General features: G+C 66.7%; 48 protein-coding genes and 3 pseudogenes (1 of these 51 running past the window's edge). 13 read left to right on the top strand and 38 right to left on the bottom strand.

What is annotated here, in order from left to right:
* Positions 1–121 carry the start of a cupin domain-containing protein gene (locus tag GO999_RS15700; RefSeq protein WP_021155918.1) on the bottom strand. 350 nt of this gene lie to the left of the window's left edge, so the window shows 121 of its 471 coding nt (coding positions 1–121); it begins with the start codon at positions 119–121; its stop codon lies off the left edge, out of view.
* A 152-nt stretch (positions 122–273) separates the two neighbouring features.
* On the opposite strand from GO999_RS15700, the gene GO999_RS15695 reads away from it, so the two are divergent.
* On the top strand, positions 274–1,185 hold the full coding sequence (locus GO999_RS15695; protein WP_019717404.1) for a patatin-like phospholipase family protein: 912 nt from the start codon (positions 274–276) through the stop codon (positions 1,183–1,185).
* Positions 1,186–1,230: 45 nt separating this feature from the next.
* Here GO999_RS15695 and rtcR read toward each other — a convergent pair whose 3' ends face one another.
* Entirely contained in the window at positions 1,231–2,838 is a 1,608-nt protein-coding gene (rtcR, locus tag GO999_RS15690) for an RNA repair transcriptional activator RtcR (RefSeq protein WP_165591652.1), read from the bottom strand.
* 268 nt (positions 2,839–3,106) lie between these two features.
* Between rtcR and GO999_RS15685 the strand changes: the two genes are divergently transcribed.
* From GO999_RS15685 to GO999_RS15660, 6 genes are all read left to right on the top strand, one after another.
* On the top strand, positions 3,107–3,487 hold the full coding sequence (locus GO999_RS15685; protein ID WP_240924093.1) for a zinc-ribbon domain-containing protein: 381 nt from the start codon (positions 3,107–3,109) through the stop codon (positions 3,485–3,487).
* Positions 3,484–4,704, top strand: coding sequence for an RtcB family protein (locus GO999_RS15680; protein ID WP_019717408.1), 1,221 nt, complete (start codon positions 3,484–3,486; stop codon positions 4,702–4,704). Before GO999_RS15685 ends, GO999_RS15680 begins: the two co-directional genes overlap by 4 nt.
* Before the next feature lie 88 nt (positions 4,705–4,792).
* Entirely contained in the window at positions 4,793–5,638 is an 846-nt protein-coding gene (locus GO999_RS15675; RefSeq protein ID WP_028852496.1) for a nucleotidyltransferase domain-containing protein, read from the top strand.
* 42 nt (positions 5,639–5,680) lie between these two features.
* Positions 5,681–6,724, top strand: coding sequence for an RNA 3'-terminal phosphate cyclase (gene rtcA / locus GO999_RS15670; RefSeq protein WP_071011896.1), 1,044 nt, complete (start codon positions 5,681–5,683; stop codon positions 6,722–6,724).
* A 400-nt stretch (positions 6,725–7,124) separates the two neighbouring features.
* Positions 7,125–7,718: a hypothetical protein gene (locus tag GO999_RS15665; protein WP_197369619.1), complete on the top strand. Its 594-nt coding sequence runs from the start codon at positions 7,125–7,127 to the stop codon at positions 7,716–7,718.
* Between the two features lie 326 nt (positions 7,719–8,044).
* On the top strand, positions 8,045–9,253 hold the full coding sequence (locus GO999_RS15660) for an aminotransferase-like domain-containing protein (RefSeq protein WP_211906379.1): 1,209 nt from the start codon (positions 8,045–8,047) through the stop codon (positions 9,251–9,253).
* 211 nt (positions 9,254–9,464) lie between these two features.
* On the opposite strand, the gene GO999_RS15650 is transcribed toward GO999_RS15660, so the two are convergent.
* Positions 9,465–10,661, bottom strand: a complete 1,197-nt coding sequence (locus GO999_RS15650; protein ID WP_211906378.1) for a low temperature requirement protein A — start codon at positions 10,659–10,661, stop codon at positions 9,465–9,467.
* 7 nt (positions 10,662–10,668) lie between these two features.
* Positions 10,669–11,304, bottom strand: a complete 636-nt coding sequence (locus GO999_RS15645) for a LysE family translocator (protein ID WP_211906377.1) — start codon at positions 11,302–11,304, stop codon at positions 10,669–10,671.
* 418 nt (positions 11,305–11,722) lie between these two features.
* Between GO999_RS15645 and GO999_RS15640 the strand changes: the two genes are divergently transcribed.
* Entirely contained in the window at positions 11,723–12,529 is an 807-nt protein-coding gene (locus tag GO999_RS15640) for a hypothetical protein (RefSeq protein WP_020830950.1), read from the top strand.
* Between the two features lie 156 nt (positions 12,530–12,685).
* Here GO999_RS15640 and GO999_RS15635 read toward each other — a convergent pair whose 3' ends face one another.
* From GO999_RS15635 to GO999_RS15620, 4 genes are all read right to left on the bottom strand, one after another.
* Positions 12,686–13,666 (bottom strand): DMT family transporter, encoded by a 981-nt coding sequence (locus tag GO999_RS15635; protein ID WP_211906376.1) that lies wholly within the window; start codon positions 13,664–13,666, stop codon positions 12,686–12,688.
* A gap of 126 nt (positions 13,667–13,792) precedes the next feature.
* A complete protein-coding gene (locus GO999_RS15630) occupies positions 13,793–14,539 on the bottom strand; it encodes an AraC family transcriptional regulator (protein ID WP_211906375.1) in 747 nt (248 codons plus the stop codon).
* Between the two features lie 549 nt (positions 14,540–15,088).
* Positions 15,089–15,445, bottom strand: a complete 357-nt coding sequence (locus GO999_RS15625) for a DUF427 domain-containing protein (RefSeq protein WP_011000202.1) — start codon at positions 15,443–15,445, stop codon at positions 15,089–15,091.
* A gap of 172 nt (positions 15,446–15,617) precedes the next feature.
* Positions 15,618–16,688: a hypothetical protein gene (locus GO999_RS15620; protein ID WP_019717416.1), complete on the bottom strand. Its 1,071-nt coding sequence runs from the start codon at positions 16,686–16,688 to the stop codon at positions 15,618–15,620.
* Between the two features lie 355 nt (positions 16,689–17,043).
* Between GO999_RS15620 and icmF the strand changes: the two genes are divergently transcribed.
* Entirely contained in the window at positions 17,044–20,343 is a 3,300-nt protein-coding gene (gene icmF / locus GO999_RS15615) for a fused isobutyryl-CoA mutase/GTPase IcmF (protein WP_211906374.1), read from the top strand.
* 698 nt (positions 20,344–21,041) lie between these two features.
* Here the strand turns inward: icmF and GO999_RS15610 are convergent.
* The 6 genes from GO999_RS15610 to GO999_RS15585 form a co-directional block, all read right to left on the bottom strand.
* Positions 21,042–21,752 carry a YoaK family protein gene (locus tag GO999_RS15610; RefSeq protein ID WP_011000205.1) on the bottom strand — a complete coding sequence of 237 codons (711 nt, stop codon included), beginning with the start codon at positions 21,750–21,752 and terminating at the stop codon, positions 21,042–21,044.
* Positions 21,742–23,580: an amidohydrolase gene (locus tag GO999_RS15605; RefSeq protein ID WP_211906373.1), complete on the bottom strand. Its 1,839-nt coding sequence runs from the start codon at positions 23,578–23,580 to the stop codon at positions 21,742–21,744. Before GO999_RS15605 ends, GO999_RS15610 begins: the two co-directional genes overlap by 11 nt.
* A gap of 4 nt (positions 23,581–23,584) precedes the next feature.
* Positions 23,585–24,022, bottom strand: coding sequence for a DoxX family protein (locus GO999_RS15600; protein ID WP_211906372.1), 438 nt, complete (start codon positions 24,020–24,022; stop codon positions 23,585–23,587).
* 14 nt (positions 24,023–24,036) lie between these two features.
* Positions 24,037–24,327 carry a XapX domain-containing protein gene (locus GO999_RS15595; protein WP_020830958.1) on the bottom strand — a complete coding sequence of 97 codons (291 nt, stop codon included), beginning with the start codon at positions 24,325–24,327 and terminating at the stop codon, positions 24,037–24,039.
* 80 nt (positions 24,328–24,407) lie between these two features.
* Complete coding sequence (locus tag GO999_RS15590; protein WP_069078859.1) at positions 24,408–25,094, bottom strand: hydrolase; 687 nt, start codon at positions 25,092–25,094, stop codon at positions 24,408–24,410.
* Positions 25,095–25,306: 212 nt separating this feature from the next.
* Complete coding sequence (locus GO999_RS15585) at positions 25,307–26,239, bottom strand: LysR family transcriptional regulator (protein WP_211906371.1); 933 nt, start codon at positions 26,237–26,239, stop codon at positions 25,307–25,309.
* 183 nt (positions 26,240–26,422) lie between these two features.
* Here GO999_RS15585 and GO999_RS15580 point away from each other — a divergent pair, with 183 nt between their 5' ends.
* Positions 26,423–27,277 carry a 3-hydroxybutyryl-CoA dehydrogenase gene (locus tag GO999_RS15580; protein WP_011000211.1) on the top strand — a complete coding sequence of 285 codons (855 nt, stop codon included), beginning with the start codon at positions 26,423–26,425 and terminating at the stop codon, positions 27,275–27,277.
* Between the two features lie 25 nt (positions 27,278–27,302).
* Here GO999_RS15580 and xopQ read toward each other — a convergent pair.
* The 12 genes and pseudogenes from xopQ to GO999_RS15520 all read right to left on the bottom strand — a co-directional run.
* Positions 27,303–28,418 (bottom strand): annotated as a pseudogene (xopQ, locus tag GO999_RS15575) (type III secretion system effector XopQ); the annotation flags it as partial.
* A 36-nt stretch (positions 28,419–28,454) separates the two neighbouring features.
* A protein-coding gene (locus tag GO999_RS15570) for an IS3 family transposase (protein ID WP_211906792.1) occupies positions 28,455–29,653 on the bottom strand; the annotation gives its coding sequence in 2 pieces (ribosomal slippage) (positions 28,455–29,338 and positions 29,338–29,653; 1,200 coding nt in all).
* Positions 29,654–29,704: 51 nt separating this feature from the next.
* Entirely contained in the window at positions 29,705–30,004 is a 300-nt protein-coding gene (locus GO999_RS15565; RefSeq protein ID WP_249215038.1) for a hypothetical protein, read from the bottom strand.
* A gap of 306 nt (positions 30,005–30,310) precedes the next feature.
* Positions 30,311–30,484: a hypothetical protein gene (locus GO999_RS15560; RefSeq protein WP_165590615.1), complete on the bottom strand. Its 174-nt coding sequence runs from the start codon at positions 30,482–30,484 to the stop codon at positions 30,311–30,313.
* Between the two features lie 118 nt (positions 30,485–30,602).
* A complete protein-coding gene (locus tag GO999_RS15555) occupies positions 30,603–31,067 on the bottom strand; it encodes a hypothetical protein (RefSeq protein ID WP_211906370.1) in 465 nt (154 codons plus the stop codon).
* A 78-nt stretch (positions 31,068–31,145) separates the two neighbouring features.
* Positions 31,146–32,089, bottom strand: a pseudogene (locus GO999_RS15550) (IS3-like element ISRso10 family transposase); the annotation flags it as partial.
* A gap of 280 nt (positions 32,090–32,369) precedes the next feature.
* Entirely contained in the window at positions 32,370–33,389 is a 1,020-nt protein-coding gene (locus GO999_RS15545; RefSeq protein WP_019719041.1) for an IS110 family RNA-guided transposase, read from the bottom strand.
* A gap of 52 nt (positions 33,390–33,441) precedes the next feature.
* Positions 33,442–33,720, bottom strand: a pseudogene (locus tag GO999_RS15540) (transposase); the annotation flags it as partial.
* A 238-nt stretch (positions 33,721–33,958) separates the two neighbouring features.
* Positions 33,959–36,490: a calcium-binding protein gene (locus tag GO999_RS24980; protein WP_277615472.1), complete on the bottom strand. Its 2,532-nt coding sequence runs from the start codon at positions 36,488–36,490 to the stop codon at positions 33,959–33,961.
* A gap of 151 nt (positions 36,491–36,641) precedes the next feature.
* Positions 36,642–37,792 (bottom strand): IS3 family transposase gene (locus GO999_RS15530; RefSeq protein WP_086005422.1). Its coding sequence is split into 2 segments (ribosomal slippage): positions 36,642–37,549 and positions 37,549–37,792, totalling 1,152 coding nucleotides; the frame shifts between segments, so codons are not numbered across the junction.
* A 41-nt stretch (positions 37,793–37,833) separates the two neighbouring features.
* Positions 37,834–39,618: an SPM autocatalytic domain-containing protein gene (locus tag GO999_RS15525; protein ID WP_249215037.1), complete on the bottom strand. Its 1,785-nt coding sequence runs from the start codon at positions 39,616–39,618 to the stop codon at positions 37,834–37,836.
* Positions 39,608–40,009, bottom strand: a complete 402-nt coding sequence (locus GO999_RS15520) for a hypothetical protein (protein WP_139274287.1) — start codon at positions 40,007–40,009, stop codon at positions 39,608–39,610. The genes GO999_RS15525 and GO999_RS15520 overlap by 11 nt, the downstream gene beginning before the upstream one ends.
* A 724-nt stretch (positions 40,010–40,733) precedes the next feature.
* Between GO999_RS15520 and GO999_RS15515 the strand changes: the two genes are divergently transcribed.
* The gene (locus GO999_RS15515; RefSeq protein WP_011000220.1) at positions 40,734–41,591 is read left to right on the top strand and encodes a PhzF family protein; all 858 of its coding nucleotides are present in this window, start codon (positions 40,734–40,736) and stop codon (positions 41,589–41,591) included.
* Between the two features lie 31 nt (positions 41,592–41,622).
* Here the strand turns inward: GO999_RS15515 and GO999_RS15510 are convergent, their stop codons facing one another.
* The 4 genes from GO999_RS15510 to GO999_RS15495 all read right to left on the bottom strand — a co-directional run bounded on the left by GO999_RS15510 (position 41,623) and on the right by GO999_RS15495 (position 45,531).
* The gene (locus GO999_RS15510) at positions 41,623–42,174 is read right to left on the bottom strand and encodes a GNAT family N-acetyltransferase (protein ID WP_197343851.1); all 552 of its coding nucleotides are present in this window, start codon (positions 42,172–42,174) and stop codon (positions 41,623–41,625) included.
* Positions 42,171–42,758, bottom strand: coding sequence for a helix-turn-helix domain-containing protein (locus tag GO999_RS15505; RefSeq protein WP_020831020.1), 588 nt, complete (start codon positions 42,756–42,758; stop codon positions 42,171–42,173). Before GO999_RS15505 ends, GO999_RS15510 begins: the two co-directional genes overlap by 4 nt.
* A 60-nt stretch (positions 42,759–42,818) precedes the next feature.
* Positions 42,819–44,342, bottom strand: coding sequence for a DUF1254 domain-containing protein (locus GO999_RS15500; protein ID WP_211906369.1), 1,524 nt, complete (start codon positions 44,340–44,342; stop codon positions 42,819–42,821).
* A 205-nt stretch (positions 44,343–44,547) separates the two neighbouring features.
* Positions 44,548–45,531, bottom strand: coding sequence for an NAD(P)H-dependent flavin oxidoreductase (locus GO999_RS15495; protein WP_016722406.1), 984 nt, complete (start codon positions 45,529–45,531; stop codon positions 44,548–44,550).
* 221 nt (positions 45,532–45,752) lie between these two features.
* On the opposite strand from GO999_RS15495, the gene GO999_RS15490 reads away from it, so the two are divergent.
* Both GO999_RS15490 and GO999_RS15485 read left to right on the top strand, forming a co-directional pair.
* The gene (locus GO999_RS15490; RefSeq protein WP_020831025.1) at positions 45,753–46,679 is read left to right on the top strand and encodes an alpha/beta fold hydrolase; all 927 of its coding nucleotides are present in this window, start codon (positions 45,753–45,755) and stop codon (positions 46,677–46,679) included.
* A 213-nt stretch (positions 46,680–46,892) separates the two neighbouring features.
* Positions 46,893–49,631, top strand: coding sequence for an ankyrin repeat domain-containing protein (locus GO999_RS15485; RefSeq protein ID WP_211906368.1), 2,739 nt, complete (start codon positions 46,893–46,895; stop codon positions 49,629–49,631).
* A gap of 74 nt (positions 49,632–49,705) precedes the next feature.
* On the opposite strand, the gene GO999_RS15480 is transcribed toward GO999_RS15485, so the two are convergent.
* From GO999_RS15480 to GO999_RS15445, 8 genes are all read right to left on the bottom strand, one after another.
* On the bottom strand, positions 49,706–50,665 hold the full coding sequence (locus GO999_RS15480) for an MBL fold metallo-hydrolase (protein WP_211906367.1): 960 nt from the start codon (positions 50,663–50,665) through the stop codon (positions 49,706–49,708).
* Positions 50,662–50,928 (bottom strand): DUF1289 domain-containing protein, encoded by a 267-nt coding sequence (locus GO999_RS15475; RefSeq protein WP_011000226.1) that lies wholly within the window; start codon positions 50,926–50,928, stop codon positions 50,662–50,664. The genes GO999_RS15480 and GO999_RS15475 overlap by 4 nt, the downstream gene beginning before the upstream one ends.
* 16 nt (positions 50,929–50,944) lie before the next feature.
* Positions 50,945–51,448: a YbaK/EbsC family protein gene (locus tag GO999_RS15470; RefSeq protein ID WP_028852512.1), complete on the bottom strand. Its 504-nt coding sequence runs from the start codon at positions 51,446–51,448 to the stop codon at positions 50,945–50,947.
* 21 nt (positions 51,449–51,469) lie between these two features.
* Entirely contained in the window at positions 51,470–52,399 is a 930-nt protein-coding gene (locus GO999_RS15465; RefSeq protein ID WP_011000228.1) for a hydroxymethylglutaryl-CoA lyase, read from the bottom strand.
* Position 52,400: 1 nt separating this feature from the next.
* Positions 52,401–53,342: a 2-hydroxyacid dehydrogenase gene (locus GO999_RS15460; protein WP_019717429.1), complete on the bottom strand. Its 942-nt coding sequence runs from the start codon at positions 53,340–53,342 to the stop codon at positions 52,401–52,403.
* 73 nt (positions 53,343–53,415) lie between these two features.
* Positions 53,416–53,811 (bottom strand): hypothetical protein, encoded by a 396-nt coding sequence (locus tag GO999_RS15455; RefSeq protein ID WP_016722411.1) that lies wholly within the window; start codon positions 53,809–53,811, stop codon positions 53,416–53,418.
* A gap of 7 nt (positions 53,812–53,818) precedes the next feature.
* Positions 53,819–54,118 (bottom strand): type II toxin-antitoxin system Phd/YefM family antitoxin, encoded by a 300-nt coding sequence (locus GO999_RS15450; RefSeq protein ID WP_011000231.1) that lies wholly within the window; start codon positions 54,116–54,118, stop codon positions 53,819–53,821.
* A gap of 53 nt (positions 54,119–54,171) precedes the next feature.
* A complete protein-coding gene (locus GO999_RS15445; RefSeq protein ID WP_211906366.1) occupies positions 54,172–56,196 on the bottom strand; it encodes an acetyl/propionyl/methylcrotonyl-CoA carboxylase subunit alpha in 2,025 nt (674 codons plus the stop codon).
* Positions 56,197–56,569: the final 373 nt, after the last annotated feature.

Below are 56,569 nucleotides of genomic sequence, written 5' to 3'. Positions count from 1 at the left end.
CGTGGGTGATGGCCGCGGCACGCGTCATGCCGGGCGTCTGCGGCGTGTTCAGGTCGAGCTGCGAACCCGGAATGACCTGGACTCCGTGTTCGCGCCAGTCGGGCGTGGGCTCGGCGTGCATGGCGGTCTCCTTGCGCGCGTGGGATGGCGTTGCTGATGCCAGCATAGGCGCTGGCACCGGGGCCGGCGGCGGATTTCTGGCTGTTGTGGGCGGCGGGATGTACTCTAATTCGAGCCAATCCTGCATCGCGCGTACTGCGGCGCATCATCTCCATGGATCGAGCGGAACGAACGGCCTTCGTCTTTGCCGGCGGCGGCAGCCTGGGCGCCATCGAGGCGGGCATGCTGCGCGAGCTGGTGGCCAGCGGCGTGATGCCCGACATGGTGGTCGGCGCGTCGGCGGGGGCCATCAATGCGGCGTTCTTTGCCTGCCATCCGCATATGGACGGCGCCGCGCGGCTCGAAGCGCTGTGGCGCGGCGTGCGGCGTGCCGAGGTGATGCCATGGTCGTGGCGCGTGATGCTGGGCATGCTCGGCCGGCGCAGCACGCACCTGGTCGATGCGGGCGGGCTGCAGCGGCTGCTGAACCGGCATTTTGCACAGGCGCGGCTGGAAGCGGCGCCGCTGCCGCTGCACGTGGTCGCGACCGATATGCAGACCGGCGCCGAAGTGGTGCTGTCCACCGGCAGCATCGTGCAGGCCGTGCTGGCCAGCGCGGCGATTCCGGGCGTGTTTCCGCCGGTGCGCGTCGATGGCCGCCTGCTGATCGACGGCGGGGTCGCCAACAACACCCCGATCTCGACGGCCATTCGCCTGGGCGCGACGCGCGTGGTGGTGCTGCCCGCCGGGTTTGCCTGCGCCGACCGGCGCGAACCGCGCAGCGCCATCGAGCATGCACTCAACGCGCTGTCACTGCTGGTGGCGCGGCAGCTGGCGCAGGACCTGGAGCACTGGGCGGGGACGATTCCCATCTCGGTGGTGCCGCCGCTGTGCCCGCTCGAGGTCTCGCCCTACGACTACACCCGCTGCGGCGAACTGATCGATCGCGCCGCCGCGGCCACCGCCGCATGGCTGGCAGCCGACGGGCTGGCGGCCTGCAATGTGCCCGGCGCGCTCTATCCCCATCACCACGACGACGGACACGCGGGTTGCAGCGCCGATCTCCACGCGATGCCGGCGCCGTGAGCGCGGCGCCCGCCGGACGACCGGGCGAGGCCGGCGCCAGCGCCGCTAGTTCGCCGCCTGGCCGCGCACCTGCTGCCAGTCCAGGCCGAACCGGGCGAGGTACTTGCGCAGCCGGTCCGCATCGTTGACCTTGGCTTTCTCCAGCCGCGACACATCGAACAGCCGCCGCCCCGCATCCGACAGCGATGCCGATTCCCGGCAGATCCGGACGACGCTCTCCAGCTGCATCCGGTCGAACCGATCGAGCGCGGCCGCGCCGTCACCCAGCAGCCCGGCGAGGGTGTCGTCGCCGGCGGGCGCCTCGGCGCCGGACCAGGCGTGCCGCAGCCGGCCGATTTCCGCCTCCACGCCGGCCTCGGTGATGCGGCCGCCTTCGGCCAGCGTGGCCAGGCGCGTGACCGACGCCGACAGCTCGCGGAAGTTGCCGCTCCAGCGCGCCTGGGGCGAGGCGACAAACCGCAGGTAAGCGCGCCGCGCCTCGGTATGGAAGCGCACCTGCTCGCCGTGCTCGCGGGCAAAGCGGACCAGTTCGTAATCGAGGTTGGGCTCGATGTCTTCCGGGCGCTGGGCCAGGCCGGGCAGATCGAAGGTCCACAGGTTGATGCGCGCGAACAGGTCTTCGCGAAAGCGTCCCTCGGACACCCATTGCCGCAGGTCGCGCACCGTGCCCGCGATCAGCTGGAAATCGCTCTGCGCCTCGCGGTCGCTGCCGAACGGCAGGAAGCGCTTCTCTTCGATGGCCTTGAGCAGCATGGCCTGCTCGTCCAGCCCGAGCTCCCCGATCTCATCCAGGAACAGCAGGCCGCCGTCCGCGCTGCGTAGCAGCCCGGCGCGGTCGGTCTGCGCACCGGTGAAGGCGCCCTTGACGTGGCCGAACAGCGCCGACATCGCGCTGTCGCCGCGCAGCGTGGCGCAGTTCACCTCCACAAAGCGGCCGCTCAGCTGGTGGCGCGCCTTCTTCATCTCGTACACGCGCCGCGCCAGGAACGACTTGCCGGCGCCGGTCGGGCCGAACAGCAGCATCGGCGAGCGCGACCGCGATGCCACGCGCTCGATCTGCTCGATCATGCGGTTGAACGCCGGGTTGCGCGTGGCAATGCCGGACTTCAGCCGCGACACCGTGTCTTCGCGCTCGCGCGCGAAGCGCGTGGCGATCCTGTCGTAGCGGGACAGGTCTAGATCGATCAGGGCATAGCTGCCCGCGATGTTGCCCGGCGCCTTCTTGCGCGGCGGCGAGGTCTGCACCAGCCGGGCCGGCAGATAGCGCGCCTCGGCCAGCAGGAACCAGCAGATCTGCGCGACGTGGGTGCCCGTGGTGATGTGGATCAGGTAGTCCTCGGCGTCGGTGTCGAATGCGTAGCCCCGGGCGAAGTCGTGCAGCATGCCGTAGACCTCCTCGAAATCCCAGGGATCGCGCAGCGCGATCTCGACGCTGCGCACCTCGGTTTCCGGCGAGACGGCGGCGATGTCGTCCCGCAGGTGCTCGAACAGGCCACGGCTGCGCGCGTCGTGCAGCAATTCCAGCCGGTGGATGACCAGGTCTTCCTGCTGACACAGCCCGACGGACGGGCGCCAGCGCTCCCAGCGCTGGGTGCCCTTGCCGGCATAGTCCAGCACGGTGCCGACAAAGCCGATGGCCACGGTTTTTTGCATGAGTGTGGCTATAAAAATAGATAAGTGGCGATCTTACAGGATCGGAAAATTGGGCGAAATAACGGATCGATGCCTCCGGAGTTCCGGCTCGGGAAAAGTCATTTTTCCTTTTGAATCAATGGATTGATTCCGGTTCGGCAGGGAGGCGGTGCCGGGCTGGCACGCCCGTTGCACTAGAGGTGGCATCGACAACACAACGCGAGAGGCCGGGCACAAGCCGGCACCACCGGTGATCTCGGGTTGCCTGAACCAGACGGGGGCACACGATGTGCAGTGGAAAGCAAAAGCGTGCCGCCATCATGGCGCGACGCCGGGACCGGCGTGCGCAGGCCGCCCTGGCCGCCCGGGCGACGCTGGCCCCGGTACCATCGCGGCCCTGCGGCCGCTGCCGGTCGACCGGCAGCGGCTGGCGCCTTGCAACAGCTACGGCGAGCCCGAGTTCGCGAGGCGCGGCTACTACGTCGATCTTCCTTTCACCTGCCGCGATTGCGCAAGCCAGGAAGTCTGGACCGCCGCGCAGCAGAAGTGGTGGTATGAAGAAGCCAAGGGCTATGTCGATTCCACCGCGGTGCGCTGCCTGGCTTGCCGCCGACAGCGCCGCGGCGCACGCATGAACAACAACAAAGACAACTCGATCAAAGCATCATGAGCAATACCAGTTACGACACCCTCCACGTCGATCACGGCGCCGACATCAAGCTGTGGACCCACGGCGTGCCGGTGGAAGACGACGCCCGCAAGCAACTGATGAACACGGCGAAGATGCCCTTCATCTTCAAGCACCTGGCGGTGATGCCGGACGTGCACCTAGGCAAGGGGTCGACCATCGGCAGCGTGATCCCGACGCGGGGCGCGATCATCCCGGCGGCCGTCGGCGTGGATATCGGCTGCGGCATGATGGCCGCGCGCACCACGCTCACCGCGGCCGACCTGCCGGACAACCTGCACGGCCTGCGCAGCGCCATCGAGGCGGCGGTGCCGCACGGCCGTACGCCGGGCGCGCGCGACAAGGGGGCCTGGAGCACGCCGCCGGCCACGGTCGATGCGATGTGGGCGGAACTGGCCGAGGGCTTCCAGCGGATCACCGACAAGTATCCGCGGCTCAGGAAGACGAACAACCACAAGCACCTCGGAACGCTCGGTACCGGCAACCACTTCATCGAGGTCTGCCTGGATGAAGAGAACCGCGTCTGGTTCATGCTGCACTCCGGTTCGCGCGGCGTGGGCAATGCGATCGGCAACCTGTTCATTGAACTGGCGCAGGCCGATATGCGGCAGCATATCGCCAACCTGCCGGACCGCGACCTGGCGTATTTCGAGGAAGGCAGCGAGCACTTTGACGACTACGTGGAGGCGGTGGGCTGGGCGCAGGACTACGCGCGCCGCAACCGCGCCACGATGATGCAGAACGTGATCGCGGCCGCGCGCAAGGTGATCGCCAAGCCGTTCGCGGCGGACGTCGAGGCGGTGAACTGCCACCACAACTACGTGCAGCGCGAGACCCACTTCGGCCACGAGGTGTTGGTGACGCGCAAGGGCGCGGTGTCGGCACAGAAGGGGCAGCTCGGCATCATTCCGGGTTCGATGGGCGCCAAGAGCTTCATCGTGCGCGGGCTGGGCAACGAAGAAGCGTTCTGCTCGTGCAGCCACGGCGCGGGCCGCACCATGAGCCGCACGCAGGCCAAGAAGCGCTACACGGTGGATGACCAGGTTCGTGCCACCGCGCACGTGGAGTGCCGCAAGGATGCCGACGTCATCGACGAAATCCCGATGGCGTACAAGGACATCGACGCCGTGATGGCCGCGCAGGCGGACCTGGTGGAGATCGTCCATACGCTGCGGCAGGTGGTGTGCGTGAAGGGGTAGCCTGCCGGGGGTAGGCCGTCGTCGAAGCGAAGGCGCCGTCCGCTGTCCGACGTGCCCGGGACCCGCCATCCGGCCGGGCTCGGGCACAATGCCGCACGCCGATCACCCGAACGTTTCGAACGCAATGTCTTTTCTCTACGCCCATCCGGTTTCCGCCGACATCCGCGCGCGGGTCCTGTCCGAACTCGCCGACATCGAGCGGCGGCACGATGTCCGGGTCCTGTTTGCCTGCGAGTCCGGCAGCCGGGGCTGGGGGTTTGCCTCGCCCGACAGCGACTACGACGTGCGCTTCGTCTACGTGCATCGCCCGGCCTGGTACCTGAGCGTCGAGCCGCAGCGCGACGTGATCGAGGTGCCGATCAGCGATGAACTGGATGTGGGCGGCTGGGAGCTGCGCAAGGCGCTGCAGCTGATGCACCGCTCCAATCCGACGCTGCTGGAGTGGCTGGCCTCGCCGATCGTCTACCGGGAAGACCCGGCGGCGGTACAGCGCATGCGCGCGCTGGCCCCGACCTTCTTCTCGGAGCGCAGGGGGCGCTGGCACTACCTGTCGATGGCGGCCAAGAACTTTCGCGGCTACCTGCAGGGCGAGACAGTCCGCCTGAAGAAGTACCTCTACGTCCTGCGCCCGCTGCTGGCGGCCCAGTGGATCGACGCCGGGCGCGGCATGCCGCCCATGCGCTTCGCCGATCTGGCGGACGTCATGGTGGCGGACGCGCCGCTGCGCGAGGAAATCAATCGGCTGCTGGCCATCAAGATGGCCTCTTCCGAGGCGGAATACGGTGCCCGGTTTCCGCGCATCCACGCCTTTGTCGAGCAGGCATTGGCCGCGCAGGCGCTGCCGGCGGACTTCCGGCAAGGCGGCGGAGACCCCGCGGCGCTGGATGCGTTCCTCTATGCAACCGTGATGGCGGCGGACACCCATCCTTCCTGATGCGCCCGGCATGGGCGCGCAACGAACAACAATAAACAAGTCATGAACAACCGACTACAACCCGCGCCCTGCATCGAACTCGATGGTGCCCAAGGCGAGGGCGGCGGACAGATCCTGCGCACGGCATTGACGCTGTCGATGCTGACCGGCACCCCCTTTCGCATCGAGCGGATCCGCGCGGGCCGGTCCAAGCCCGGTCTGATGCGCCAGCACCTGACGGCGGTGCAGGCCGCGGCGGAGGTCAGTGGCGCCACAGTAGAGGGCGCCGAGGCCGGGTCGCAGGCGCTGGCCTTTGCGCCGGGGCCGATCCACGGCGGTGACTACCGCTTCGCGATCGGCACAGCCGGCAGCTGCACGCTGGTGCTGCAGACCGTCCTGCCGGCGCTGTGGTTTGCCGATGCGCCGAGCACCGTGGCGGTGAGCGGCGGCACGCACAACCGCGCGGCGCCGCCGGTCGATTTCCTGATCCGCGCATGGCAGCCGCTGCTGGCCCGCATGGGCGTGACGCAGACGCTCGCGCTCAAGCGTCACGGCTTCTATCCGGCCGGCGGCGGCGAAGTGCTGGCCACGGTCACGCCGTGCGCCGGCCGGCTCGGCGCGCTGCACCTGACCGAGCGCGGCGCGCTGCGCGAGCTGAGCGGCCAGGGGATCGTCGCCAATGTGCGGCCGGGCGTGGCCCGCCGGGAACTGGAGGCGCTGGCCGCGCACGTGCCCGGCGTGGTCGGCTCGGTGCGCGAGCTGTCGCCCGCCGAGGGGCCGGGCAACGCGCTGGTGCTCGACGCCGTGCATGAGCACGTGACCGAAGTCTTCACCGGCTTCGGCGAGCGCGGCGTGCCGGCCGAGCAGGTGGCGCACGGGGTCGCGAGCGCTGCGCTGCGCTATCTGCACAGCACCGCCGCGGTCGACGAGTACCTCGCCGATCAGCTGGTGCTGCCGATGGCGCTGGCCGGCGCGGGCTGCTTCACCGCCGTGACCGCATCGCCGCACCTGACGACCAACATCGCGGTGATCGAGAAGTTCCTGCCGGTCGAGATCACCGTGCAGGCGGAGCGTGATGCCTCGGTGGTGCGGGTGCAGGTCAACTGACGACGTGTGGCGATGGCGTCGCTCGAGGCGGCGCTGTTTGATCCGGCACGCACTTCGCATGCCGGGCCGGCCGGAATGTCCCGAAAGAGCGTGGGCCAGGTGTGGAGGCTGAAAGGGCCGGGCCGTCGATCCATGCTGCATGGGCCGCTTGGGAATGGATCCGTGCGAAGACCTGATTTTGTTTTCCGATGTTCTTGATTGATGAATATGGTCGCGATTGTGGTCAATGATTTTTGATGCGGCGCAAATTCCATCTCGGCCATATACGATCCTGGCGTGATTGTTCAGTAAAGTCGTGCAGCTCAATACATTCAATTGTGTTTGAGTGCCGTTCCACCGTTCCACCGTTCCACCGTTCCACCGTTCCACCGTTCCACCGTTCGCCGAGATCATTTGAACCATGTCCAGTCGCATTTCCGGTTTCTGGGGCCGACATTGGCCGGATCTTTCATCGCAAAGCGATGATCGTGATGAAAAAATGCCGGTCGTGTCAAAAGCGCAGGCCAGAGAAGTCTATGAGCATTCCGTCCTGTTTCACGGAACAACCCTTCGCTCAAGGCGTTCCATCCAGCGCAATGGGTTTCGGCTGGAGAATAAATCCGCGGGCTCCATCACTGCCTATGCGGGAATTCAATCCAATTTCGATGCGGCAGTGGCTTCCAGCAGCCACCACTACTTTGCTGAAAAAAAGGAGGTTGCGAAGCGCTTCGCCAGAATGGTCAGCCGTCATTGCGGCGATCGCCCCGCACTGGTTCGTACCATAGGCGTCATGAATCATTTCGCCATCGAGGAAGATCCCGACGCCGGTACGTCTTGCCTCAGAACGAACGAAGACATTCCTTCCAGCCATGTCCTTGGCTCCAAGGGTAGTCCCGCCGAAGGTAATGCTCGTATTTTCAAAGGGGAAATGGAGGCCGATGGCCACAGCATTTCGTTGGAAGAGGCCGGCGATCTGCTGAGAGCGGTGCAATCGGATTCCGACAGTGATGGCTGAAAATCACTGTTAAGTGCTTCTGCGCCCGCGCCAGAATGTTTGATGCGGTGACGCTGCCCTGTCTTGGGCGAAGCACATGTCCATCGGCTTCCTTCCCGCTTCCTTCCCGTCCCTCGGTATGCGTTGCGACGGCCTGAAGAACGGGCACGCCGGTATCGCACCATCCGGCCGGCGGGCGCACGTCCGCTTTGGCGATCGGCGCGGGAGGGGGCATCGGATCGATCGTCATCGTCGGCATCCGGCGTAATCCGCATGCGCGCGCGAGCGACATCACGTAAAGTGCGGGCACTCGAACCTGATTTCCCTTTCTTCATTTCCCGCACGCCATGGATTTCCTGCAATCGCTGCTCGCCCCCCGCCTGCAAAACGTCGAGACTTCGGCCATCCGCGAACTCTTCAAGGTGCTCGGCAAGCCGGGCCTGATTTCGTTTGCCGGCGGCTTTCCGGATGCGGCGCTGTTCGACGTCGAGGGCCTGAAGGCCGCCGCCGACAGCGCGCTCGCCACCGACGCGGCGCGCGCGCTGCAATACGGCGCCACCGAGGGGTTCGAGCCGCTGCGCGAAGCCATCGTCACGCTGATGCAGGCGCGCGGCGCCACGGTGGCCAACACCGACATCCTCGTCACCACCGGCTCGCAGCAGGGGCTGGACCTGCTGGGCAAGGTGCTGATCGGCGAAGGCGACACGGTGCTGACCGAGGCCCCGACCTTCCTCGCCGCCATCCAGGCCTTCAAGCTGTATGGCGCCAAGGTGGCCGGCGTGCCGACCGATGAAGACGGCCTGGACCTCGATGCGCTGGAGCGCGCGCTCGCCGCCGGCCGCCCCAAGTTCCTCTACGTGATCCCCAACTTCGGCAACCCGAGCGGCGCGCTGATGAGCCTGGAGCGCCGCCGGCGCCTGCTGGCGCTGGCCGTGCGCCATGACCTGCTGATCGTCGAGGACGACCCGTATGGCGAGCTGTACTTCGACGCGCCGCCGCCGCCTTCGCTGTTCGCGCTCAGCCAGCAGACCGACGGCGCGCAGGGCCGCGTGGTCTACCTGGGCAGCCTGTCCAAGGTGGTGGCGCCGGGCCTGCGGGTGGGCTGGATGATCGCGCCGTCGCTGGTGCTGTCCAACGCGGTGATGGTCAAGCAGTTTGCCGACGCGCACACCTCCACCTTCGCGCAGGCCACCGCCGCCGCCTACCTGCGCAGCCAGCGCATGGAGACCGTGCTGCCGCGCACGCGCGCCGCCTATGCCGAGCGCGCCCACGCCATGGCCGACGGCCTGCGCGCGCTGCTGCCCGAGGCCGAGCTGACCTTCAACCGTCCGCGCGGCGGCATGTTCCTGTGGAGTCGCCTGCCCGGCCGCAACGCGGCGGACGTCGCCCGGATCGCCATCGAGCGCGGCGTGGCCTTCGTGCCGGGGGCGGCGTTCTATCCGGTCGATCCGGACCGCTCGACGCTGCGCCTGTCGTATGCCACCTCGTCGCTTGCCCAGGTGGAGGAGGGGGTACGCAAGCTGGCGGGGGCGATCGGCGAGCTGGCGGCCGCCTGAGGGGGGCGTCGCTCTGCACCAGCGCTCTCACGGGGTGGGGCGCTGATTCGTCATCTGGCATCGGCCGTGCGGGATAGGGCGGGCGCTTCGACGGCACGTCCGCCGCGATCGGGCTGGCCGCCGGCGTGGCGCTGTTTCGCTATCGCGTGGGCGTGATCCCGGTCATCCTGGGGTGCGGCGCGGCCGGGCTGGCGATCCGCTTGCTGGCCGGCTAGGCGCGGTGTCCGTGGCCGGGGGTGGTGGGCACCTCGCACGCGCGGGTGTACCACTCCCATGCCGCCGAGCCGCACAGCACCAGCGTCGCCAGCGCGGAGACCGCCAGCGCCGGCAGTGCGGCCGCCACCAGTCCGATCAGTCCCAGCGCCGCCAGCCCCAGCATGTGCGCCGCGCGGGCCCGCCCGAAGATCGCGCACTTGAAGAGCAGGTTGCCGAGCAGGTAGAGCGCGGCGCTGCCGAGCACCGCCAGCGCCGTGCCCGGGTGCGGATGCCCCACCGGATGCGCCAGCACGAATTCATCGGCCGCCGCGCCGACGATGATGCCCGCCACCAGCAGCACGTGGATGTAGGTGTAGGCCAATCGCGCCAGCCGCCCGGGATCGGCCGCGTGCGAGATGGTGTGGCTGCCGCGCTCGGCGATGGTGTCGAAGTACAGCCACCACATCGCCAGGCTGCCGATGAACGACAACGCCATCGCGGCGATGCTGGCCGGGCTCCAGTCGAGCCCGGCGAAGGTCGAGCCGGTGACCAGCACCGATTCGCCCAGCGCAATGATGATGAACAGCGAGCAGCGCTCGGCCATGTGGCCGCCTTCGACATGCCAGTCGTCGACCGTCGAGCGGCCCAGGCCGGGGGTGTAGAAGCCCGCCGACGGTCCGAGCCATTCGATGCCGAGCGCGGCGATCCAGGCGGCCCAGCGCGCCGGCCCCTCCGCGAGGCCGCCCGCCAGCCAGAACACCGCCGAGACGCCCAGCCACGTGGCGATGCGCTGGAAGTTGCGTCGCATGCCCAGCGATTCGCCGCGCACCGCCCACAGGAAGAACAGCGTGCGGCCGAACTGCATGAAGACGTAAGCGAGCGCGAACGCCAGCCCGCGCGAGCCGAACGCCTGCGGCAGCGACGCCGACAGCAGCAGCCCCGCCGTCATCAGCACCAGCAGCAGGAGGCGGATGGCGAGCTGCTCCGGGTCCAGCCAGTTGGTGACCCACGAAGTGAAGATCCACACCCACCACACGGCCAGCATCAGCAGCAGTGTCTGCGCGCCGCCCGCGAGGGTGAAATTGCCGATCAGCAGGTGCGACAGCTGCGTCACCGCGAACACGAACACCAGATCGAAGAACAGCTCGATATTGGTGACGCGGTGATGGCCGTGCGCGCCGGACGGCGCGGGGCGGAGGTAGCTGCGCGGCATGGCGGGGTCAGCCCGACTGCATGCCGAGCGTGATCGTGCCGGCGCCCAGCAGCACCGCGCCGCCGGTATAGCCGAAGCGGCGCTGCGCGGCCACGCTGGTCAGCTGGCGGGCCAGCAGCCGGGCGGCCAGCGCGTACATCGATGCATTCAGCGCGGCCAGGCAGACGAAGGTCGGCAGCAGGATCGCGCCCTGCGACACGAAGGTCTGGTCCGCCGAGATGAACTGCGGCACGAAGGCGACGAAGAAGACGATGCTCTTGGGGTTCAGCGCCGTCACCGTCCAGGCCGACAGGAAGCGGCGCCGGGCGGACTTCGGCTGCATCGGGATGACGGCCTCGGGCGCATCGTCGCGCAGGCGCCGCGCGGTCAGGATCGACCGGATGCCCAGGTAGACGAGGTACGAGCCCCCGACCAGCTTCAGCACCGTGAACGCCGCCGCCGATGCGGCCAGCAGCGCACCCGCCCCGGCCAGCGACACGGCCATCGCCGTGGTATCCCCGGCGGCCACGCCGGCCACCGTGCTCCATGCCGAACGCCCGCGGTTGGCCAGCGAATCGCCGATCACCAGCAGGATGGTCGGGCCGGGAATCAGCAGGACGATGAGGCTCGCGCCGATGAAGGCCAGCCAAGTGTGCAGGGGCATGGTGGGCTCCTGGTCTGGGAGGGTGTGAATGGGTGGGGACAGTTATCCATGAAATCCGGAGGGCGTCAAATGGGAGGCGGTTCATCCCTGGTTCCGGCCTGGGCAGGGACGCCGCCGCCATGGTGCTTGCTGTACCGGGCACGGTCACGTGCCCGCAACCCGGTCACACCCATTCGTCCACACCGATGCGCGGGCCATCATGAGCGTCACCTGAAGCGAATCTACACGGTACGGCTTAGTCATTCCGCCCGGTGTTAAAGCGTGTCGCGTTTGCGTGGCGGCGGCGGCGGGCGTCACCTGTCAAGGTTAACGGGGGGGTACGGGAGCGGGGTGGCCTATAACCGTATTTCGCGAGGCGGCGGAATTGATTTCGCTGTAAATCGCTTTTCCGTTTATTTATTTTCCATTGGAGAGAGATATGGCGGGCGGTATTGATAACAAGGTGTCTTCCTGGGTCAAGCTGGGTCTTGTAAAGAAGGACTCGCGCTCCGTGTTCCTGGCCGAGCAGACCTCCTTCGACAGCGCTGCAGCGGTCGGGGATTTTCTCGGGAAAGACACGTCCGATCCCGGCGCAAAAGGGGAGGCGATCTATTCGGACCCGAGGAACCTGCCGACGGCGATTGCCAGCATCATGAATCACGCGCAGAAGCGCGCGAACTTCCACCCGGCGAAGGACACGCTGGACGTGCTGGCAAAGGACTTCGACCGCTATGTCGAAGAAATCGACAATACGCCGTTCTTTCATCTGCTCACGCACGACGGAAACGAGCGGTTTTTTGAAGGAAAGGATTACAACAAACTGATCAATTCGATCGTCGGCCTGTATGACGGCGTTTCGCAGCAGGACAAGGACAAGCTGAAGAACGCGATCCGGGAAATGGCTGAAAACGTATTCAGCCAGTCGCATGCAAAGGACAAGAAAACGATGTTTTCCCAGTCCACCATCGACTATTCGAACCCGGAAAACCCGACGATCATGATCTATTACACGGCACTTGCCATGACGCATGATAAGAACGGGAAATCGGAGGTTTCGACCCAGTGGTACGAAGTGCGGCGCACCAGGTACCTGGTGCTGAGTTCGCTGATCCGTACGTATGCCAAGGAGCTCGCGGCGATCGACAAGCAGACCATCATCGGCTGGACCCAGGCTTCGACGAGCCAGAAACAGCCGAACGCGAAGTTCGAGCTGTGCTTCCCCGAACTCGCCTACGAGACGGTGTAAGCGCGTTACCCGACGCGTGTCAGGTGCTCCGGCCGGAGCGCCTGACGGCGCCCGGAAGGGGGCGCGAGCGGCAATGCCTTCCGTCGCGCTCGTCCGGGCCATGCAACCCGCAAGGCTCACGCGTTTCCGGGCGATGCCCGGGCCTTGCCGGCCGCGCTAAACATGCCGACGCGCAGCCAGCCCGACCCCACCCATCAGCAACAGCGCTGCCGCCACTTCCAGCCCATGCGGCCATCGTCCTTCCTGGATGAATCCGTAGAGCAGCGCGAACACCGTCTCGAACACGATCATCTGCCCCGACAGGGTCAGCGGCAGCTTGCGGCTCGCGGTGTTCCACAGGCTGTTGCCGAGCACCGACGCCCCCAGCGCCACGCCGGTATTGACGAGCCAGAACAGCCCCCACGCCGATGCGGGTTGCGGTGCGGCGGTCGCCATCCCCGGCATCAGGAAGGCCGGTACGGCGAGCACGAGCGACAGGGCGCCGGTGGCGATGCCGGTCAGCAGCGACCATTCGCGGCTGGTGAATTGCGGGTGCCTGCGCAGGTACCGTGCATTGCAGACCGCATAGAAGGTCCAGCAGGCCAGCGCGCCCGCCGCCATCAGCAGCCCGAGCAGATGGGTGGCGCCGCCGGCGCCGGCTTGCGTGGCGGGGGCATCGGCGTAGATGCAGGCCACGCCGGCCGCCGCCATCAGCAGCGGCAGCGCGAGCCGGCGCAGCGGCAGGCTGCCGTGCTCGGCCGCACCCGCCAGGGTGACGGTGACCGGCAGCAGCCCGACGATCAGCGACACCGGCGCCACCCCGGCGCGCTGCACGCCGCCCGCCACGCACAGGTAATAGAGCACGTTGCCCGGCAGCGACAGCAACACCAGCGCCAGCCAGTCCCGCCGCGTGGTCTTGCGCCACAGCGGGCGCCAGACCGGCAGGGCCAGCGCGAGCGACAGCACGCCGTACAGCAGATACCGTGCCGCCGACAGCGCCAGCGGCGAGAACGCCGGCAGCATGCGCGGCGCCACGAAGATGATGCCCCACAGCGCGCCGGCCGCGATGCCGCAGCCGAGCCCGGTCAGGCGGTCGCGCCGCGCATCGTGCAGCGCGTGCGTCAGTCGTGTTGCGGAGGGGGTGTTGCCAACAGCCATCGGAATGCCGGTCCGTGAAAAGACAATGATCGGACCGGCACTGTGCGCGCGCCGGTGCCGCCCCGTCTTGGCGAAGCCGGACACCGCTTGGCAAATGCGGAAACGGGAACGCTGGCAGCGCGGCGCTCAGCCGCCGCACCGCACGGCCGCGGGCGTGATGCCGTGGGCGGCCTTGAGATGGCGGGTCAGCGCGCTCTGGTCGTAATAGCCGGTGCGGGCGGCGATCTCGGCGATCGGCAGCGCGGTGCGCTCCAGCAGCCGCAGCGCATGGCCGAGCCGCACCGCCGCCAGCCGCGCGTGCAGCGTGGTGCCGTAGGCGGCACGGAACAGCGCGGCCAGCCGCCGGGCGCTCAGCCCCACTTCGGCGGCCAGCGCTTGCACGGTGAGCGGCTGCGCATAGTGCTGCTCGATCATCCGCCATGCGCGTTCGGCGCGCGGATCGGGGCGTACCTGGTACTGCGTCGACCGGTTGGCCGGGTGCGCAGCCAGCGTCGCCAGCGCCAGCGATGACCATGCCTGTGCCAGTGCGGGATCGAGCACCGGCCTGGCGTGCGGCGCTTGGGCGCTGTGCAGCCAGGCGGCCAGCGCGCGCAGGCCGGGCGTGAGCGCGAAGAACACCCGCTCGGCCAGGCCGTCGAGGTCGGGCGTTTCGAGCGCGGGCGTGGCGATGTCCAGCACGATGAAGGCGTTCGACCCGGCGGCTTCGAAGGCATGCGTGGCGCCGGCCGGGATCAGTGCGGCGTGGTGCGCGTCGACGCAGCCGGCGCGGCCGTCCACCTCCATCGCCAGCACGCCGCGCGACGGCATCACGACCTGCACGAAGTCGTGGGCATGGGGCGGGGCGGCGAGGCCGTAGGTGCGGAAATCCAGCATGGCTGCCTGTTCTACCTGTTCAATCGGACCACCGGGAGGTGGGAATGGAGGCGCGTATCGTCACGGCGGTTTCGTGGCCGTAGCGTACTCCCATCTGCGGTTCGCGTCCGTCTCGATCGGGTTGGGGATGCCGCTCCCATGGCAGGCTGCGTCCCTTCCGGGGGCACATTCTGTGCCCGGCTGCCGCCCTCGAAGTCGTGCTTGCCGAACCGCCATGTCCGTCCCGCTTTGGGGCAGCCGTACGACGCCGGTCCCGGCGTCCCCGAGCGCCGGGGCCGTGAAAGCAAGGGGGTGATCCGGATGCTGCCGGTGTCAGTATCCGCCCGCGCAGCGAAAGGCCGATCGTCCAGCGCAGGGGCGGTGAGGACATGGCCTCTTGCCGCCGGACAGGGCGGAGACCGCTCGCGATGGGCCGGGGCACTCCGCAGCCCGGCGCGCCGAGGCAAAAAAATACCCGGCCAACTGCCGGGCTCGAACTTTCACGGGGCGGACCCGTGAGAAGAGGAACGTAAGACATGCTGCCGTGCCTGCGTGACAGCGGCGTGTCAGTCATTCCTCCGTAATCGTCACCTGGTTCGGATAGAACGCCAGGAAGCGCTCCACCTCGCGCGCGACGGGCAGGGCGTGCTCGTATGTCCACACGGCGTTTTCCGCCCGCGTGTCGCCGGTGACGATGGTGTAGTACGCCGCATCGCCTTTGTACGGGCAGTGCGTGTGATGGTGGGTGCGCTCCAGGTGGTTCATCTGCACGTCATCGCGCGGGATGTACTGCACCGGCGCCAGCGATGCTTCCCGCAGCGTGCGGGCCTGCCGCGTATCGGCGATGGTGTAGCCATTGAAGACCACCGTGACGCGGCGCGGGTTGGGTGCGACGGTGATCGGGTGATTGGGGTCGATGTCGGACATGCGGCGCTCCTGCGGGGTGGCGGAAACCCCGCCGCCGGGGCGGGGGCCCGTTTCCACTGTAGCAAGCGCCGCGGGCCTTGCATGCCGCGCGCGAGGCCTGGCGTGGCGGCCCTTGATCCGGCGCAACCTCGGGGGCGGAGGGCGCGTGGCGGACGCCGAAGCGGATGGCGCGTTACCGCGCCGAGGCTTCGTGCGCGGCGGGCTTGGCGCCGGTGACGGTCAGCGTGGTCGCGACGGCGTTCCACAGGGGCTCGTAGCGCTGGCGCACGGTGCTGGCCTGCTCGGGCGAGGTGGCTGGCGATTGCATGTGCAGCATGACCAGCGCGCCGTCGGTCGGCACCACGAACACGCGGCCGACCAGGGTGCTGCCTGTCAAGCGCGGCACGCGCGGCCCAGGCGCCTCGACGATATAGCTGGCCCAGGCGCCGGCACGGCCGCCGAACGACTGCGGCCCCCAGCCGAGCAGCCGGCAGGGCAGCGCCACCGCCTGGCGCACGGCGTCGCGCAGCCAGCGCGGCTCGTGGTTGCCGCCGGGCACCGTCTCGGGCTCGCCCTCGGTGGGGCGGATCACCAGCTCGATCCGCGACAGGCCCGCGCCGCCCTGGTTGGCCCATGCGCCGATGGCCACGCGCGCCGGGTCGGGCCGGCGCGGGGAAATGGGCGGCACGCGCTCCCACGAGAACGGCAGGTGCATCGTCAGGCTGGTGCCGCGGGCGTTCGGCCAGTCCGTGAACGTGATGTTCTGGGTGAAGCGGCTGGCCAGTTCGTCGCTCGGACGATCGTCGTAGACCACCGCCAGCAGCATCTGCAGGTTGACCCGGTCCTGGTTGCCCTGGGCGCGTACGCTGACGCGCTCGGCCAGCGCATGGGCGGTCTGCTCGTTCTGGGTGGCGGTCGCGACGCTGGGCTGATGGGCATCGAGCACGCGCTCGATCAGCAACTGGCGTTCGTCGTCGGTCAGCGGCAGGCCGGCGATCAGCCGGCGCGTGCGGGCCAGCGCCTGCGGAAACGCGTTGTCGAACTGCGTGCGGGCGCGGATCAGTTCCTCGCGCTGGGCGGGAAAGCGCTGGATGGCGCGGTCGATGGCCTGCGTCTGCACGGTCAGGAAGCCGAGCAGGCTGACCAGGCCGGGGATGGCGCCCGGCGTGTAGTCCCACGCGATGGCGTGCAAGGGCCACGCCAGTGTGGCAATCAAGAGCCAGCGCGGCCAGCGCCGGTGGCGCGAAGGCATGCGACTCGGCATGCGGATTTCCCCCAGGGAAGGCGAGGCGTGTTGTTGGAATGGGCTGCACCGCCTTGTCGGCCGGCGGAACGGGCCCGGCGGGTTCAGCGGTGCAGCGCGAGTGTAGCGAAGTGTATCGTTTGCACCAATCGAGAAAACACCCAACCGCGTCCGGCGTTGTTTCTTCCTATGGCGGACGGAACAAGCAATGCTTGCGCCCGGTGATCCGCCGGACGGCCGCCGGCACGCGTGGAGGGTGCCTGGTTGACGTTTACGTAAACGGCGAAAATACTGTGTCCTGAACAGCCGACCGGCACGCCGCGCCTTGTGCGGCCGACAACACATCCAGCGCCGGCACCTCATCGAAGGTGGAGACATGACCGATCTTTCCGCCGCCCGCGCGGCCGAACCGACGTCTGTGAGCGAGCCCGGCGCGGTGAGCAACAAGGTGCGCTTCGTCACGGCGGCTTCGTTGTTCGACGGCCACGATGCGTCCATCAACATCATGCGGCGCATCCTGCAGTCGATGGGTTGCGAGGTGATCCACCTGGGGCACAACCGCTCGGTGGACGAGGTGGTCAACGCGGCCCTGCAGGAGGATGTGCAGGGCATTGCCGTGTCCAGCTACCAGGGCGGCCACGTCGAGTACTTCAAATACATGATCGACGCGCTGCGCGCGCGCGGCGGCGAGCACATCCAGGTGTTCGGCGGCGGCGGCGGGGTGATCGTGCCGGCCGAGATCCGCGAGCTGCAGGACTACGGCGTGGCGCGCATCTACAGTCCGGAGGACGGCCAGCGCATGGGCCTGGCCGGCATGATCGCCGACATGGTGCGGCGCTGCGATATCGATCTCGCTGCGTATGCGCCGACGACGCTGGAGCCTGTCGCCAAGGGCGATCGGCGTGCGCTTGCGCAACTGATCACCGCTCTGGAATCGGGGCGCATCGACCCGGCGCTGCGCCAGGCCGTGCACGCGCGCGCGGCCACGGCGCACACGCCGGTGCTCGGCATCACGGGCACGGGCGGCGCGGGCAAGTCGTCGCTGACCGACGAGCTGATCCGCCGCTTCCGGCTCGACCAGCACGACCGCCTGCGCATCGCCGTGATCTCGATCGATCCGTCGCGGCGCAAGTCGGGCGGGGCGCTGCTGGGCGACCGCATCCGCATGAACGCGATCAACCACCCGAACCTCTTCGTGCGCTCGCTGGCCACGCGCGAGGCGAGCAGCGAGATTTCCGACGCGCTGCCGGACGTGATCGCCGCGTGCCGCGCGGGCGGCTTCGATCTCGTCATCGTCGAGACCTCGGGCATCGGCCAGGGCGATGCGGCCATCGTGCCGCATGCCGATCTGTCGCTGTACGTGATGACGCCGGAATTTGGCGCGGCCAGCCAGTTGGAGAAGATCGATATGCTCGACTTTGCCGACCTGGTGGCGATCAACAAGTTCGACCGCAAGGGCGCGCAGGATGCCTGGCGCGACGTCGCCAAGCAGGTGCAGCGCAACCGCGAGCAATGGCACGCCAAGCCGGAAGACATGCCGGTGTTTGGCACCCAGGCCTCGCACTTCAACGACGACGGCGTGACCGCGCTCTACCACGCGCTGGCCGACCGGCTGGCCGAGCGCGGCATGGCGCTGGCCGAGCGCACGCTGCCGCGTCCGGCCGGCACCTGCTCGACCAGCCACGACGCCATCGTGCCGCCCGCCCGCGTGCGCTACCTGGCCGAGGTGGCCGACACGGTGCGCGGCTATCACCGCCGCGTCGATGCGCAGAGCGGCCTCGCCCGCGAGCGCCAGCAGCTGCAAGCCAGCCGCCGCATGCTGGAAGCCGCTGGCGCGGCGGCCGACGTGCTGACCGCGCTCGACGCGCAAGCCGCCGAGCGCGATGCCCGGCTCGGCGCCGCCGAGCGCAAGCTGCTCGCGATGTGGCCCGATCTGCGCCGCGCATATGCCGGCGACGAATACGTCGTCAAGATCCGCGACCGTGAGCTGCGCACGCCGCTCACGTACACCACGCTGTCGGGCACCACCCTGCGCAAGGTCGTGCTGCCGCCGTACGAAGACGACGGCGAGATCCTGCGCTGGCTGATGCGCGAGAACGTGCCGGGCAGCTTCCCGTACACGGCCGGCGTGTTCGCCTTCAAGCGCCGGGGTGACGTGGGCGGTGAAGACCCGACCCGCATGTTCGCCGGCGAGGGCGATGCCTTGCGCACCAATCGCCGCTTCAAGCTGGTCTCCGAGGGCATGGAGGCCAAGCGGCTGTCCACCGCGTTCGACTCCGTCACGCTGTACGGCGAAGACCCCGACCCGCGTCCCGACATCTACGGCAAGATCGGCAACGCGGGCGTGTCGATCGCCACGCTCGACGACCTGAAGGTGCTGTACGACGGCTTCGACCTGACCAGCCCGAACACCTCCGTCTCGATGACGATCAACGGCCCCGCGCCGACCATCCTGGCGATGTTCATGAACACCGCCCTCGACCAGAACCTCGCCAGGTTCCGCGCCGACAACGGCCGCGAGCCGACCGAGGGCGAGGAGGCGAAGATCCGCGCCTGGGTGCTGCAGAACGTGCGCGGCACGGTGCAGGCCGACATCCTCAAGGAAGACCAGGGCCAGAACACCTGCATCTTCTCGACCGCGTTCTCGCTCAAGGTGATGGGCGACATCCAGGAATATTTCGTGCACCACCAGGTGCGCAACTTCTACTCGGTGTCGATCTCCGGCTACCACATCGCCGAGGCCGGGGCGAACCCGATCTCGCAACTGGCCTTCACGCTCGCCAACGGCTTCACGTATGTGGAGGCGTACCTCGCGCGCGGCATGCACATCGATGATTTCGCGCCCAACCTGTCGTTCTTCTTCTCCAACGGCATGGACCCGGAGTACAGCGTGCTGGGCCGCGTGGCGCGCCGCATCTGGGCGGTGACGATGCGCGATAAGTATGGCGCCAACGAGCGCAGCCAGAAGCTCAAGTACCACGTGCAGACCTCGGGCCGCTCGCTGCACGCGCAGGAGATCGCCTTCAACGACATCCGCACCACGCTGCAGGCGCTGATCGCCATCTACGACAACTGCAACAGCCTGCACACCAACGCCTACGACGAGGCCATCACCACGCCGACGACCGAGTCGGTGCGGCGCGCGCTGGCGATCCAGCTCATCATCAACCGCGAGTGGGGCCTGGCCAAGTGCGAGAACCCGAACCAGGGCAGCTTCATCATCGACGAGCTGACCGATCTGGTGGAGGCGGCCGTGCTGCGGGAGTTCGAGCGCCTCGCCGAGCGCGGCGGCGTGCTCGGCGCGATGGAGACCGGCTACCAGCGCGGCAGGATCCAGGAGGAGTCGATGCTGTACGAGCAGCGCAAGCACGACGGCTCGCTGCCCATCGTCGGTGTCAACACCTTCCGCAACCCGGAGGCGGGGCACGCCGCGCCCGCGCACATCGAGCTGGCCCGCTCGAGCGAGGAAGAGAAGCGGCGCCAGCTCGCCCGCCTGGCGGATTTCCACGCCCGCCACGCCGCCGAGGCGCCGGCCATGCTGCAGCGCTTGCAGCGTGCCGTGATCGACGACCAGAACGTGTTTGCCGTGCTGATGGACGCGGTGCGCGTCTGCTCGCTCGGGCAGATCACGCACGCGCTGTTCGAGGTGGGGGGGCAGTATCGGCGCAATATGTAGCTGTTTGATTGGGATGGTTTGCTGGGGGGCTGGTTTTTTGTTGTTGGTTCATCCCGGGTTTCGTCCCCTGGCGGGGCTGGGCTTGGTGGTGCAACCCTTGTTTCATCCCCTGCCGGGGCTGACCTACTTTCTTTGTCTTGCCAAAGAAAGTAGGCAAAGAAAGGCGCGCCCGAGATGGCGACCCCCTCCTTGAATTTCTGTGACAGGGAGGAGAGAGGGGCAAACTCGCTTCGCTCAGACAGGCCCCTCTCTTTTTTCCTCCCTGTCACAGAAATTCAAGGCGCCATCTAGGGCAGGAACGGCCAAACCATCGAGAAACACAAGCGAGCGCCAAAGCGATTCTTGGTAGCAGCTCTAGTGTCAGATTGTTTGCTTTGCCCTTGCCCTATGCGGCGCCTTGAATTTTTGTTGCGGGGAGGAAAAAGGAAGGGGGCTGTCTGAGCGAAGCGAGTTTGCCCCCTTCCCCTCCCCGCAACAAAAATTCAAGGAGGGTGTCGCCGCATCGGGCGCGCCTTTCTTTGCTTACTTTCTTTGGCAAGACAAAGAAAGTGAGTCAGCCCCGGCAGGGGATGAAACAAGGGTTGCACCACCAAGCCCAGCCCCGCCAGGGGACGAAACCCAGGATGCACCACCAACATCCAGCCGAATCGCATCCAATCAAACAACCGGCATTCGCTCATACAGACGAGCCCGACCAGCTACCGCTGCAGCGCCGCCAGCACCAGCAGGATGACGACGGGCGGCGCCACGCACCAGAACGACAGCGCCGCGAACGCCAGCGCGCCCAGCACCGCGCCGATGGCGAAGCCCGCCAGCGGCGGCGTCATCTTGCGCAGGCGCGTGCGGGCGATGTCCTTCTGCGTGCTGGCGGGCGACAGCAGTTCCACCACGTCGATGACGATCTGCGTGGTGTTGCCCGTCATGATGGTGGTGGGCGCGTGCTCGGACAGCACGATGCGCGCCTTGGCGTTCTGCACGCCCATCGCCGCCACGCCGATCAGCCCGACGAGGATGGTGGCCGGCGCGTCGGCAGACCGGATCGGCAGCGCCAGCAGACCGGCCACCATGAACGCCAGCAGCAGCGCGGCCTGGGCCAGCAGCAGCGGCCGCATCGGCGCCGTGCCGCGCCGCGCGAGCGCCGCCACCGCCAGCTTGGTCGATGCCACCGCCAGCACGAACACCGGCAGCGCCAGCAGCTTGGCCAGCACGCCCTGGCCGGACTGCGCCAGCTCTACGCCGATCATCACGAAGTTGCCGGTGACGTGCGCGGTGAACAGCCCGAACAGCGCCGAGAAGCCGACCACGTCGATGTAGCCGGCGACGAAGGCGAGCAGGCTGCCCTGCGCGATCAGGAAGCGCGCCGATCGCGCGGGGGCCGCCGGGGCGGTGGCGCCGGCCTCAGAACGCAAAGCACGAACACCCGAAGGCGCCCCAGAACGCGCGGAAATCGGCGGCAGGCACGTTGGCCGTGCGCGCCTTCTGGTGCGCATGGCCGTGCACCCCGCATGCGCCGGCGCAGTGGTGCACCTGGCGCTGCAGCGGCGCGGCCGGCCGCCAGTGCCCCGGCACGCGCGCCACCGGCGACCACTCCGGCAGCACCGGAATCGGTGGCGGCCCGTATTCGGTGAACTCCGCGGCACCGTGGACGACGCGCCCGCCCACCACCGTCAGCACCGATTCGATGGCCTTGATGCCGGCTTCGTCCACCGAGAAGAAGTCCGCCGACAGCGCGGCCAGGTCGGCCAGCTGCCCCACCTTGATCTGTCCCTTGTTGCCCTGGTCCGCCGAGAACCAGGCGCTGCCGTGCGTGTACAGCGCGAGCGCCACGTCGCGCGGCAGGCCTTGCGGATACAGCGGCAGGCCGCCGACGGTGCGCCCGCTCACCAGCCAGTACAGCGACGTCCACGGGTTGTAGCTCGACACGCGCGTGGCATCGGTGCCGGCGCCGACCGGCACGCCTTCGGCCAGCATGCGCTGGATGGGCGGTGTCTGCCCGGCGGCGGCCGCGCCGTAGCGCTCGACGAAGTATTCGCCCTGGAAGGCCATGCGGTCCTGGATGGCGATGCCGCCGCCGAGGGCGCGCACGCGTTCGATGTTCCGCGGCGAGATGGTCTCGGCATGGTCGAAGAACCACGGCAGGCCGTCGAACGGAATCTCGCGATCCACGCGCTCGAACACATCGAGCATGCGCGAGATCGACTCGTCGTAGGTGGCGTGCAGGCGGAACGGCCAGCGCTGCGCCACCAGGTGGCGCACCACGGCTTCCAGCTCCGGCTCCATGGTCTCGGGCAGGTCGGGGCGCGGCTGCAGGAAGTCTTCAAAATCGGCGGCGGAGAAGACCAGCATCTCGCCCGCGCCGTTGTGGCGCAGGAAGTCGTCGCCCTGGCGGTACGGCACGCTGCCGGTCCAGTGCTTGAAGTCGGCCAGCTCTTCCTTCGGCTTCTGCGTGAAGAGGTTGTAGGCGATGCGCACCGTCAGCTGGTTCTCCTGCGCCAGCTGGCGGATGACGGCGTAGTCCTCCGGATAGTTCTGGAAGCCGCCGCCCGCGTCGATGGCGCTGGTCACGCCCAGACGGTTGAGTTCGCGCATGAACTGTCGCGTCGAGTTGACCTGGTATTCGGGCGGCAGCTTCGGCCCCTTGGCCAGCGTCGCGTACAGGATCATCGCGTTGGGCCGGGCGATCAGCATGCCGGTGGGCTCGCCGCCGGCATCGCGCTGGATTTCGCCGCCGGGCGGGTTGGGCGTGTCCCGGGTGTAGCCGACCTGCCTGAGCGCGGCGCGGTTGAGCAGCGCGCGGTCGTACAGGTGCAGCACGAACACCGGCGTGTCGGGCGCGGCCTGGTTCAGCTCGTCGAGCGTGGGCATGCGGCGCTCGGCGAACTGGAATTCGGTCCAGCCGCCCACCACGCGCACCCATTGCGGCGACGGCGTGCGCGCGGCCTGCTCCCGGAGCATGCGCAGCGCGTCCGCCAGCGACGGCACGCCTTCCCAGCGCAGCTCGAGGTTGTAGTTCAGCCCGCCGCGGATCAGGTGCAGGTGCGAATCGTTGAGGCCGGGGATGACGGTGCGCCCGCGCAGGTCGATCACCCGGGTGGCGGGGCCGCGCTGCGCCATCGCGGTGGCGTCGTCGCTCACGGCCACGAAGCGGCCGTCGCGCACGGCGACGGCGCTGGCGGTGGGGCGGTCGCGGTCGACGGTGTGGATGCGGCCGTTGTGCAGGATGAGGTCGGCGGTCATGGTCTCAGGCTTTGGGAGAGAGCGAGAAGCGCCCCGGGCCGGCAATCAGCACCGTGACGAAGAGGATCAGCAGCAGCCAGCCGAACTGAGCGTCGGCGATCGACCATTCCCGATGCACGACGAGCAGGGCCACCAGCAGCAGGAAGACGATGGGCAGGCAGGCCAGCCGCGCCAGCATGCCCAGCGCGATCAGCAGCGGACACACGGTCTCGGACAGGATCGCCAGCAGCAGCGTCGGCGCGGCGCCCAGGCGGAACGGGTCTTCGATGCGTGCCAGTTCCTGGCTGTAGTGCAGCACCTTGGGCAGGCCGTGCACGTAGAGCAGCAGCGCGCTGCCCGCCACGCGCAGGAACAGCAGGCCGGCGTCGAGGGCGGTGTCGCGCGCGGGGCCGGCCGCCGCCGTCGGCGAAGCGGCGTCAGGGGTTTGGGCGGAGCGTGTCATGCGGTCGTCGCGCCTCAGGTCGTGGGCGGGCTGCGGTCGGCCGCCGTGACGGTGACATCGTCGACCGCGGGCTTGGGTGACGGTGCCCCGGTGATCTTGGGCACGCACTCATGCCGGAACCACGCCACCGTCAGCGGCTCGCCGGCCAGCAGGCGCTGCGCGGCCGGCACGATCTGCTCGCCGATCAGCATGCCCAGCAGTCCGACCAGCGCAATCGTCGGCGGGGCCGGCGAGCGGACGTGCAGCAGCGCATAAACGATGCCGACCAGGATGCCGGCGCCCAGGGAGATCAGATAAGGCTTCAAGCGGACTCCTTGGCCGTGACACGGAAGCGCTCGCGGCGCGGTACCGCGAGCGCGTTGGCGAAGATGACCCCGGAGCCGCCTCAGCTGGCGGCCACGGCGGCCAGCGCCTTGTGCTGCGATGCGGTGCGCTGCGGCGCCTTGTGCACCATGGTGTAGGCGTAGTCGACACCCATGCCGTAGGCGCCCGAATGTTCCTTCACCAGTTGCATCACGGCGTCATAGGTGTCGCGGCGGGCCCAGTCGCGCTGCCATTCGAGCAGCACCTGCTGCCAGGTCACCGGCACCGCGCCGGCCTGGATCAGGCGCTGCATCGCGTAGTCGTGCGCTTCCTTGGACGTGCCGCCCGAGGCGTCGGCCACCATGTAGATCTCGTAGTCGCCCTCGGCCATGGCGCACAGGGCGAAGGTGGTGTTGCAGACCTCTGTCCACAGGCCGGAGACCACCACCTTCTTGCGGCCGTTCCTGGCCAGGGCATCGCGCACTTTCTGGTCGTCCCAGGAGTTCATCGAGGTGCGCTCGAGCAGTTCCTTGCCCGGGAACACATCGAGCAGCTCGGGGTAGGTGTAGCCGGAGAAGCCCTCCGTCTCCACGGTGGTGATGGTGGTGGGGATGTCGAAGATCTTGGCGGCCTTGGCCAGGCCGACCGTGTTGTTCTTCAGGACCTGGCGGTCGATCGACTGCACGCCGAAGGCCATCTGCGGCTGATGGTCGATGAAGATCAGTTGACAGTTCTGCGGGGTCAGCACTTCCAGCTTGGGGTTGCTCATCGCTGTATCCGGTTGAGGGGCTTGGCGCCGAATGAGGAGCGCCGCCGCGCAGCCGGAACGATGGCTCCGGCTGCGGTGGGCGGCCTGTCAATGATAGGAAGCCGCGCGCCATCCACAACGGCCGGATCGCCGAGCGCAGTTTTTGCGCTTTGCGAACAATGCGCGCGCCGCCGCGAAATATCCGGCGTGCCGCCCGTCCGTCCGGCGCCGCGTCAGCGGATCCAGCCGCGCGCCAGCAGCGGGGTGTCCCATGCCGGTTCGCCGGCGTGGTGGCTGGCCAGGCAATCGATCAGCGCGCACACCTTGACCGCCTGCCGCTGCGTGGCGGGATACACCGCCGAGAAGTGGAACGGCGCCAGGTCGTAGTCGGGCAGCACCGGCACCAGCAGGCCGGCGAGCAGGTCGTCGCTGGCGACGAGCGTCGGCAGGCATGCGATGCCGGCGCCGGTCAGCGCATAGTCGCGCAGCAGGTGGACCGAATTCGAGCGGACCTGCTCGGGCAGGTCGAGTTCGGCGGCCACCTCGCCGCTGCGCGAGAACACCCAGTGCTTGCGCGTCGGGTAGCCGGAATACAGGGCCAGCGCGTGCCGCTGCAGGTCGGCCGGCTGTTGCGGCATGCCGTACTCCTCCACGTAGTCCGGCGTGGCGCAGAACAGGCGGCGCAGGATGAACAGGCGCTTCTCGATCAGCGAATCGTTGATCGGCGGAAAGATCTGGAACACCACGTCGAACCCTTCCGCGATCGGGTCGACCACGCCGTCGTCCACCACCACGTCGAGCTGGATGTCGGGGTACTGTGCGCCGAACCGCGCCAGCGGCTGGGCGAAGTGGTGCAGCGCATAGCCCGGCAGCATGCGGATGCGCAGCTTGCCCGCCGGGGTGGCGCGCAGGCCGCGCATCTGGTCGGTCAGGTCCGACAGCATGCCGACGGCGTGGGCGCACTGCTTGTAGTAGGTCTCGCCGACCTCGGACAGCCGCACGTGCCGCGTGCTGCGATGGAACAGCGGCGCCTCGATGAAGCGCTCCAGCTGCTGCACGCGATGCGTCACCACGGAGTTCGTGACACCCAGCTGGCGCGCCGCTTCGGCAAAGCTGCGTGTCTCGGCCACGCGCACGAAGGCCTCGATACTGAGAAAGCGGTCCATTCGAGGCTCCGGGCCTGATCGGGGTGGAAGGCATGTCCGGCCCGGCGGATGCGGGCCGCGCGATCCCGCCATCATAGAGCGGTCCGCCGGGCCGGCGCGGGGCGCGTTCCCTTTCCGCCGGTTCGCGCAGTCGATTATCCTGTGCCCTCCTTTTGACTGACACAGCAAGCGAGGATCGTTTACATGGCAATTCAGACGGTAGGGATCGTGGGTGCAGGCACGATGGGCAACGGCATTGCGCAGGCATGCGCCGTGGCCGGGCTGGACGTGGTGATGGTGGACATCAGCGAGGCCGCCGTGCAGAAGGGGCTTGCCACCGTGGCCGGCAGCCTGGACCGGCTGATCAAGAAAGAGAAGCTGACCGAGGCCGACAAGGCCGCCGCGCTCGCGCGCATCCACGGCGCCACCGCATACGGCGACCTCAAGCGTGCCGACATCGTGATCGAGGCCGCCACCGAGAACCTCGACCTGAAGATCAAGATCCTCGGGCAGCTCGAGGCCGTCGCCGCGCCGCACGCCATCATCGCGTCCAACACGTCGTCGATCTCGATCACCAAGCTGGCCGCCGTGCTGCAGGACGCCAGCCGCTTCATCGGCATGCACTTCTTCAACCCGGTGCCGATGATGGCGCTGGTGGAGATCATCCGCGGCCTGCAGACCGGCGACGCCACGCACGCCGCCGTCGAAGCGCTGGCGCAGCGGCTCGGCAAGACGCCGATCACGGTCAAGAACAGCCCGGGCTTCGTCGTCAACCGCATCCTGTGCCCGATGATCAACGAGGCGTTCTGCGCGCTGGGCGAGGGGCTGGCGACGCCCGAGGAGATCGACGAAGGCATGAAGCTCGGCTGCAACCATCCGATCGGGCCGCTGGCGCTGGCCGACATGATCGGCCTGGACACCATGCTGGCCGTGATGGAGGTGCTCCACACCGAGTTCGGCGACCCGAAATACCGGCCGGCCATGCTGCTGCGCGAGATGGTCGCCGCCGGCTACCTGGGGCGCAAGAGCGGACGCGGGGTGTACGACTACCGCAAGTGAGGCGCGCCGGCGGATCGGCGCCGGGTCAGCGCGTACCCGGCGTGTTCGCCAGCGCCATCTTGACCAGGCCGGACATCAGCTGCCGGGCGTCGGACGGGCAGTGTACCTCGTCCGCGCCGATCACCTCCACGAGGCCGCGGCCCGCGTCCTGCACGGCCTTCGGCCGGAACAGCATCTGCGCGGACGCGGGCACCGCGGCCAGCAGCGTCATCGGGTCGTACAGGTTCAGCCGGACGACCTGCTCCCAGATCGCGTCGAACGTGTGGTTGCGGGCCGCCCACGCCGCCGCGTCGCCCTGTCCGATTTCCCGGGCGATGAACGTATTGAAGAACCAGTGCTTGTCCAGTTTCGCGATCCGGCCCTGATCGATGCCGTCCCATAGCGTGTTGAGCGCATGCTTCTGGACGTCTTTCAGGTACTGCCCGACCACATGGCCTGACTGCGCCATGTCCTCATAGAAGGTGCGCGGCACCGCGGCCCGATATGCGGCTTCGCGGGTGACGATGCGCAGGGGGATGCCCAGTTCCTGCACGCGGCGGTAGAAGCGGCACGCCGCGGCGAAATCGGTCGTGTTGTTGTACGCGCGGTCGTCGGGCTGCACATAGCCGTCCTCGTCCTTGTCCGGCCGGACGCCCCCCATGATGACGACACGGCCGACCTTCTGCTTGACCAGGCCGGGCTCGGCCGTGACCAGCGCGCAGGGGTCGGTCATGCCCGCGATCACAACCAGCGTGACCGGTGCCGCCGCCTGCGTGAGGCTCTCCCGCAGCGCGGCGACGCTGTCTTCGCTGGCGGCTTCCGGCTTGAGCTTGACGTGCAGTGCCTCGCCCTGGTCGAGGAATTTGGCGTGGTCCTTCGCGTGCTCCGGCTTGATGGCGTAGTCGAGGCCGACGGTGACCCGCACCTCCTGCAGATCGAGCCGGTCGAACACGCCCCTGGCCACACCGGCGCGCCGGGTCCGCACGTCGCGCTCGCCCAGCGTCGCCACCGCATGGGCCATCTTCACCAGGCGGAACGCCTGCAGCGGCTTGGCGAGCGTGAAGGCCACGACATCGTCCGGGTCCTTGTTGGGGTCCGTGAACAGGATGCACGGCATCGGTACCGCGGGCTTGTGCGACCTCAACTGGTTCAGGAGCTGCTTGGAGTTGCCCCTGCATCTCAGGACACTCGGACATCGTTAAGTTAAGGATGCCGCAGTCCTCCTGAACTCCCGTGGCGAGCGGTATTTCAGGGCGCTGTGCGGGTGGCGCTCATTGTAGTGTTCAAAGGCGATTGCCAGACGCGAGAGCGCCGTTGGCGCGTCAGGCTTGTCCATATAGGCGACGTAATCGTGCTTCATCGTTTTCACGAACGACTCGGCCATACCGTTGCTTTGCGGGGAGCGAACCGGCGTCGTCAGTGGCTCAAGGCCGAGCTCGCGAGCGAAGCTGCGCGTGCGATGGTCGGTATAGGCCGAGCCGTTGTCCGTCAGCCATTCAATGCGCTGCTCGGCCTGCGTGGTGCCGAATCGCTGTTCAACGGCCGCTAGCATCACGTCGCGCACAACATCGCCGCTATGCCCTCCAGTCGTTGCCGCCCAACTGATGGCTTCGCGGTCGCAACAGTCCAGCGCAAACGTCACGCGCAGTGGCGTGCCATCGTCGCACCGGAACTCGAAGCCGTCCGAACACCACCGCCGATTGCTCCGGTCCACGGCGACGCGGCCGTCATGCCGACGTCGGTCACGACGTGCGCCGGGACGGCGCAGTAGCAGTTGATGGTCGCGCATGACCCGATAGATACGTTTGTGGTTGATGCACGGCGCACCCGTCAGTTCGCGGCTGCGCCGCAGCAGTGCCCAGATGCGCCGGTAGCCGTAGGTCGGCAGGCCCACCACGTGAGCCTGGATTTCCTCGACCAGCTCGACATCGTTGGTCGAGCGAGCACAGCGACCATCTTGCCAATCGGTCGAGCGCCTCTGTTTGACCGCCACTGCAGAGCGCGCCACGCCGAGAACATCGCAGACCGTCTTCATCGGTCGTCCTCCGGCAGCAAGGGCGAGCGCGCAACCAAGTTTTTTGAGCGTCCCCACTCCACGGCTTCTTTCAGGATTTCGACTTCCAGTGTCTTCTTCCCGAGCAACCGCTGCAGTTCCCTGATTTCCTTGACGGCGGCGGCCAGCTCAGATGCGGGCACGACCGATTCGCCTGCCTTGACCGCTGTTAGGCTGCCTTCTTGATATTGCTTGCGCCAACCGAAGACCTGGTTGGCGTTCACGCCATGCCGGCGGGCGACCGCTGATACCGAAGCTCCCGGCACCAGTGTTTCTTGCACGATGGCGACTTTCTCATGTGCCGTGCGTCGGCGGCGACGTTCCGGCTCGGTCAGAATCTCGATGGGTTCCACGTAATGACTAGGCTTACTGATAGTCACAAGACTACTCGCTATTTAAGAGAGTCCTCGTGTCCTGAGATTCAGGGGGGCGCTCCACTGCTGCTCGGCATAGTCCTCCGGTGCACCGTGGCTCCCCCAGAACGCGGTCAGCAGCGCCCGCCTGACGGCGTCGGCCGATGCCGGGCGGGTGCGGGGCAGGAGGCGGTCGGCGGCACCCGGGCCTTCCGTGGCCGGCCGGTGAATGGCGTGCTCCGGGAGCACAACGCCGAGGCCGGGCTTGCGCAGCCCTTCCAGCGGTCCGCCGGCGGGCGACTTGCCGGGCGGCTTTTGCGTGCCGCTTGCATCTGGCGGCATGTTGCCGCGTGGCCCGGGCCGGTGGCTCGTGGTGTCTGTATCGGTTGCGGCGGCAGGGCCAGACGGGCCGGGTGAATACGCTGACGATCGGGTGACGGCTTTCATCGCCGCAGTCTGGCGAGCTGTCGATCGGATGTGTGGGGTCGATGCGAAGTCCTGTGGTGCCGAGCGAAGGCGGTGGGGCGCGATCGCAAGACTGTTGCGGCGTGAGCGTGGAAAGGCAACTGACCCGGTCGGAGGGAGGGGTCTTGACGTCTAGCCTCTACGATCCAGCCATGGCCGGTTTGGAGCGTAATGATGATGGGATCAGTTTGCGATCCAGAAGGCGACAGCGACCCAAAAGAGCAGACCGATCAAGGCAACAAGGTGTTCATTCAGTTTGTGCGGATTGCATTTGTTCAGTGTGATTCCTTTTATCAGGAGGGCACCCGTTCCCCACAGAAAAAGACCAATAAACCAATCTACGATGAGGTCTGACATGGATTCGATCTGGTTGAGGGGGCGTTGTCTTCGAGTGGCTCGTCGATCGGCACTTGTGTAAGACGTAGCGCAGCGATTGCTTCATCGGCTGCCTCAGCGTTTTGTCGGATGCTAGCGGTTAAATTGACCGGTCTTCGATACGCTCCAATATCCAGCAACCATTCTTTTTGAAATGATAGCGGACTTGATAGTCTGTGTCGGGCTTGGTCAGCGTGATGCTTGCCTTGCCGGCCGATGCGCTGTCAATCTGAATCTTGAGCATCCGGTTCACTCGTTCCTGCTTGGGCGGGATGATGGGAAAGCGAAGTTGATCGCGATGCAGGTGCCTGACAATCGGGCCCGGTTCCGGTTGTGATTCGGGATCAAGTTGCAGCCTTTCCAGCGGATATTGGGTGAATTCCTTTTGAATATGCTCTTCTTCGGAAAATTTCTGGATGAATGTTGGGAAGTCGGCCGCCGGGCAAGCGATTCCGGCGCTTCCTGATGCAGGCTGTACGATGCTGCGTTCGATGGCATCACGTGCATAGACGCTTTGCGTTAGAAGTAGTGTAAATATCGTCAGTGGCTTGTGGATGGTTGGCATTTTTTCGGAAAAATTTCTGGATAAATGGATTCGATTTGGTTGTGAGGTGGATTTGCCCCCGCATCTCCGGACACCGCCTCACACTTGAGTTGATGATTCCGTCCTGCGCCTGAACTCGCGTGGCGAGCGATATTTCAGTGCGCTATGGGGATGCTGCTCGTTGTAATGCTCGAACGCGATGGCGAGGTTGCGCGTCGCTGTGGCCGCGTCAGGCTTGGGCATGAAGGCGACGTAGTCGCGCTTCATCGTCTTCACGAAGCTCTCGGCCATGCCGTTGCTCTGCGGGCTGCAAACCGGTGTCGTCAATGGCTTCAAGCCAATGTCCGTGGCGAACTCGCGAGTCTTCCCAGCAATGTAGCCTGAGCCGTTGTCCGTCAGCCATTCAATTTCCGCTGGCGCTTTCGGAACATTGCCGAAGCGCTGCTCGACGGCCGCCAGCATCACGTCGCGTACTACGTCGCCGCTGTAGCCGCCGGTCGTCGCCACCCAGCTCATCGCCTCGCGGTCGCAGCAATCCAGCGCGAACGTCACCCGCAGCGGCTCGCCGTTGTCGCAGCGGAACTCGAAGCCATCGGAGCACCAGCGCTGGTTGCTCTTGGCCACGGCGACCTTGCCGTCATGCCGGCGCGGTGGACGCGGTGGCGTCGGCCTGCGCTCAAGCAGCAAGCTGTGCACACGCATGACCCGATAGACACGCTTGGCATTGATCGGCGCTTCGCATTGACGCTCACGTTCGCGCCGCAATCTGCCCCAGACCCGCCGGTAGCCATAGCTCGGCAAGTCGGCGATGGTGCGCCGGATTTCGTCGACCAAGCTAGCGTCGTCGGTTTGCCGAGCTGTGCGCCCGTCGCGCCAATCACCCGGCCGGGCCCGCTTGGCCGCCACGTTTGAGCGCGCTACGCCGAGGACCTCGCAAACTAGCTTCACTGGTCGTCCCCCGGCAACGATGGCGAGCGCGCTATCCACTTTTTTGCCCGACCGTATTCCACGGCTTCGCGAAGAATCTCGTTCTCCATCGTCTTTATATGGACGCCTCCTGTTTGGCAAGATGTCGATGAGTTGTCGAACAAGTAAGAAGGCTGCGGTTTTATATCCGGCCTATACAGGACGAACCCCGCTGGCCCCTATGGAATCCGCTGACTCACGCCTCATTTTTGCCACGGACCATGATGTCCAGAAGACGATGCAGGTTTGGTGAGCCCCGGTCTAACCTGTTTGCCATCACAATCGATACCTTGCGCAACCTGGGAAGTTCGCGTTCAGTGCAACATCAAGGGCATCCGGATGCCATACATGGTGCCGTCATGCAATTGCCGCCGTATAGTCAGCTCGGTATGAGCATCGGTGCGCAAGCAATGCCCAAATCGTCCGCGCCATCTTGTTTGCTAAGGCCACTATCACAATGTTGAGCGGTCGCCGCTGCCTGAGCTTTGCTGCCCATGACTCTGCATCTTTCACGTGCTTCATGACCGAGCGCGCCCCGTGAATGAGCAAGGTGCGCAAGTAGCGGTCGCCTCGTTTGCTGATTCCAAGTAGGCGCACCTTCCCTCCCGTCCCAATCTGCGCTGGCACCAAGCCGAGCCAAGCTGCAAACTCACGACCAGATTTGAAGGCCTTCGCATTGCCCATTGCGGCAACTGCCGCAGTCGCAGTCAAGAAGCCGACGCCTGGAATATCCGCAATTGCCTTGCACGCATCGCTTTCCTGTAGCCATGCCCTCAAGCGCCGCTCGATACGGGCAATCTCCTCGTCCATGTTGCTCAGACGTTGCCATTGCTCTCTGAGGGAATCTATCAGGACTGCCGGCAATCGCGACTCCAGCCGTGCGAGCACGTCGGGCATCGCTCGGCTCATCGCGGCCCGCCCCAATGCCATGACTTCGCCGTACTCGCTCAGCAGTCCACGCAAGCAATTCGATTGAGAGCGCCGGAATATCACTAGCTGCTGGCGCATGCGATGCAGCGCTAGAACGGCCTGCTGCGCTTCGGTCTTGATTGCCACTGTCTTGATGCCAGGTTGACTCGTTGCAGCCCAGATGGCGCGCGCGTCAGCAACGTCGTTCTTGTTGCCTGTCACAAACGCCTTGACCAGCTTGCCCGGCATCAGTTTGACCTGATGTCCAAGTTCGCTTAACCGCCGTGCCCAGTGTTGTGAGCTGCCACACGCTTCCATGCCAATCAGACAGGGTTCACGATTTGCGAAATGTTCCAAGAAGGCACCTCGCTTGAGTTGCCGGTCAACCACTTCCCCCGTCTCGCGGTCAATCCAGTGCAACTGAAAGACCTGCTTCGCAATGTCAACGCCAATGATGGTCGGTTCCATTTCCGCTCTCCCTGGAAAGGTGGTGACGCACCATTATTGCTGCGGCGGAGGCGTCCATACCATTTTTGCCGAGCATGCGCTGCAGCTCACGGACTTGTTTGAGCGCTTCGGCCAGCTCCGAGGCCGGCACCACTTCCTCGCCCGCGGTCACTGCCGACAGGCTCCCGTCTTGGTACAGCTTGCGCCACTGGAACACCTGATTCGGATTCACGCCGTGCTGGCGCGCCACCATCGAGACCGTCTTGCCCGGCTCAAAGCTCTCTCGGACCATCGCAAGCTTCTCTTCCACCGACCACCGCCGGCGACGCTCCGGGCCCGTCAACACTTCCATCACTTCTTGGTTGCTGCTAGTCATAAACACAGTCGTATGCCTACCCGTAGTTTAAGTGGGTGACTGTGTCCGGGGATTCTGGGGGCCGTTCCATGAGGGGGGCAATTGGTTTTGGCATATGGGGGCGTGTAGCCCCGTATGCAGTTTGTGGTGCTCCTGCTACCCGGCTCCGTTGTCCCATTCGTCGCGTCTATCGACATCGTCGGCCGCCGGAATGACCCGGCGGCCGACGCTCGCGTTACTTCCAGTTGGCCGCGATGACGCTTTCCAATGCATCCCGATAGTTTTGGGGCAAGGTGGACTGCCCCGAGGCTGGCGGGCTGAAGGACGCCATGGCCTGGACCAGGCTATCGACTTGGGTATCGAGGAGGCGCTTTCCGTCGGCAGTCGTGAACTGGTCGACGTGATAGGCAGCCCCGGAGTACCAGTTGGAGATGGTCGTCTTGTCGGTTGAGCCGATCACACTCACTTCGAGATCGGCGTTGACTCGTCGGAACCAGAGCTGGTCTGTCGCGATGCCGTCACCGAAGGCGATGACATCGGAGCGCCCGGTGGAGGTGTCGTAGTTGTAGATGGAGTCCTGCCCCCAGCCGGAGTTGAAGACGTAGGTATCGGAGCCTTCATTGCCGACGAGGTAGTCGTTGCCGGCACCGCCCTCGAGGGTGTCGTTGCTGTTGCCGCCATAGAGGTTGTCGTTGCCCGAGCCGCCCAGGAGGCTGTCGTCGCCGGACTCGCCGTAGAGGTAGTCGTTGTCGGCGCCGCCATCGAGCACGTCGTTGCCGTCACCGCCGAAGAGATTGTCGGCGCCGGCCTCACCGCGCAGGGTGTCGTTGCCACCGTAACCACGGAGGGTGTCGTTGCCGTCGAGGCCGTTCAGGTTGTCGTCGGAGGCATAGCCGTAGAGGTTGTCGGCACCGGAGGTGGGCGCCTGGACGAGGGTTTTGACAGCGGCGACGTCCCAGGAGGTGCCGTCGGCGAAGCGGACCTCGTCGATGCGGTAGGGGCCGGTGGCGTCGCTGTTGAAGTAGGACTGGACGGTGACCCTGTCGGAGCTGTTGCGCAGCGAAAGGATCAGGTCGTCGCCCGAACGGGTAGCGACGATGTCGCTAGCCGCGATGCCCGTGCCGAAGGTGATGACATCGGAGCGACCGGCGGTGGTGTCGTAGTTGTAGATCGTGTCCTGGCCCCAACCTGAGTTGAAGACGTAGGTGTCGGAGCCTTCATTGCTGACGAGGTAGTCGTTGCCGGCGCCGCCCTCGAGGGTGTCGTTGCCAGTGCCGCCGTACAGGTTGTCGTTGCCCGAGCCGCCCAGGAGGCTGTCGTCGCCGGACTCGCCGTAGAGGTAGTCGTTGTCGGCGCCGCCATCGAGCACGTCGTTGCCGTCACCGCCGAAGAGATTGTCGGCGCCGGCCTCACCGCGCAGGGTGTCGTTGCCACCGTAACCACGGAGGGTGTCGTTGCCGTCGAGGCCGTTCAGGGTGTCGTCGGAGGCGTAGCCGTAGAGGTTGTCTGCGCCGGAGGTGGGCGCCTGGACGAGGGCTTTGACGGCAGCGACGTCCCAGGAGGTGCCGTCGGCGAAGTGGACCTCGTCGATGCGGTAGGGGCCGGTGGCGTCGCTGTAGAAGTAGGACTGGACGGTGACCTTGTCGGAGCTGTTGCGCAGGGACAGGACCAGGTCGTCACCACTACGGGTGGCCACGATGTCGCTGGCTGCAATACCAGTGCCGAACTCAATGACATCGGAGTGCCCGGAGGTGGTGTCGTAGTTGTAGATCGTGTCTTGCCCCCAGCCGGAGTTGAAGACGTAGGTGTCGGAGCCCTCGTTGCCGACGAGGTAGTCGTTGCCGGCGCCGCCCTCTAGGGTGTCATTGCCGGCGCCGCCGTACAGGTTGTCGTTGCCCGCACCACCTTGCAGGGAATCGTCACCGGCCTCGCCGTAGAGGTAGTCGTTGTCGGTGCCGCCATCGAGCACGTCGTTGCCGTCACCGCCGAAGAGGTTGTCGGCGCCGGCCTCACCGCGCAGGGTGTCGTTGCCACCGTAACCACGGAGGGTGTCGTTGCCGTCGAGGCCGTTGAGGGTGTCGTCGGAGGCGTAGCCGTAGAGGTTGTCGGCACCGGAGGTGGGCGCCTGGACGAGGGCCTTGACGGCGGCGACGTCCCAGGAGGTGCCATCGGCGAAGCGGACCTGGTCGATGCGATAGGGACCGGTGGCGTCGCTGTAGAAGTAGGACTGGACGGTGACCCTGTCGGAGCTGTTGCGCAGGGAGAGGATCAGGTCGTCGCCACTGCGGGTAGCGACGATGTCGCTGGTCGCGATGCCGTCACCGAAGGTGATGACGTCTGAGCGTCCGGGGCTGATGTCGTAGTTGTAGATCGTGTCCTGCCCCCAGCCGGAGTTGAAGACGTAGGTATCGGAGCCCTCGTTGCCGTTGAGGTAGTCGTTGCCGGTGCCGCCATCGAGGGTGTCGTTGCCCGCGTCGCCGTAGAGGTAATCGTTGCCTCCCTTGGCCGTGAGCACATCGTTACCGTCGCGGCCATAGAGGTAATCGGCGGTATTGGTACCCACCAGCAGATCCGGCCGCGAAGTGCCGGTGAGGTTGTGTTCGGTGGCGGCTGCGAGGCGCACTGTCCAGCTGCTCAACTCCTCGGTGAACGCGACCAGGTCGGGGGTGGCATTGAGTTGGGCAATAAGGAATTGGGTAGCGTTCCAGCCGAGCATATTCAGTTTTTTATCGCCGAATGCGCTCATGAACTCAATCAAATCGACCAAACCTTGTTGCGGCGATAATTTTATCGCTGATTCAAATGATTTTTGAACCTCTGAAAATGAGAAGATTGGTAATCCATGGGTTGTGGTGACCACTATGCTTTCATAGTAGTCTTTGAGTCTGGTTTGCAATAACTGAATCGCCCCGGTTTTTCTAGACACCCGCGAGCCGTTGGGAATGGCGTTGTTCGAACTCTACCGGCGATAGTCCGTTGGCGCTCGAATGTCGCCGTGTTGGGTTGTAGAACATCTCGATGTAGTTGAAGACATCGGACTTGGCCTGCTGCCGGGTGACATAGATTTGCCGCCGCACTCGCTCGCGCTTGAGCAACTGGAAGAAGCTCTCAGCCACGGCATTGTCGTGGCAGTTGCCGCGCCGGCTCATGCTACACAGCAGGTTGTGCTCGCGCAGGAAGCTCTGCCAAGTGTGGCCGGTGAACTGGCACCCCTGATCCGAGTGAATCAGCACCTGCTGGTGCGGACGGCGTCGCCATAGTGCCATCAGCAAGGCATCCAGCACCAACTGGGTATCGATGCGCTGCCCCATGGACCAGCCGACGACCATGCGTGACCACAGATCGATGACCACGCTCAGGTACAGCCAGCCTTCGTGCGTGCGGATATAGGTGATGTCGGTCACCCAGGACTGGTTCGGGCCGTTGACCGTGAACTGCCGCTGCAGGTGATTGGGCGCGACCGCCGCCGGCTTGCCGGCACGCCCAGCAGGACGTCGACGGTAGCCTGATTGCGAACGCAGTCCCTCGGCCTTGAGTAGCCTCGCCACGCGGTGCTTGCCGCAGCGCTCGCCCAAATCGCGCATGTCCAAGGTGAGCTTGCGATAGCCATAGACCCCGCCGCTCTCCAGCCAGGCCTGCTTGAGTAACCCCAGCAGGCGTTGGTTGTCCTTCGCGCGTGGGCTCAAGGGATTTGCGTGCCATGCGTAGTAACCACTGGGATGCACCGACATCGCCTTGCACAGACGGCGCACGCTGTATTGACCCGCGTGCGCCTTGATGAAGGCGTACCTCACCCGGACTGCTTGGCAAAGTACGCTGCGGCCTTTTTTAGGATGTCGCGCTCCTCGGTCACCCGTTTGAGCTCGGCCTTGAGCCTGCGTACCTCGTCGGATGGCGATACCTGCCCTTGCGGTTGCGCCACGGGTTGGCGTCGTTGTTTGATCCACTGGTACAGGCTGTGTTGGCTCACGCCCAGCCGCTGCGCGACCTCGGCAACGCTGTGACCTCTGTCCAAAACCTGATTGACCGCCTCGACCTTGAATTCCTCGGTGTATCTCTTCGCGCTCATCGCACCTCCTGTCTAACCTCTAGTTTGAGGCTCACAGGTGTCTACTTAGGCCGGGGCGATTCAAACAACGATTCATAGATATCCGTCTTGAATCGGTCATAAGCCAACGCTATGCTGGCAATCTGTTCGGCTGCCAAGGTTACGGTGACACCACCGGAAGTGGCGTCCAATGGCGTGAATCTGGCTTGGCCATTGGCCCCGCCGTAGGTGAAGCCCATGAAGCGCTCCACAATACCGAGTTTGCGTACGAAGTCGTCATAGGCTGCCGTGCCCGCCGTTAATCCTGCGAGGTTATAGGTCAGCTTGACACCGCTGGCGGCCAATGCGTCAGCCTGTGCCTTGAGTGACTTCATGTCGGCAGTGTCAGCCCATTTCTCAATGAAGCCATCCAGCTGACCAATCTGCGCTTGCCGTGAGGTTTGTTGAGTATAGGTTTGTACCCAGTTACCCAAATCGTTCGAAAGGCTGATAGCTTCGTTCAAGTCACGCGCTCGGCCTGAACCACGCAAGGTTGGCAACGCTTTGGCTGAATCCGTGAGTGGAATATGATCGGTGAATTGCCGATAGAAGGTGTTGACCAGCAGATCCAGATTAGCGGCCGCACCATTGGTTTCGCCGGTTGCTCCTGTGGTTCCGTTGGAACGGTTAAAGGTGCCTGCAGCGGTCTGAACATTGCCGTTGCCCAAATCGGTGCGAACCGCTGTTGAGTTGACGCCAATGGAGACGATGTTGTTGGCGGAAAGCGTGGTGAGTTCGTTGGTCTGGCTGATTCCGTCCTGGTTCAGGTCGCGCCAAATGCGCAGATTGGCGAATACGCTGTCGGAGGCATCGATCTTGCAGTCTTTGTCGGCATCGACGTCGCGTAATGCATCAAAGCCGTCAGTAGCGAATTGACCATTGCTCTTGAGCGTGTCCACACCAAAGAGCTCGCGACCCGAGTCAATGGCGCCGTTGCCATTGCGATCCAGCACTAGCCAGCCGTCATCAGGTTTGACCCAACCCGTACCCGTTTTGACACCATCGCCATCGTGATCGAACAGAATGACGGTGCCGTCACGCGTGGTGGTGGTTTCGATACCATCACCATCCAGGTCGAGTACGAGAGGATCGCGCCGTGGGGGCGTCGTGCCACCTGCCCCCGAGCTGCCGCCTCCACCGCCCGTGCCGCCCGCCGCACCGCCGCCAGTTCCGCCGCTGCTGCCCATACCCGAGCTACTTCCTCCAGCTCCGCCTGCGCCACCGCCGCCGCCCGTGCCTCCCGGTACGGTTGCGCCCGCACTGCCGCCGCCGGCGTCGTCTGATCCGCCAGGCAGGTTGTTGCCTGATCCTGGGGCCCAGTTATCACCGAGGCCGTCATTCTTGGGCTCAGGAAGTCCAGATCTTCGCAGGGCCTCGTCCGCTGTGGAGTTAGAGTTCTGATCCAAAGGCCGATATTGATGTCCCTCAAGAGCGATATCGTTCATGGAGTCAGTGATTTTTTTCCAGTCGCCGGAAAGATCTTCACCGCTTTTTATTTCTTCGTGCTTTTGTGTTTGGCCTCTGGCGTTTGGGTTGAGCGGGTTGTCTGGGTAATCCGCATCGTATTTAGCGTGGGTTGTGATAATGTTTCCGTAATCACTTCCAGACGAGCCGCTTCCCGAGGATCCGCTTTGAGATAAATCACTCATGCTTGATGAGGCGTCTTTGCCTGCCCACCCACTGGCAGCATACTGATTCCCGTTGGAGTCAGTGTAAAGAAGATACTTATGATAATAGCCAGGTCCGATTTCCCTGTAGACAATCTCGATCTTTTCAGTAATTTTTATATCCTGGAGCTTAGTAGGCATTTTTTACGTACCAGCCACGCACAACTGCGACGCCTCCGTTTCGAAAGCCGATCTCGATGGCTATCCCGTAGTCGTACACCAGCGATAAAATAGGTTTGTGATCGTATCTGCCGACGACTACGGTGCTTTCGCAATCAGGGCAGTTGGGAATGGGTTGCTTGGTTTCTTCTTCGGTAACTTTGAAGCCTTCGGATGCGAGAATTTCTTTGGCTTCAGCCTTAGAAATTCCTTCTGAAAAATACTTCTTGATAATGTGGTCGACTTGAATTGGTTTGAATCTTTCTGGCTTGTCCAGGGCTGAAATTTCATTGATTAGTTTTCCTGCCGCCATAGCGTGCCCCTGAAAAATAAGTACGAATGCAATCAGTATCGTGGCTGTCAATTTATTCATTTTAAAATCTCGCTTTGATGGGGCGAGGTAATCGGTTCGAGGTTGAGTCGTGCTGTGTTCGATGTGTGTCGTGATTGATGTGATGTGTATTTGGTGATGGGGTAGGCCTGAGTGGGGCGGTCATTTGATTGGTGGTCGATGTGCTGAGAACTTGGATTGGGTTGCTGTATAAATCGGCGGTGTGAGTTGCCGCCACGGGTGGTGGATAGTTCTGCGTGCCTGCCATTTTTGGATGCAGGAAATTATGAGTGTGAAGATTATTGCAATTTTTGATATTCCTCCATTGTGTAATTTATTCACATAAGCACTTCGTAAGAGGGGGGTCTTTTGTTATGGATCGCTAAAAATGACGCCGCGCCTGATTCCTACAACACAGTTGCCTAGTTGGCACGTACGTGGCAGGGAATGCTCTGCGTTTCTGATTCGCGCCAAGCAAGAGTCGATGGGAATGGGGATGAATCAATGAAGATCACCAGGCCTGTGCGTCGCCTGTGGCTTGATCTGCTCGGGCGCAAGGTGGCCGCGCCGCCGCCGGCGCTCTCTTTACAGTGAGCCCTGTCGAGAACGCCAGACTACTGGCGGCTGCTATCGCGGCTGTCCGGCAGCTGTCCTGCCGGATTTGCCAGAAGTGTCCGCAAGTGTCCATGGAGATCGCGCGGCGCCGCGTCGATCATGGTGCATCGCAGTGTCAGTGTTCTTCTTCTCCCACGAACGGACTTCCACCATGTCGCGCTACCCCTTCCGCCTGCTCAACGTCTTCGCCGAAACCACCTTCGGCGGCAATCAGCTCGCCGTCTTCGAGGACGGGCGGGGCCTGGACGATGCGACCATGCAGGCCATCGGGCGCCAGTTCAATCTGTCCGAGATCACCTTCATCTTTCCCGACGACGCCGATGGCGCCACTGCGCGCTTCCGCATCTTCACGCCGGATTACGAGATGCCGTTTGCCGGCCATCCGTCGCTGGGCACGGCGCAGGTGGTGCGCGAGCTGTACGGCCCCGGCAATGATGTGACGCTGCGTTGCCACTCCGGTACGGTGCATCTGTCAGCGCGGGACGATGGCTGGTCGCTGGTTCCGCCGCGTGCCGGCGCGCTGAGCACGCGCCCGGCCGATCCGGCGATCGCCGGGATGCTGGGGCTGGAGGCCGATGCCCTGGCCAGTCCGCCGATGTGGGTCGATGTCGGTATCGAGCAGTTGATGGTGCCGGTCAAGCGCCGGGCCGATGTCGAGCGTGCACGTCCTGACCTGTCGGTCTTCGACGCATGGCCGCGCAGCCGCGATGACGGACGCAACGCGTACGTGTTCACCATGCCCGAACCCGGCAGCGCGGAGCCGGTCGTGGCGCGTTTCTTCTTTGAATACGGCACCGGCATGATCGAAGACCCGGGCACCGGCTCGGCATGCGCCAACCTGGGCGGCTGGCTGCGCGCGACCGGCCATGCGCTGCCCGTCTCGCTGCGTGTCGAACAGGGCGCGGCGGTGCGCCGGCCCTGTCACCTGACGCTGCGGGTGGATGCCGATGGCACCATCCACGTCGGCGGCCGCGTGATCGAGATCGGCCGCGGCACGCTGAATCTCTGAGCGCGGCCTGCGGGGCGGGATGGTGTGGAAACTAAGCGGCGGGCGCCGCCAGTTGCCTGCAATAGAACGTCGTGCCGCAGAATGCGCCGTCGGGCATCAGCGCGTAGTTGGGCACGGTGCCCACGCGCTGCCAGCCGGTGCGCTGGTACAGCCGCTCGGCATCGCCGCCGGTGACCGTATCAAGGACCAGCACGCTCTTGCCCTCGGCGCGCGCCACGGCGTCCACCTCGGCCATCAGTCGCTGCGCGACGCCGCGCCGGCGCGCGCGCCGGTGCACCAGCATCTTGGCGACGTCGGCGCGATGCGGCTGGTTCTCGGGCTGGGCCAGGATCAGCTGCACGGTGCCGAGGAGGGTGCCGGCCCCGTCTTCGGCAATCAGCAGGGCGCGTTCGCCGCGGGCCACGCCGTCGGCCACTTCGCGCCAGAACGCCAGCGCCTTCTCGTGCGACAGCGGCAGCATGAAGCTGACCGACGCGCCGCCTTCCACGCAATCGATCAGCACGTCGGCCAGCGCCCCCACGCAGGCGGCCGCTTCGTTGGGGCCGATGCGGCGCACCGTGGTGAGGTCATCGGCAAGGCTCATGCGGTCCTCCGGGCAGGGGCGAACGGCAGGATGGACAGCGCCACCAGATAGCGCGCCGGCCGGCCGGTCGGATTGTGAAACGCGAGCGGGCTGTCCAGCCGCATGGCCAGGCAGTCGCCGGTCTCCAGGCGCCACAGCGTATCGCCCACGGTGATGTCCATGGTGCCGTCGATCATCCAGAGTTGCTGGTGGATATCCGCATCGCGCGGCCCGGTATCGTAGGCGACGCGAGCGCCAGGCGGGAAGGCGACTTCGACAAGCTGGATCGGCGAGCGCACGGCAGGCGACAGGTTGCGGCGCACGTAGCCGGAGGCCGGGTCGGTCCACACCGGCTGGTCGGCCGCATGCGACAGGGGGGATGGGGCTTCGAGCGGCGCGGTGTCTTCGAACAGCGAGGCGAGCGTCACGCCCAGCGCTGAGCTCAGTTTGTCGAGCACGGCGGCGGTCGGGCTGCTCTCCCCGCGTTCGATCAGGGAGATAGTCGAGCGGCCGACGCGGCTGCGTTCGGCCAGCGCGTCGAGCGACAGGCCGCGGGCGTCGCGCAAGGCGCGCAGGCGGCGGGCGAGGCGTTGGTTGATGTCCATTTTTCCAGTTTAACGGAAATTGTTGTCCGGTAAACTGGATTTTGATGGATCGGGTTCGTGCTACTCCCGGCGCTGCACCAGGGGCGGCAGCCACGAGCCGTCCAGCGCGGCCTCCTTGGGCCACGCCAGCGTCAGGCGCACGATGAACGGGCCGGTTGGCACGGGCAGCCAGTTGGCGCGGCTGCCCTTGGGTGGCGGGTCGCGCTGGAGGTAGATGTCCAGCGAGCCGTCGCGGTTGGGACGCGGGCGATCGGCCGCGCTCAGCAGGTCGCGGCGCCCGCCGGGCTGCGACGGGCGGCGGGCGATGCCGACCGCGGCCAGCGCCCAGCCGGCGTTTTCGGGCGGCAGTTGGCCTGGGTCGAAATGCAGGACGTAGCGGTGCATGCTGTCGAGCGGCATGCCATCCGCGTCGGTGCTGGTGCGCGCGATGAGCGCATCCTGCGGCAGGTCGGTGCCGGCGCCGTCCCAGGCGACGATGGCGCGCTGCTCATAGTCGAGCCCGTAGGCACCGATGTTGCGCGGGATGAACCAGCCGTTCTGTGTGATCGGCGGCTGCCTGGCGGCGATGGCCAGGCTGTCGCGTGCCGCGGCGGCACCGCGTTCGATGGCCTCGCCGGCGGCATCCCGGTTGAGGTCGACCGGCATGCCGGGCGCGATGCCCAGCGCTCGCACGCTCTGCAGCATGGTCGAGTCGGCGGGGTGCGGCGGGTTGTCCTTGAGCAGGGCGGAAAAGCGCGCGAAATACGCATTGGCGTCCAGCGCCGTCACCTGTTGCCGGGCCTCGGCCAGGGTGGCGCCGGTGTCGGGCTTGTCCTTGAGCAGGGTGGCCATGCGCGTGAAACCCGCGTTGGCATCCGGTGCTGTCGTGCGTTGCGGGGCGGCGTTCTGGGCGAGGTCGGCATCGGGCCGGCGCCTCTCGTGCGCCTCGCGTGCCGGCGGCTTGTTGAGGTCTTCCAGCGGCGTCAGCCGGAAGCGATCCTGCAGCCGCCGCGCGACCGCTTCGTCGCGCGGGCCGCTGACCTGCACGCGGGCGACCACCCACACCATCGGCGTCGGCGCGGCGATGGCGCGCACGCCGGCCGGCAGCACGCCTGTCCAGCCGGGCGGCGTGATGGCGACCTGCAGGGCGCGCGCGCCGGTGGTGCGGCTGCCCAGGGTGTCGAAGATGTCGGTCCAGGCGTCGTACAGCGAGACCCATGCGTGGCGCAGCCCAAGATCCGGCACGCTGAGCACGATGGGGCCGTCGCGCAGGTCCAGGAAGGCGCTGCTGGCCAGCGTGTCGGCACGGGCGCGCACGCCGGGCGGCAGCGCATCGTCGTCCAGGCTGCGCTGATGCAGGAAACGGCCTGCCGGCGCTTGCACCGAGGCGGTCCGCTGCAGCGCATCCGTCATCATCAGCGGAAAGGCGTAGACATAGACGGACCTGGCGAGCGCATCCGGCGCTTGCGGGCTGCGCGGCGCGGCGGCCGCGACGGGGGCTGGGCCCGGTGGAGTGGAGCAGCCGGTCAGGACAGGCGCGGCCACGCTCAGCGCCAGGGCGACCAGCCTCGTGAGCCGGCGCGCGGGCGCATGGCGATGCGTCATCGTGTTCTCCTTCTTGTCGGCGCGCACCGACAGGGAACCGGACGCCTGTCGATCATCCCCCCAAGGATGCTTGCGCTTCTCGCCGCGCGGATCGTCAATCCTCAACGCCGCGCGCTTGTTGTTTAGCCTTTGACTGTAGGAGTGCCTGCGGGACAAGTCAAACCATGTGCGCCATGGCGCTCTTCACAGCGAACCCCTCCGCGCTTCACAGGCGTAGATGCAGGGCCAGCCGCAGCTTGGCCGCCTCGTATTCGGCTTTCAGGCGCGTCACGATCTCGCCGGCCGGCGGCAGGTCCGAGATCTGCCCGACGCCTTGGCCCGCGCCCCAGATGTCCTTCCACGCCCGGGCCTTGGCGCTGCCGTCGCCGAAGTTCATCTTCGATTTGTCGGCCTCGGGCAGGGCCTCCGGATCCAGCCCGGCCAGTTCGATGCTCTCGCGGATGTAGTTGCCGTGCACGCCGGTGAAGAGGCTGGTGTAGACGATGTCGGAGGCCGCCGCGCGCAGGATGGCCTCTTTGTACGCGCCGGCGGCATGCGCCTCCTGGCTGGCGATGAAGCGCGTGCCGATATAGGCGAGGTCCGCGCCCATGGCCTGCGCGGCCAGGATGGCGTCGCCCGTGGCGATGGCGCCCGACAACGCGATCGGCCCGTTGAAGATGCGCCGCACCTCGCCCACCAGCGCGAACGGCGACAGCGTGCCCGCATGGCCGCCCGCCCCGGCGGCCACCAGGATCAGCCCGTCGACGCCGGCCTCGAGCGCCTTCTCGGCGTGGCGCAGGTTGATCACGTCGTGCAGCACGATGCCGCCGTAGCTGTGCACGGCGTCCAGGATCTCCCTGACCGGCGCGCGCAGCGAGGTGATGAAGATCGGCACCTTGTGCTTGACGCAGGTGGCCACGTCCTGCTCCAGCCGCGCGTTGGAGGCATGCACGATCTGGTTGACCGCCAGCGGCCCGACCACGGCGTGCGGATGCGCGGCGCGGTGGGCGGCGAGCTCGGCGTTGATCTGCGTGAGCCAGTCGTCCAGCACCTCGGCCGGGCGCGCGTTGAGCGCCGGAAACGCCCCCACGATGCCGGCCTTGCACTGTGCGAGCACCAGTTCCGGATAGCTGACGATGAACATTGGCGAACCGATCACCGGCAGGGTCAGGTGCTGCAGCGCGGCGGGGAGGTGCTTGGCGGCGGGCATGGCGTCTCCTGGCTGGAGTGGGCGGACGGCGGGGTCCGCTTCCGATTATAGGAACGATCCCGCACTCCGCCGCGTGCCATGCGCCGGTGCCGGACCCTGGCGCGGGCGGGCCGCGCCAGGCGGCCGGACGGCATCCGCCGGGCGCCAACATGCATGCCGGCGCTGCGCTAGCATGCGAACGATCCCTCATATCGCCGCATCCCACCCGCCGGGAGACCCGCATGACCGCATCGCCCACCCTCGAAGTCGCGATCGCCGCCGCCGACCGAGCCCTGTTCCCCGGCTTCCGCCCATTCAGGCAAGCGGCCAACGGCGTGGAGATCGCCGGGGTCATCGGCGGAAGCGGCCCGCCGCTGCTGTTGCTGCACGGGCATCCGCAGAGCCACGTGATCTGGCACAAGGTGGCGCGCGAGCTGGCCCGCGAGCACACCGTGGTCGCCACCGACCTGCGCGGCTACGGCGCCTCGTCCAAGCCGGCCGGCAGCGCCACGCACGTCGAGTACAGCAAGCGCGCGATGGCGCAGGATCAGGTGGACGTCATGCGCGCGCTCGGCTTCGAGCGCTTCGGCCTGTGCGCCCACGATCGCGGCGCGCGTGTCGCCCATCGCTTGTGCGTCGATCATGCCGGGCGCGTCGAGCGCGCGATGCTGCTCGACATCGCCCCCACGCTGGCGATGTACGAACAGACCAACATGGCCTTCGCCGCCGCCTACTGGCACTGGTTCTTCCTGATCCAGCCGGCGCCGTTTCCCGAGACGCTCATCCATGCCACGCCCGATTTCTACATCGGCAAGCTGATGGGGCTGCGGCATGCCGGCCTTGCGCCCTTCGTGCCGGAAGCCATGGCCGCCTATGCCGCCGCCATGCGCGAACCGGCCTGCGTGCACGCCATGTGCGAGGACTACCGCGCCGCCGCCACCATCGACCTGGAGCACGATCGCGCCGACCGCGCGGCCGGCCGGCGCATCGCGGTGCCGCTGCGCGTGCTGTGGGGGCAGCATGGCGTGATCCAGCGGTGCTTCGAGCCTCTGGCGCTGTGGCGCGCAGTGGCCGAGGACGTCAGCGGCGGCACGGTGCCGTGCGGGCACTATGTGCCGGAGGAGGCGCCGGACGCATTGCTGGCGGAGATGCGGGCGTTTTTCGGCTGAGGTGGTCAGTCGGGGGCGACCTCGCTGCTGCGTTTTGCGTGCCGTGTTTTCGGGGGGGCGGACGGGGGCGGAGCGCCCGCCATGGGACCATGGGGCGCCATTTGCGCTTTGGGCAAAGGAAGGCGTTTGTGCCGCAATGCGGCCTGCGTTGAGAGACCGCTGTTGCCGGTGGCCGGCTCCGAAAGCGCAGATCCCGATCTCACCAGGACTGCCATGGACTTCCCTCGTCGCCATTCCCTGTCCCCGCTACGATTCCTCACACCGTCGCGCTCACCCCAGACGGAGCGTACGCCCGGCGCTTCTCCCGCACCCGGCAATACGCCTCGCAGGGCGAGCGGTCCGCTGTCCGGCCTGACCAAAGGCTTCAACGCGCTGTTCAAAGCCGATCCGGAAAAGGCCGCGCTGAGACAGGCCTTCTCCATGGCCGAAACCGGCAAGGCGGAATCGCTGGCGGGTCTGCTGCAAAGCCATCCGCACCTGGTGATGGCCGTCAACGCGAACGGGACCACGCTGCTGGCATCGGCCGCCAAGCGCGGACACCTGGAGGTCGTCCGCCTGATACTGGCGCGGCCGGAGTCCGCCATCCTCATCAACCAGATCAACAAGCGCGGGGAAACGCCGCTCCAGCGCGCCGTCGAAGCGGGGCGTACCGCCGTGGTCGGGGCGCTGCTCCAGCATGCGGAGATCGACCCGAACAGGGTCGACAAGCACGGGCAGACGCCGCTTCATATCGCAGCCGGCAATCGCCATGCTGATATCACGCGCGCATTGGTCGAGCATCCGCGCACGGAGGTGAACCGGCCGGACCGCGACGGCAATACCGCGCTGCACCTCGCCGTGCGCAAGCGCGGGCTGGACGCGGCGGGCGAGTTGTTGCGCCACCCCCATATCGACCCCAACCAGCCCAATGCCAAGCATCACACCCCGCTGACGATGGCGATCGCCAAGCTGCACGTCGATTGTGTGCATGCGCTGGCCAGCCATCCCGGCGTACAGGTCAACCGGCCCGGCACGGACGGCCATCCTCCTGTCTGGCAAGCGGTCGCCCAGTTTGTGGAGCACCTGGAGAGCGGTTCTTTTGCGCGCCATCGGGTGCGTACCGGTAAGGAGCTCGATTGCCTTTTCGAGCTGGCCCGCTCGCCGCACATCGATCTGAATGTTCTTGGCCCGGGCGGGCATACGCCGCTGACCCGGCTGGCTTGCGCCAAGCCGCACCGGTACGTGCAGGCAGGGCGGGACACCACATTCACGGAGATCCAGCACAAACAGCGGGTCGTGGACGCCGTCCGCGCCTTCCTCCAGGGCAGCAGCGAGGGGCGCAATGGTTTCAATCCGAACGCCCGCAATATCGACGGCCAGGTTGCGGTCCAGATCGCGCTGCGCAATGGACACGACGCGCTGGCCTCCCGGCTGCTGCAGGATCCGCGCACCGATCCGGGGGCGGCGGTGACACGCCTCATCGGCAAGCCAGGCCGATTGTCCAGGCTGTTGAACCCCGGGGGGGCGGAGCCGAAAACCCATGGCGCCGGTCAGGCGTTCCTGGTGGAGCAGCTCGAGCGGTCGATACGGTTCCGCAACCCGGACGGCACCGCGAATCCCTGGATATCCCTCGCGCTATGCGAATATGCGGCTCGCTTCGAGATCACGGCCGAGGCCCAGCGGCGCGCATCGGCCGAGAATCGATCGTGCCGGCCCGACGCCGCATCGTACGCGGCGCAGGCGCTGGAGTTCAGCATGGCCTTCCAGCAGGCACCGATTATCAAGGTGGCGGCGCAGGCGCTGATCCACCACGCCCCGCGCCACCAGGCGCACTTCAACCTGGGCGGCATCGACGTGTCCCGCAGCGAAATCCAGGCATGGGCCGCCGGCGATGTGCCCGAGGCCGTCCTGAATGCGCACATCGAGCAGTACGTGCGGGATGGCCGGATCAACGTGCATGCCGATGCCCTGTTGACGCGCGGGCAGCAGTTGCTCAACGCGATGAAGCGCCTCACGCCCGAGGATCAGCGCCGTTCGGTCGAGCAGTCCGCCGCCGATCTGCGTGCGATGATCGGCCAGCGCAGCGATCAGCTCAAGCAGGCATTGAAGGCCGAGGCCAGCGAGGCGGCACTGGAAGCCCTGGCGGCGTTCGAGGCATTCGAGACCGTCGAGGCCATGGAGGCGATGGCTGCCGAGCAGGCGGAGGACGCCGAAGAGGCGCGAGAAGAGGAGGAGGTCGAGGACGCGCAGGAGGACGAGGCGGCGCAGGCACGGGCGCACACGGAAGCGGAGCACCAGAAGGCGCGGCTGAAGGGGCGTATCGACGATTTGCGCAACGCCGGGAAAGGTATCAAGCACCTGCTGAAAATGGGGCCGACCAAGGAGGACCCTGACTACGCGTTCCACGCCAACGTCGCTTTGGCGGATACGTGGTCGTACGTACAGTCCCGCAAGGACCCGGAGCTCAAGGACAACCTGACCGCGGCCCTGCTGCTGCGCCTGGCCGATGTCGGCAAGGATGTCCCCTGCAACACGGGCTGTATCCAGCGCGTGGCCTTCGCCAGCGAAGGCATCGATACCTCGCTGCACCAAGGGGAGCCGGGTCGGGGGGCCATGTATGAAGAAATCGTCTCCATCGCGAAGGCGGTCAACGAACGCTACAAAGCGCGCTATGGCGAGGTCGAAGCCTTCGATCCGGCTGCGCCGGGCACGTCTTCCGCGCCGTCGGTGACGGCGCGCGACCGGCAGGCGATCCTGCGATACACGAAGGGGGCGGAGATCGACGACGACGTGGTCACCGACGTCAAGCGGGACATGGTCCGCGCCGACGTGCTGGCGGACTTGGTCGGGCGGCGAGGCTGGACCCGCGCGACGGTTGAGGAACTGTTGGCTCCCATCCTGGATAACGTGGAGTATCTGGACGAGTTCAGCGTCAAGGCTTCCGGCTCGCCCGACGTCCATGCCGGGCCGTAAGACGCCGGTCGGGCATCGTCATCGACCGATCCGCCGTGGCCGGCAGGCCGAAGCGGCCGCCGGTCGCGGCCGCGTCAGCCTCGGTTGACGATCCGCGTGGCTTCAACGGCCGCGGCGCCGGCCTTGACCAGCGCCGCGACGGTTGCTTCCAGCAGCGCCGGCAGTGGCGTCGCGGCAAAGAAGCGCGCCTGCAGGCGTGGAATCAGTGAGGCCTGTGCAAACCAGGCCGCCAGGGCCTCGCGCGTGATGGCTTGCTGCTCCAGCAGCTTGAACTTCACCAGCACGCGCAGGGCGTGCAGGGCGTTGCGCTCCGGATCGGCGCGCAGGTAGGCGAGCCGGCCCCGTGCCGCGTCGATGGCCGCATCCACCTCCGTGAACGGCCGGCCATGGCCCGGCACCACCACGCGCGCACCGAGCCGCGCGATGCACGCCAGGATCGCCTCCTGTTCGGCAAAGCCGCTCTCGCCCTCCAGCTCAGGAAAGATCACGCCGAAGCCGCGCTCCCACAGCGCATCGGCGGACAGCAGCACGCGCGTGTCGGGGCTGTACAGGATGACGGCGTGCGGGTCGTGTCCGGGTGCACTGATCACCTGCCAGTCGAGGCCGCCCAGGCGCGCCGTCATGCCGTCGGCCAGGCCGGCTTCGGCGGTGTCGCCCTCGGGCAGCGTAAAGCGCTCGCATTGCTGGCCGGTGGGGCGGTAGCTGAGCGCGTCGGTGTCCCAGTGGCGCACGTCGCCGATCTGCGCGGCGGGCACGCGGATGCGGCAGCCGTAGGCGGCCTGCAGCGCTGCGTTGCCGCCGCAGTGGTCGGCGTGCAGGTGCGTATTGAGCAGCCGGCGCAGCGGCCGGCCCTGCAGCGCATGCCGCGCCAGCGCCACGGTCTGCGGCGCGTGCGTCAGGTAGCCGGAATCGACGAGCGCGCAGCCGCCGTGCGCATCGGCGTCGAAGAACAGGATGTTGTTGGACGACAGCCAGCCGCGCTCGAACACGCGCATCGTGCCGGGCAGGGCGGCGATGCCGTGGCCGGCCGTCATGCGCGGGCGGTGTCTTCGAGCCACGCGCGGGCGCGCTCGGGCAGTTGCCGCCAGATCGCGACGCGCGCGGTGTCGGGCAGTGCGGACCACGCCGCGATCTCGTCGAGCGTGCGCATGCAGCCGATGCACAGGCCGCGCGAGCCGTCCATCCTGCACACGTTGACGCAGGGCGAGGCGACCGGCAGCGCGCGCTCGGCCTGTGCGCGGCGGTTGCGCAGCTTGCCGAGCGTCAGCTTCAGTTGCGAGCGCGTGCAGGCGTCCATGGCCGTGGCAGGCCGGTCAGCCCCGCTGGGCGATGTCCGCCACCGGGGCGCCGGTCATCGCCGCCAGTTCGGCGGGCGTCAGGTTGAAGACCGCGTGCGGATGGCCGGCGGCGGCCCACACGCTGTCGAAGCGGAACAGGTCCTCGTCGAGCAGCATCACCGGCTTGACGGCATGGCCGACGGGACACACGCCGCCGATGGCGTAACCGGTCTTCTCGCGCACGAACCTGGCGTCGGCCTTGGCCAGCGCGCCCACGCGCGCCGACACCTTGGCCTCGTCGACGCGGTTGGTGCCGCTGGCGATCACCAGCACCGGCGCATCGTCCTCCGCGCGCCGGAAGAGGATCGACTTGGCGATCTCCGCCACCGAGCAGCCCAGCCCGGCGGCGGCCTCGGCGGAGGTCTTGCCGGTGGCCGGCAGCATCACGATGGTCTTGTCGTAGCCGAGCGCGCGCAGGTGGTCGGCCACGCGCTGGGCGGATTCGGGCAGGGGGGCGTGGGTGTCGGGGGCGGTCGTCATCGTCGTCATTGAGCGTTGGCGTCAGATGCAGGCCTGGGCGATCTGGTCCTGCAGCTTGAGCAGCAGGGCGCGGCCGGCGCGCGAGGCGGTCGGCCGGCCGATGGCCTGGGAGATGAAGTCGCCGGCCAGCACCACCTTGTCCAGGTCGATGCCGGTGCGCAGCCCCAAGCCATGCAGCAGGTACAGCACGTCTTCGGTGGCGACGTTGCCGGTCGCCCCTTTGGCGTACGGGCAGCCGCCCAGCCCCGCCACCGACGCGTGGAAGATGGCAACGCCCACTTCCAGGCTCGCCAGGATATTGGCCAGCGCCTGGCCGTAGGTGTCGTGGAAATGGCCCGACAGCCGGTCGAGCGGGAAGGCGGCGGCGGCGGCTTCCATCACCGCCTTGACGCGGCCGGCGGTGCCCACGCCGATGGTGTCGGCGATGTCGATCTCATCGCAGCCGAGCGCCGCCAGCCGCTTGACCACATCGACGACCGACGCTACCGGCACCTCGCCCTGGTACGGACAGCCCAGCGCGCACGAGATCGACCCGCGCAGCCGGATGCCCGCGTCCTTGGCGGCCCGGGCCACCGGCACGAACCGTTCGATCGATTCAGCGATCGAGCAGTTGATGTTCTTCTGCGAGAACGCCTCGCTGGCCGCGCTGAAGATCACCACTTCATCGGCGAGCGCGGCGGCGGCGGCCTCGAAACCCTTCATGTTGGGCGTCAGCGCGGAATACAGCGTGCCGGGCCGGCGCTGGATGCGCGCCATCACGTCGGCGCCGTCGGCCATCTGGGGCACCCACCGGGGCGACACGAACGACGCGGCCTCCACGTTGACGAAGCCGGCGTCGGACAGGCGGTTCACCAGCTCCACCTTGGCCTCGGTGGACACCGGCGACTTCTCGTTCTGCAGGCCGTCGCGCGGGCCGACCTCGACTACTTTCACAAAATGCGGGAACGTCATCTCAGTAACCTCGTTGCAGATCGACGATGCCGGCGATCGGCTCGCCGGCTTCCAGCGCGCGGATCTTGCGCGCGATCTGGGCAATGCTGACCTCGCGCAGCGTCAGCGCCGAGATGTGCGGCGTGATGCGGATGCGCGGTTCGGTCCAGAAGGGATGATCGGCGGGCAGCGGCTCGGTGCGGAAGACGTCGAGCGCCGCGCCGGCGATCTGCCCGCGCGCGACGGCCGCGAGCAGGTCGTCCTCGACCAGGTGCTTGCCGCGCGCCACGTTGACGAGATACGCGCCGGCTTCGAGCTGGTCGAACAGCGCGGCATCGAGCACGTTCTCGGTATCGGCCGTCAGCGGCAGCACGTTGATCAGCACGCGCGTGCCGGCCAGGAAGCCGGGCAGGGCGTCGGCGCCCGCGCGGCAGTCGATGCCTTCCACCGACTTGGCCGAGCGGCTCCACCCGCGCACCGGAAAACCGAAGCCCGCCAGCGTGCGCGCGATGTGCGTGCCCAGCACGCCCAGGCCCAGCACGCCGACCACGAACGCGTCGCGATCGAACGGCTTCAGGAAGCGCCAGATCTTCGCCTGCTGCAGGCGCTCGTACTCGTCCAGCCGGCGGAAGAAGCGCAGCACGGCGTGGGTGACATATTCGCTCATCTGCGAGGCCATGCCGGCGTCGTCCAGGCGCACGATCGGCACGCTCTCGGGCAGCGCATCGGGCGATTGCGCGAGCAGGCCCAGGATGGCATCGACGCCGGCGCCCAGGTTGAACACCGCGCGCAGGTCGGTGCGGCCGCGCAGCATGTCGGCGGGCGGCTGCCAGACCACGGCGTAGTCGGCATCGTGCGCCGCGCCTTGCGCCCAGACCGACAGCCGCGCCCCGGGCAGCGCTTGCGCGAAGCCGTCCAGCCAGGGCTGGGGCTTGCCGTCGGGGGTGTAGATCTGGATGTGCATGGGGCGCCGCGTGGTGGTTGACGTATACGTCAAGGAGTGTAGCAGGGGGCGCCGATGCGCGCGGTGGTGGGTTTCAGTGCGGTCCGGGCCAGAGGTGCGCGAAATCGAAGGACAACTGCCGGTAGTGCCGGATCGATAGCAGGTAGATCGTGTCGTCAATGTGAGCGTACAAGACCAGGTCATCCTGAAGGAGGTATTCGCGAAGCTCACCCGAGGTGAAACGCGCGAGTTGATCCTGCAGTTGGCCCTGCTTGGACACGGCTTCCACCGAGGTCGCCGCGCGCGACAGGAGTGGTGCGCCCATCGCCGGGAACTGCTCCAGGTTTGGGATGACGGTCTCGGCTAGGTCGTCCAGCAAGCGGTCATAGCCTGCGGGAAATTCACGCTCGGACCAGAATGCCTCGATCGTTTCGAGATTGCGTTCGAAGTTCTCCGTCAGCTTGACGGGCAGGTGTTGCTTGCGTGCCATTTGCGGGCTACGCCTGACTGCTGCTGCGTCGCCGCTTCAATGCCCCGAGTGTCTGCCGGGCATCCTTGACGCGCCCGGCTTCCACATCGGCCAATCCTTTGGATGCCTCGTCCAGCACGAGCAGGTGAATACGTGCCCGTTCAAGCTGGTGGTAGTAGTCGAGTCGCTGCGCGTCGATCAGGGCGATGTAGCTCTCCCCGTTCTTCGTGACGATCTTTTCCGCGCCCGCCTTTACTTGCTCGGCCAGTTCCGAGAGGTTGGCGCGGGCCTGGGACAGCGGGATGACGTCGCGTGCCGAAAATGCCATGGCGGTCTCCTGACAAAATCAGTACAGAATTCTGTACATCATGCACGCATGCATCACGCCGCCGGCTTGAACGCCAGCAGCTGCACCCCTTCGGCCACCTGGTCCCCCACGCCGTACAGCACCGACTCGACCACGCCATCGGCCGGGGCGGTGAGGGTGTGCTCCATCTTCATCGCTTCCATGACCACCAGCGGCGCGCCCTTGGCGACGCTCTGGCCGGGCGTGGCCAGCACGGCGATGACCTTGCCGGGCATCGGCGCGGTCAGCTTGCCGCCTTCGTCGTCGGCCTCGCCGGCATGGGCGAGCGGGTCGTCTCGCTCCAGTGCCCAGTGCGTGCCGCCGGTGAAGACGTGGAAGGCGTCGCCGTCGACGTGCACCTGGCCGGCCGCCTTGCGCGAGCCGAGCGCGACGGTGAAGGTGTCGCCGTGGCGCTGCGTGGTGAAGGGCGTTTCGTGGTCGTCCACGCGCAGGCGCGTGCCGTCGCGGCCGTAGACCAGGTGCGCTTCGATGGCCTGGTCGCCCTGCGCGAAGCGCAGCGTGCGCTCGGCCTCGCCGTTCAGGCGCCAGCCGCTGCCGCGTGTCCAGGGGGAGTGCGGGTCGCGCGTGTCCGTGCGCAGGCCGCGCGCCTCGCGGGCCAGCAGCGCGGCGGCCGCCAGTGCGACCGCTTCGCGCGGCACCGGCGGTGCGGCCGGGAACAGCGCGTCGTGGTGACGCGCGATCAGGCCGGTATCCAGGTCCGCCGCGGCAAACGGCTGCGACGCCACCAGCCGCCGCAGGAAGGCCACGTTGGACGACAGCCCGACCAGATGGAAGCCGCCCAGCGCCTGCAGCATGCGCGCCAGCGCTTCCTCGCGGTCGCGGCCCCAGACGATCAGCTTGGCGATCATCGGGTCGTAATACGGGCTGATGGCATCGCCCTCGCGCACGCCCGCGTCGATGCGCACCGCGGCCGGCTCGCCGCTGGCCTGCGCGCCGACGGTGAACTCCACCGCCGCCGGCGTGCGCAGCACCTTCAGCGTGCCGATCGAGGGCAGGAAGTCGCGCTCGGGGTTCTCGGCGTAGATGCGGGCCTCCAGCGCGTGGCCGTGGATGCGCAGCGCGTCCTGCGCGCGCGGCAGCGGTTCGCCGCAGGCCACGCGCAGCTGCCATTCGACGAGGTCCTCGCCGGTGATCATCTCGGTGACGGGGTGCTCGACCTGCAGGCGCGTGTTCATCTCCATGAAGTAGAAGGTGCCGTCCTCGTCGACGATGAACTCGACCGTGCCGGCGCCCACGTAGCCGACCGCGCGCGCCGCGGCCACGGCGGCCTCGCCCATGGCGCGGCGGCGCTCCGGCGTCATGCCCGGCGCGGGCGCTTCCTCCAGCACCTTCTGGTGGCGGCGCTGCACCGAGCAGTCGCGCTCGAACAGGTAGACCGCGTCGCCGAAGCCGTCGGCGAATACCTGGATCTCGATATGGCGCGGGCGCGTCAGGTACTTCTCGATCAGCACGCGGTCATCGCCGAAGCTGCTCGACGCCTCGCGCTTGACCGAGGCCAGCGCGGCCGCGAATGCCTCGCCCGTCTCCACCACGCGCATGCCCTTGCCGCCGCCGCCCGCACTGGCCTTGATCAGCACCGGGTAGCCGATGCGATCGGCCTGCGCGCGCAGGAACGCGGCATCCTGGTTGTCGCCGTGGTAGCCGGGCACCAGCGGCACACCGGCCGTCTCCATCAGCGCCTTGGCCGCGCTCTTGCTGCCCATCGCCTCGATGGCCGAGGCCGGCGGCCCGACGAAGACCAGGCCGGCCTCCGAGCAGGCCCGCGCAAAGGCCTCGTTCTCCGACAGGAAGCCATAGCCCGGGTGGATGGCCTGGGCACCCGTCGCGCGCGCGGCTTCGAGGATGCGGTCGGCGCGCAGATAACTGTCGCGGGCGGCCGGCTCACCGATGTGGATGGCCTCATCGCACGCGGCGACGTGGCGCGCATCGACATCGGCATCGGAATACACCGCAACGGTGCCGATGCCCAGGCGACGGCAGGTCGCGGCGACCCGGCAGGCGATTTCGCCTCGGTTGGCGATGAGCAGCTTGGTGAACATTGGGTTTGTCTCCTTGTGCTTTCTCTTTGTGTTTTGCACTTGTGGTGCATCCCGTGTTTCGTCCCCTGGCGGGGCTGGGCTTGGTGGTCCATCCCTTGTTTCATCCCCTGCCGGGGCTGACCTACTTTCTTTGTCTTGCCAAAGAAAGTAGGCAAAGAAAGGCGCGCCCGATGCGGCGACACCCTCCTTGAATTTTTGTTGCGGGGAGGGGAAGGGGGCAAACTCGCTTCGCTCAGACAGCCCCCTTCCTTTTTCCTCCCCGCAACAAAAATTCAAGGCGCCGCATAGGGCAAGGGCAAAGCAAACCATCTGTGCGCTGGCCTTGCTGCGGAAAATCTTGTAGCTGCTGAACTGGTGCTGCGATGGTTTGGCC

This window comes from Ralstonia nicotianae, from assembly GCF_018243235.1.
In the GTDB taxonomy this organism is placed as follows: domain Bacteria; phylum Pseudomonadota; class Gammaproteobacteria; order Burkholderiales; family Burkholderiaceae; genus Ralstonia; species Ralstonia nicotianae.
The sequence above is the reverse complement of the archived record's forward strand: the minus strand, read 5'-3'. Positions and strand labels throughout refer to the sequence as shown.

What these genes read in the sequence shown, in the direction of transcription:
- GO999_RS15695 (WP_019717404.1), top strand. Translation starts at nt 274, where the DNA reads ATGGATCGAGCGGAACGAACGGCCTTCGTCTTTGCCGGCGGCGGCAGC.
- GO999_RS15600 (WP_211906372.1), bottom strand. Translation starts at nt 24,022, where the DNA reads ATGACACGCTCCGCCCAAACCCCTGACGCCGCTTCGCCGACGGCGGCG.
- GO999_RS15480 (WP_211906367.1), bottom strand. Translation starts at nt 50,665, where the DNA reads ATGACGGCCGGCCACGGCATCGCCGCCCTGCCCGGCACGATGCGCGTG.
- GO999_RS15645 (WP_211906377.1), bottom strand. Translation starts at nt 11,304, where the DNA reads ATGCCCCTGCACACTTGGCTGGCCTTCATCGGCGCGAGCCTCATCGTC.
- GO999_RS15465 (WP_011000228.1), bottom strand. Translation starts at nt 52,399, where the DNA reads ATGACGTTCCCGCATTTTGTGAAAGTAGTCGAGGTCGGCCCGCGCGAC.
- GO999_RS15590 (WP_069078859.1), bottom strand. Translation starts at nt 25,094, where the DNA reads ATGAGCAACCCCAAGCTGGAAGTGCTGACCCCGCAGAACTGTCAACTG.
- GO999_RS15475 (WP_011000226.1), bottom strand. Translation starts at nt 50,928, where the DNA reads ATGGACGCCTGCACGCGCTCGCAACTGAAGCTGACGCTCGGCAAGCTG.
- GO999_RS15450 (WP_011000231.1), bottom strand. Translation starts at nt 54,118, where the DNA reads ATGGCATTTTCGGCACGCGACGTCATCCCGCTGTCCCAGGCCCGCGCC.
- icmF (WP_211906374.1), top strand. Translation starts at nt 17,044, where the DNA reads ATGACCGATCTTTCCGCCGCCCGCGCGGCCGAACCGACGTCTGTGAGC.
- rtcR (WP_165591652.1), bottom strand. Translation starts at nt 2,838, where the DNA reads ATGCAAAAAACCGTGGCCATCGGCTTTGTCGGCACCGTGCTGGACTAT.
- GO999_RS15585 (WP_211906371.1), bottom strand. Translation starts at nt 26,239, where the DNA reads ATGGACCGCTTTCTCAGTATCGAGGCCTTCGTGCGCGTGGCCGAGACA.
- GO999_RS15525 (WP_249215037.1), bottom strand. Translation starts at nt 39,618, where the DNA reads ATGCCTACTAAGCTCCAGGATATAAAAATTACTGAAAAGATCGAGATT.
- GO999_RS15665 (WP_197369619.1), top strand. Translation starts at nt 7,125, where the DNA reads ATGTCCAGTCGCATTTCCGGTTTCTGGGGCCGACATTGGCCGGATCTT.
- GO999_RS15620 (WP_019717416.1), bottom strand. Translation starts at nt 16,688, where the DNA reads ATGCCGAGTCGCATGCCTTCGCGCCACCGGCGCTGGCCGCGCTGGCTC.
- GO999_RS15510 (WP_197343851.1), bottom strand. Translation starts at nt 42,174, where the DNA reads ATGAGCCTTGCCGATGACCTCACCACGGTGCGCCGCATCGGCCCCAAC.
- GO999_RS15505 (WP_020831020.1), bottom strand. Translation starts at nt 42,758, where the DNA reads ATGGACATCAACCAACGCCTCGCCCGCCGCCTGCGCGCCTTGCGCGAC.
- GO999_RS15605 (WP_211906373.1), bottom strand. Translation starts at nt 23,580, where the DNA reads ATGACCGCCGACCTCATCCTGCACAACGGCCGCATCCACACCGTCGAC.
- GO999_RS15520 (WP_139274287.1), bottom strand. Translation starts at nt 40,009, where the DNA reads ATGAATAAATTGACAGCCACGATACTGATTGCATTCGTACTTATTTTT.
- GO999_RS15485 (WP_211906368.1), top strand. Translation starts at nt 46,893, where the DNA reads ATGGACTTCCCTCGTCGCCATTCCCTGTCCCCGCTACGATTCCTCACA.
- rtcA (WP_071011896.1), top strand. Translation starts at nt 5,681, where the DNA reads ATGAACAACCGACTACAACCCGCGCCCTGCATCGAACTCGATGGTGCC.
- GO999_RS15460 (WP_019717429.1), bottom strand. Translation starts at nt 53,342, where the DNA reads ATGCACATCCAGATCTACACCCCCGACGGCAAGCCCCAGCCCTGGCTG.
- GO999_RS15635 (WP_211906376.1), bottom strand. Translation starts at nt 13,666, where the DNA reads ATGGCTGTTGGCAACACCCCCTCCGCAACACGACTGACGCACGCGCTG.
- GO999_RS15625 (WP_011000202.1), bottom strand. Translation starts at nt 15,445, where the DNA reads ATGTCCGACATCGACCCCAATCACCCGATCACCGTCGCACCCAACCCG.
- GO999_RS15555 (WP_211906370.1), bottom strand. Translation starts at nt 31,067, where the DNA reads ATGCCAACCATCCACAAGCCACTGACGATATTTACACTACTTCTAACG.
- GO999_RS15630 (WP_211906375.1), bottom strand. Translation starts at nt 14,539, where the DNA reads ATGCTGGATTTCCGCACCTACGGCCTCGCCGCCCCGCCCCATGCCCAC.
- GO999_RS15490 (WP_020831025.1), top strand. Translation starts at nt 45,753, where the DNA reads ATGACCGCATCGCCCACCCTCGAAGTCGCGATCGCCGCCGCCGACCGA.
- GO999_RS15515 (WP_011000220.1), top strand. Translation starts at nt 40,734, where the DNA reads ATGTCGCGCTACCCCTTCCGCCTGCTCAACGTCTTCGCCGAAACCACC.
- GO999_RS15495 (WP_016722406.1), bottom strand. Translation starts at nt 45,531, where the DNA reads ATGCCCGCCGCCAAGCACCTCCCCGCCGCGCTGCAGCACCTGACCCTG.
- GO999_RS15580 (WP_011000211.1), top strand. Translation starts at nt 26,423, where the DNA reads ATGGCAATTCAGACGGTAGGGATCGTGGGTGCAGGCACGATGGGCAAC.
- GO999_RS15500 (WP_211906369.1), bottom strand. Translation starts at nt 44,342, where the DNA reads ATGACGCATCGCCATGCGCCCGCGCGCCGGCTCACGAGGCTGGTCGCC.
- GO999_RS15470 (WP_028852512.1), bottom strand. Translation starts at nt 51,448, where the DNA reads ATGACGACCGCCCCCGACACCCACGCCCCCCTGCCCGAATCCGCCCAG.
- GO999_RS15660 (WP_211906379.1), top strand. Translation starts at nt 8,045, where the DNA reads ATGGATTTCCTGCAATCGCTGCTCGCCCCCCGCCTGCAAAACGTCGAG.
- GO999_RS15640 (WP_020830950.1), top strand. Translation starts at nt 11,723, where the DNA reads ATGGCGGGCGGTATTGATAACAAGGTGTCTTCCTGGGTCAAGCTGGGT.
- GO999_RS15680 (WP_019717408.1), top strand. Translation starts at nt 3,484, where the DNA reads ATGAGCAATACCAGTTACGACACCCTCCACGTCGATCACGGCGCCGAC.
- GO999_RS15675 (WP_028852496.1), top strand. Translation starts at nt 4,793, where the DNA reads ATGCCGCACGCCGATCACCCGAACGTTTCGAACGCAATGTCTTTTCTC.
- GO999_RS15650 (WP_211906378.1), bottom strand. Translation starts at nt 10,661, where the DNA reads ATGCCGCGCAGCTACCTCCGCCCCGCGCCGTCCGGCGCGCACGGCCAT.
- GO999_RS15455 (WP_016722411.1), bottom strand. Translation starts at nt 53,811, where the DNA reads ATGGCACGCAAGCAACACCTGCCCGTCAAGCTGACGGAGAACTTCGAA.
- GO999_RS15545 (WP_019719041.1), bottom strand. Translation starts at nt 33,389, where the DNA reads ATGGAACCGACCATCATTGGCGTTGACATTGCGAAGCAGGTCTTTCAG.
- GO999_RS15445 (WP_211906366.1), bottom strand. Translation starts at nt 56,196, where the DNA reads ATGTTCACCAAGCTGCTCATCGCCAACCGAGGCGAAATCGCCTGCCGG.
- GO999_RS15560 (WP_165590615.1), bottom strand. Translation starts at nt 30,484, where the DNA reads ATGTCAGACCTCATCGTAGATTGGTTTATTGGTCTTTTTCTGTGGGGA.
- GO999_RS15565 (WP_249215038.1), bottom strand. Translation starts at nt 30,004, where the DNA reads ATGCCGCCAGATGCAAGCGGCACGCAAAAGCCGCCCGGCAAGTCGCCC.